The sequence below is a fragment of the Paramesorhizobium salinisoli genome, from assembly GCF_003335045.1.
In the GTDB taxonomy this organism is placed as follows: Bacteria; Pseudomonadota; Alphaproteobacteria; order Rhizobiales; family Rhizobiaceae; genus Paramesorhizobium; species Paramesorhizobium salinisoli.
The window spans coordinates 57672-115342 of record NZ_QOZG01000001.1; the positions used below are offsets into that span (position 1 = coordinate 57672).

General features: G+C 60.2%; 48 protein-coding genes and 1 tRNA gene (2 of these 49 cut by a window edge). 28 read left to right on the forward strand and 21 right to left on the reverse strand.

Going from position 1 to position 57671, the window contains the following annotated elements:
- Positions 1-1694, forward strand: partial view of a chloride channel protein gene (locus tag DUT91_RS00265; RefSeq protein ID WP_114438389.1) — the 3' portion only. Its footprint begins 97 nt before the window's first position; 1694 of the gene's 1791 nt are visible here — the last part of the coding sequence; the start codon falls outside the window, past its left edge; it ends in the stop codon at positions 1692-1694.
- 199 nt (positions 1695-1893) lie between these two features.
- Here the strand turns inward: DUT91_RS00265 and DUT91_RS00270 are convergent.
- Positions 1894-1968: transfer RNA gene (locus DUT91_RS00270), tRNA-Val, on the reverse strand.
- Positions 1969-2127: 159 nt separating this feature from the next.
- Between DUT91_RS00270 and DUT91_RS26090 the strand changes: the two genes are divergently transcribed.
- The 5 genes from DUT91_RS26090 to DUT91_RS00295 all read left to right on the forward strand — a co-directional run bounded on the left by DUT91_RS26090 (position 2128) and on the right by DUT91_RS00295 (position 6519).
- Positions 2128-2271, forward strand: coding sequence for a hypothetical protein (locus DUT91_RS26090; RefSeq protein ID WP_200834860.1), 144 nt, complete (start codon positions 2128-2130; stop codon positions 2269-2271).
- A 219-nt stretch (positions 2272-2490) separates the two neighbouring features.
- Positions 2491-3903: a circularly permuted type 2 ATP-grasp protein gene (locus DUT91_RS00280; RefSeq protein WP_114438391.1), complete on the forward strand. Its 1413-nt coding sequence runs from the start codon at positions 2491-2493 to the stop codon at positions 3901-3903.
- A gap of 48 nt (positions 3904-3951) precedes the next feature.
- Complete coding sequence (locus DUT91_RS00285) at positions 3952-4893, forward strand: alpha-E domain-containing protein (RefSeq protein ID WP_114438392.1); 942 nt, start codon at positions 3952-3954, stop codon at positions 4891-4893.
- Positions 4894-4951: 58 nt separating this feature from the next.
- Entirely contained in the window at positions 4952-5749 is a 798-nt protein-coding gene (locus tag DUT91_RS00290) for a transglutaminase family protein (RefSeq protein ID WP_114438393.1), read from the forward strand.
- A 41-nt stretch (positions 5750-5790) separates the two neighbouring features.
- Positions 5791-6519, forward strand: a complete 729-nt coding sequence (locus DUT91_RS00295) for a proteasome-type protease (RefSeq protein WP_114438394.1) — start codon at positions 5791-5793, stop codon at positions 6517-6519.
- An 82-nt stretch (positions 6520-6601) separates the two neighbouring features.
- Here the strand turns inward: DUT91_RS00295 and DUT91_RS00300 are convergent, their stop codons facing one another.
- Positions 6602-8614 carry a L,D-transpeptidase family protein gene (locus tag DUT91_RS00300; protein ID WP_114438395.1) on the reverse strand — a complete coding sequence of 671 codons (2013 nt, stop codon included), beginning with the start codon at positions 8612-8614 and terminating at the stop codon, positions 6602-6604.
- Between the two features lie 289 nt (positions 8615-8903).
- On the opposite strand from DUT91_RS00300, the gene DUT91_RS00310 reads away from it, so the two are divergent.
- Positions 8904-10523 carry a fumarate hydratase gene (locus tag DUT91_RS00310; RefSeq protein ID WP_114438950.1) on the forward strand — a complete coding sequence of 540 codons (1620 nt, stop codon included), beginning with the start codon at positions 8904-8906 and terminating at the stop codon, positions 10521-10523.
- A gap of 210 nt (positions 10524-10733) precedes the next feature.
- On the opposite strand, the gene DUT91_RS00315 is transcribed toward DUT91_RS00310, so the two are convergent.
- Entirely contained in the window at positions 10734-11645 is a 912-nt protein-coding gene (locus tag DUT91_RS00315) for an alpha/beta fold hydrolase (RefSeq protein ID WP_114438397.1), read from the reverse strand.
- Positions 11646-11692: 47 nt separating this feature from the next.
- On the opposite strand from DUT91_RS00315, the gene DUT91_RS00320 reads away from it, so the two are divergent.
- Complete coding sequence (locus DUT91_RS00320) at positions 11693-12157, forward strand: MarR family winged helix-turn-helix transcriptional regulator (RefSeq protein WP_114438398.1); 465 nt, start codon at positions 11693-11695, stop codon at positions 12155-12157.
- Between the two features lie 18 nt (positions 12158-12175).
- Here the strand turns inward: DUT91_RS00320 and DUT91_RS00325 are convergent, their stop codons facing one another.
- Both DUT91_RS00325 and DUT91_RS00330 read right to left on the reverse strand, forming a co-directional pair.
- Positions 12176-12787: a pyridoxamine 5'-phosphate oxidase family protein gene (locus DUT91_RS00325; protein WP_114438399.1), complete on the reverse strand. Its 612-nt coding sequence runs from the start codon at positions 12785-12787 to the stop codon at positions 12176-12178.
- Between the two features lie 16 nt (positions 12788-12803).
- Complete coding sequence (locus DUT91_RS00330) at positions 12804-13163, reverse strand: gamma-butyrobetaine hydroxylase family protein (protein ID WP_114438951.1); 360 nt, start codon at positions 13161-13163, stop codon at positions 12804-12806.
- Positions 13164-13338: 175 nt separating this feature from the next.
- Between DUT91_RS00330 and moaA the strand changes: the two genes are divergently transcribed.
- The 8 genes from moaA to DUT91_RS00370 all read left to right on the forward strand — a co-directional run bounded on the left by moaA (position 13339) and on the right by DUT91_RS00370 (position 20079).
- On the forward strand, positions 13339-14379 hold the full coding sequence (gene moaA, locus DUT91_RS00335; RefSeq protein WP_114438952.1) for a GTP 3',8-cyclase MoaA: 1041 nt from the start codon (positions 13339-13341) through the stop codon (positions 14377-14379).
- A 116-nt stretch (positions 14380-14495) separates the two neighbouring features.
- Positions 14496-15407: a DMT family transporter gene (locus DUT91_RS00340; RefSeq protein ID WP_114438400.1), complete on the forward strand. Its 912-nt coding sequence runs from the start codon at positions 14496-14498 to the stop codon at positions 15405-15407.
- Positions 15408-16064, forward strand: coding sequence for a molybdenum cofactor guanylyltransferase MobA (gene mobA, locus DUT91_RS00345; RefSeq protein ID WP_245419417.1), 657 nt, complete (start codon positions 15408-15410; stop codon positions 16062-16064). It begins immediately after the preceding gene.
- A 5-nt stretch (positions 16065-16069) separates the two neighbouring features.
- The gene (mobB, locus tag DUT91_RS00350; RefSeq protein WP_114438954.1) at positions 16070-16576 is read left to right on the forward strand and encodes a molybdopterin-guanine dinucleotide biosynthesis protein B; all 507 of its coding nucleotides are present in this window, start codon (positions 16070-16072) and stop codon (positions 16574-16576) included.
- 230 nt (positions 16577-16806) lie between these two features.
- Entirely contained in the window at positions 16807-17601 is a 795-nt protein-coding gene (locus tag DUT91_RS00355) for an ABC transporter substrate-binding protein (protein ID WP_114438401.1), read from the forward strand.
- A gap of 219 nt (positions 17602-17820) precedes the next feature.
- Positions 17821-18546 carry an ABC transporter permease gene (locus DUT91_RS00360; protein ID WP_114438402.1) on the forward strand — a complete coding sequence of 242 codons (726 nt, stop codon included), beginning with the start codon at positions 17821-17823 and terminating at the stop codon, positions 18544-18546.
- A gap of 2 nt (positions 18547-18548) precedes the next feature.
- A complete protein-coding gene (locus DUT91_RS00365; RefSeq protein ID WP_200834883.1) occupies positions 18549-19385 on the forward strand; it encodes an ABC transporter permease in 837 nt (278 codons plus the stop codon).
- 73 nt (positions 19386-19458) lie between these two features.
- Complete coding sequence (locus DUT91_RS00370; protein ID WP_114438404.1) at positions 19459-20079, forward strand: glutathione S-transferase family protein; 621 nt, start codon at positions 19459-19461, stop codon at positions 20077-20079.
- A gap of 9 nt (positions 20080-20088) precedes the next feature.
- Here the strand turns inward: DUT91_RS00370 and DUT91_RS00375 are convergent, their stop codons facing one another.
- Positions 20089-22548, reverse strand: coding sequence for a penicillin acylase family protein (locus DUT91_RS00375; RefSeq protein WP_114438405.1), 2460 nt, complete (start codon positions 22546-22548; stop codon positions 20089-20091).
- A 73-nt stretch (positions 22549-22621) separates the two neighbouring features.
- Here DUT91_RS00375 and DUT91_RS00380 point away from each other — a divergent pair, with 73 nt between their 5' ends.
- Together DUT91_RS00380 and DUT91_RS00385 are read left to right on the forward strand one after the other, a co-directional pair.
- Complete coding sequence (locus tag DUT91_RS00380; RefSeq protein ID WP_114438406.1) at positions 22622-23491, forward strand: NAD(P)-dependent oxidoreductase; 870 nt, start codon at positions 22622-22624, stop codon at positions 23489-23491.
- Entirely contained in the window at positions 23488-24189 is a 702-nt protein-coding gene (locus DUT91_RS00385) for a DNA alkylation repair protein (protein WP_114438407.1), read from the forward strand. Before DUT91_RS00380 ends, DUT91_RS00385 begins: the two co-directional genes overlap by 4 nt.
- A gap of 30 nt (positions 24190-24219) precedes the next feature.
- Here the strand turns inward: DUT91_RS00385 and DUT91_RS00390 are convergent, their stop codons facing one another.
- Entirely contained in the window at positions 24220-25764 is a 1545-nt protein-coding gene (locus DUT91_RS00390; RefSeq protein ID WP_114438408.1) for a sensor histidine kinase, read from the reverse strand.
- 160 nt (positions 25765-25924) lie between these two features.
- Here DUT91_RS00390 and DUT91_RS00395 point away from each other — a divergent pair, with 160 nt between their 5' ends.
- The 3 genes from DUT91_RS00395 (at position 25925) to DUT91_RS00405 (ending at position 27835) form a co-directional block, all read left to right on the forward strand.
- A complete protein-coding gene (locus DUT91_RS00395; RefSeq protein ID WP_114438409.1) occupies positions 25925-26611 on the forward strand; it encodes a thermonuclease family protein in 687 nt (228 codons plus the stop codon).
- Positions 26612-26637: 26 nt separating this feature from the next.
- On the forward strand, positions 26638-27261 hold the full coding sequence (locus tag DUT91_RS00400; protein WP_245419419.1) for a uracil-DNA glycosylase family protein: 624 nt from the start codon (positions 26638-26640) through the stop codon (positions 27259-27261).
- A gap of 94 nt (positions 27262-27355) precedes the next feature.
- The gene (locus DUT91_RS00405) at positions 27356-27835 is read left to right on the forward strand and encodes an Lrp/AsnC family transcriptional regulator (protein WP_114438411.1); all 480 of its coding nucleotides are present in this window, start codon (positions 27356-27358) and stop codon (positions 27833-27835) included.
- Positions 27836-27888: 53 nt separating this feature from the next.
- Here the strand turns inward: DUT91_RS00405 and cobT are convergent, their stop codons facing one another.
- The gene (gene cobT, locus DUT91_RS00410; protein WP_114438412.1) at positions 27889-28911 is read right to left on the reverse strand and encodes a nicotinate-nucleotide--dimethylbenzimidazole phosphoribosyltransferase; all 1023 of its coding nucleotides are present in this window, start codon (positions 28909-28911) and stop codon (positions 27889-27891) included.
- A 174-nt stretch (positions 28912-29085) separates the two neighbouring features.
- Between cobT and DUT91_RS00415 the strand changes: the two genes are divergently transcribed.
- Genes DUT91_RS00415 through DUT91_RS00425 form a run of 3 tightly spaced genes read left to right on the forward strand, consistent with a single transcriptional unit; the run spans position 29086 to position 30867 of the window.
- Entirely contained in the window at positions 29086-29868 is a 783-nt protein-coding gene (locus tag DUT91_RS00415; RefSeq protein WP_114438413.1) for an adenosylcobinamide-GDP ribazoletransferase, read from the forward strand.
- Positions 29869-29920: 52 nt separating this feature from the next.
- On the forward strand, positions 29921-30166 hold the full coding sequence (locus tag DUT91_RS00420; RefSeq protein WP_114438414.1) for a DUF1289 domain-containing protein: 246 nt from the start codon (positions 29921-29923) through the stop codon (positions 30164-30166).
- A complete protein-coding gene (locus tag DUT91_RS00425) occupies positions 30163-30867 on the forward strand; it encodes a TIGR02281 family clan AA aspartic protease (protein ID WP_114438415.1) in 705 nt (234 codons plus the stop codon). The genes DUT91_RS00420 and DUT91_RS00425 overlap by 4 nt, the downstream gene beginning before the upstream one ends.
- Here DUT91_RS00425 and dusA read toward each other — a convergent pair whose 3' ends face one another.
- Entirely contained in the window at positions 30868-31875 is a 1008-nt protein-coding gene (gene dusA / locus DUT91_RS00430; protein ID WP_114438416.1) for a tRNA dihydrouridine(20/20a) synthase DusA, read from the reverse strand.
- A 274-nt stretch (positions 31876-32149) separates the two neighbouring features.
- Between dusA and DUT91_RS00435 the strand changes: the two genes are divergently transcribed.
- Positions 32150-32464, forward strand: coding sequence for a DUF2934 domain-containing protein (locus tag DUT91_RS00435; RefSeq protein WP_114438417.1), 315 nt, complete (start codon positions 32150-32152; stop codon positions 32462-32464).
- Between the two features lie 103 nt (positions 32465-32567).
- On the opposite strand, the gene treY is transcribed toward DUT91_RS00435, so the two are convergent.
- From treY to DUT91_RS00495, 12 genes are all read right to left on the reverse strand, one after another.
- The gene (gene treY / locus DUT91_RS00440) at positions 32568-35096 is read right to left on the reverse strand and encodes a malto-oligosyltrehalose synthase (protein ID WP_114438418.1); all 2529 of its coding nucleotides are present in this window, start codon (positions 35094-35096) and stop codon (positions 32568-32570) included.
- On the reverse strand, positions 35093-36910 hold the full coding sequence (gene malQ / locus DUT91_RS00445) for a 4-alpha-glucanotransferase (protein WP_114438419.1): 1818 nt from the start codon (positions 36908-36910) through the stop codon (positions 35093-35095). The genes treY and malQ overlap by 4 nt, the downstream gene beginning before the upstream one ends.
- Positions 36907-38724, reverse strand: a complete 1818-nt coding sequence (gene treZ / locus DUT91_RS00450; protein WP_114438420.1) for a malto-oligosyltrehalose trehalohydrolase — start codon at positions 38722-38724, stop codon at positions 36907-36909. The genes malQ and treZ overlap by 4 nt, the downstream gene beginning before the upstream one ends.
- Positions 38721-40790, reverse strand: a complete 2070-nt coding sequence (glgX, locus tag DUT91_RS00455; RefSeq protein ID WP_114438421.1) for a glycogen debranching protein GlgX — start codon at positions 40788-40790, stop codon at positions 38721-38723. Before glgX ends, treZ begins: the two co-directional genes overlap by 4 nt.
- A 15-nt stretch (positions 40791-40805) precedes the next feature.
- The gene (gene glgB / locus DUT91_RS00460) at positions 40806-43022 is read right to left on the reverse strand and encodes a 1,4-alpha-glucan branching protein GlgB (protein WP_114438422.1); all 2217 of its coding nucleotides are present in this window, start codon (positions 43020-43022) and stop codon (positions 40806-40808) included.
- Positions 43019-46315, reverse strand: coding sequence for a maltose alpha-D-glucosyltransferase (treS, locus tag DUT91_RS00465; RefSeq protein ID WP_245419477.1), 3297 nt, complete (start codon positions 46313-46315; stop codon positions 43019-43021). Before treS ends, glgB begins: the two co-directional genes overlap by 4 nt.
- Before the next feature lie 50 nt (positions 46316-46365).
- Positions 46366-48357, reverse strand: a complete 1992-nt coding sequence (locus DUT91_RS00470) for an alpha-1,4-glucan--maltose-1-phosphate maltosyltransferase (protein ID WP_114438424.1) — start codon at positions 48355-48357, stop codon at positions 46366-46368.
- 344 nt (positions 48358-48701) lie between these two features.
- Positions 48702-49988, reverse strand: coding sequence for a TRAP transporter large permease (locus DUT91_RS00475; protein WP_245419421.1), 1287 nt, complete (start codon positions 49986-49988; stop codon positions 48702-48704).
- On the reverse strand, positions 49985-50497 hold the full coding sequence (locus tag DUT91_RS00480) for a TRAP transporter small permease (RefSeq protein WP_147272132.1): 513 nt from the start codon (positions 50495-50497) through the stop codon (positions 49985-49987). Before DUT91_RS00480 ends, DUT91_RS00475 begins: the two co-directional genes overlap by 4 nt.
- 80 nt (positions 50498-50577) lie before the next feature.
- Positions 50578-51558, reverse strand: coding sequence for a C4-dicarboxylate TRAP transporter substrate-binding protein (locus DUT91_RS00485; protein WP_114438426.1), 981 nt, complete (start codon positions 51556-51558; stop codon positions 50578-50580).
- 14 nt (positions 51559-51572) lie between these two features.
- The gene (locus tag DUT91_RS00490; protein ID WP_114438427.1) at positions 51573-52772 is read right to left on the reverse strand and encodes an AGE family epimerase/isomerase; all 1200 of its coding nucleotides are present in this window, start codon (positions 52770-52772) and stop codon (positions 51573-51575) included.
- Positions 52769-53491, reverse strand: coding sequence for a GntR family transcriptional regulator (locus tag DUT91_RS00495; RefSeq protein WP_114438428.1), 723 nt, complete (start codon positions 53489-53491; stop codon positions 52769-52771). The genes DUT91_RS00490 and DUT91_RS00495 overlap by 4 nt, the downstream gene beginning before the upstream one ends.
- 362 nt (positions 53492-53853) lie before the next feature.
- Between DUT91_RS00495 and DUT91_RS00500 the strand changes: the two genes are divergently transcribed.
- The 3 genes from DUT91_RS00500 to DUT91_RS00510 form a co-directional block, all read left to right on the forward strand.
- On the forward strand, positions 53854-56052 hold the full coding sequence (locus DUT91_RS00500; RefSeq protein ID WP_114438429.1) for a PAS domain-containing sensor histidine kinase: 2199 nt from the start codon (positions 53854-53856) through the stop codon (positions 56050-56052).
- Positions 56049-56441 carry a response regulator gene (locus DUT91_RS00505; protein WP_114438430.1) on the forward strand — a complete coding sequence of 131 codons (393 nt, stop codon included), beginning with the start codon at positions 56049-56051 and terminating at the stop codon, positions 56439-56441. Before DUT91_RS00500 ends, DUT91_RS00505 begins: the two co-directional genes overlap by 4 nt.
- Positions 56442-56871: 430 nt before the next feature.
- On the forward strand, positions 56872-57671 hold the 5' portion of the coding sequence (locus DUT91_RS00510; RefSeq protein ID WP_114438431.1) for a sugar-binding transcriptional regulator. Its footprint extends 163 nt past the window's final position; the window shows 800 of its 963 coding nt (coding positions 1-800); the start codon lies at positions 56872-56874; the stop codon falls past the right edge of the window.

Below are 57671 nucleotides of genomic sequence, written 5' to 3' on the forward strand. Positions count from 1 at the left end.
TGCTCCTGGGCTGTATCGTCGGCGTGCTGGCCGGCAGCGCAGTTGTCCTGATCGGCTGGATCGTCAACCAGCTACACACGTTTCTCTATGCGATCCCCAGCGGCGCACGCCTCTCCGGGATGTTCGCATTGGCCCGCCCGGAAATGGCGCTCATTCCGGTAATTGGCGGGGTCCTGATCGGGCTTAGCGCGTTTCTTCTCCGCCGCTGGCGAATGCGAGGCCCCATAGATCCGATCGAGGCCAACGCGCTCTATGGCGGACGCCTGTCGATGACCGACACTTTCATCGTCGCCCTGCAGACCATCGTCTCCAGCGGTTTTGGTGCATCAGTCGGGCTCGAAGCGGCTTATACCCAGGCCGGTGCGGGCGTCGCCTCCAGGCTGGCCAGATTCTTCGGCTTGCGCCGCAGCGATGTCCGACTGCTGGTCGGGTGCGGTGCAGGCGGTGCGATCGCGGCGGCGTTCGGCGCACCGCTCACCGGCGCGTTCTATGGCTTCGAGCTTATCGTCGGCGTTTATTCCATTGCAAACGTGGCCCCTATGATGGCGGCGGCGGTATCGGCCTCGCTGATGGCCGGATATCTGGGCGGAACGCCCTTCCCGATCGAACTGGGCGCACTGCCCCCGATGAAGGCGGGGCAGTACATACCCTTTTTGATCCTGGGGCTGATCGCCGGTGGTCTTTCGATCGCGATCATGCAACTGGTGACGGTAGTCGAACGGTTTTTCTCCAGACTGGCGATCAGCAGTGTTCTGCGGCCCGCCATCGGCGGATGCGTCATCGGCCTCCTCGCATTGATGACCCCGCAGGTCCTGTCCAGCGGCCATGGAGCCCTGCATCGCGAACTGGAGATGAACTACGGGCTCTATGTCATCGCGGAACTCTTTGTTTTGAAACTCCTGGCTTCAGCCGTCTCGCTCGGGTCGGGATTTCGCGGCGGCCTGTTCTTCGCGTCGCTGTTTCTCGGGGCGCTCGCCGGCAAGATATTCGCCGAGATCATGATGATCATCTCGCCTGAAACGGGTATCGATCCGGTCGTCGCAGCCGTAGTGGGCATGACCTCGCTCGCCGTGGGTGTCGTGGGAGGTCCGCTGACCATGACCTTCCTTGCCCTTGAATCCACCGGAAACCTGACGCTCACCGGGGTCGTTTTGGCGGCGTCGATCATGTCCGCGATGCTGGTTAGGGAGACATTCGGCTATTCGTTCTCAACCTGGCGCTTCCATCTGCGTGGAGAGACCATTCGCGGCGCCCAGGACATCGGTTGGATGAGAAATCTCACCGTCGGCCGCATGATGCGCGAGGATATCCGCACCGTGCCCTGCGACATAACCATTGCCCAGTTCCGCAAAGAGGTGCCGCTCGGCTCCGTACAGCGGATCATCGCGACGGAGGGGGACAGGAAATATGTCGGCATCGTGATCGTCGCCGAGGTCCATGCCCTGCGGTCAGATCCCGCAACCGATGAACGACCGATATCCGAAATGGTCAAAAACCGCGACACGATGCTGCTGCCGACGATGAATGTTAAGGTGGCGGCCGAGATGTTCACCAAGACAGGAAGCGAGGAGCTTGCGGTCATCGACGATTTCACGAACCGCCGGGTGCTCGGCCTCCTGACCGAAGGCTACCTCCTGCGCCGCTATGCGGAGGAACTCGACAAGGCGAGAAAGGACATATCAGGGGAACGCTGATATGACCCGCGTGGAGAGCTAAGAAGCAAAAAGCTGATCGGTTCCCTGTGTTCAAACTTCAGCGCTTCGCCGACAAAAGATGACCGAGCTCCACGAATTCTCCATGAAACGCTATTCCATGTTCCACTTTTGTTTGCCGAATCTTGCCGGATACCGATTTACAGAGAAATCGTATTTATCAATAAATCAAATGGTTAAATGGTGGGCGCGACAGGGATTGAACCTGTGACCCCTCCCGTGTGAAGGGAGTGCTCTCCCGCTGAGCTACGCGCCCATCCGACCGAATGGCTGGAAGGCAGGCCGGATATACGTGGGACGACATGGTCCGTCAAGCGGGCCTCTCCCGCTTTTAAGGCCCATGGAAAACACCACAGGAATTTTGCGGGAACTCTTTTTTCCGCAAGCCGTTGACCCCTCGAAAAGAGAGGTCTGCATGACGAAGACAGTGAAAAACGAAAAGGCAAAGCAGGGAAGATGGGGAACCCAGGTCCTCACCATCCTGGCGGTTTCCCTCGTTCTGGTGTTCATCGTCTGGGGGATTGCCGAGATTTACGGTCAACTGATTGCGCCATCCTAATCGCGAAGGGTCGTTTCATAACAACCCGCGCCGGCCGCAGCTGACCCCACGGCGTCGCCCTAAATTTAATCACCCACCTGCTGCAAAATGCATCTACTCGTGCGCAGACGCCTGCTTTTTGGGCGGACACTGCCTCTGATTCCCTAAAGTGCGGATCAAGCTTGCTTTTTTTTCCGAACGCGCTTGAAATGGCCCCAATAAATAAAAAGGGGGACATGGGTGAAGCCATTTGATGAAATGCTGCTCGAAGGCGACGGTGTCCGGCCGCCTTACAAAACTCTGAATAAATGGCTCGAAACGCAAAATCCTGAAAAGCTGGCGCAGAAGACGATCGACGCCGAAAACGTCTTCCGCAAGACGGGCATCACCTTCGCCGTCTATGGCGATCAAGAAGCCGCCGAACGCCTGATCCCGTTCGATATCATCCCGCGTATCATCTCCGGCCAGGAATGGCGGCGCCTGTCGCAGGGGATCGAACAGCGCGTCATGGCGCTGAATGCCTTTCTCGACGACATCTATCACCGTCAGGAGATCGTGCGCGCGGGCCGCATCCCGAAGGAAATGATCACAAACAACGAAGCCTTCGTCCCCGAGATGATCGGCTTCCGCCCTCCCGGCAATGTCTACACCCATATCATCGGTGTCGATATCGTGCGCACGGCCGAAAACCAGTTCTACGTGCTGGAGGACAATGCCCGCACGCCGTCAGGCGTCTCCTACATGCTGGAGAACCGGGAAACGATGATGCAGCTCTTCCCCGAGCTGTTCCAGCATGTGAAGGTGCGCCCCGTCGAGACCTATCCGCAATTGCTGCGCCAGTCCCTCGCCGCGGTCGCGCCGGCGGTCACCCAGGGTGCCCCGACTATAGCCGTGCTGACGCCCGGCATCTATAATTCAGCCTATTTCGAACATGCCTTCCTCGCCGACCAGATGGGTGTGGAACTGGTCGAGGGCAGCGACCTGCGCGTTGTCGACGGCCGGGTCGCCATGCGCACGACCGAAGGCTTCCGTCCGATCGACGTGCTCTACCGGCGTGTCGATGACGCCTATCTCGACCCCCTCACCTTTCGCCCTGATTCGACGCTCGGCGTCGCCGGCATCATGGATGTCTATCGCGCCGGCAATATCACCATCGCCAATGCGCCCGGCACCGGCATCGCCGACGACAAGGCGATCTATTCCTATATGCCCGAGATCGTGGAGTTCTACACCGGGCGCAAGGCCATACTCGAAAACGTGCCTACCTGGCGCTGTTCAGAAAAAAGCAGCCTCGCCTATGTCCTCGAACATCTCGAGGAACTTGTGGTGAAGGAGGTGCATGGCTCTGGCGGTTACGGCATGCTTGTGGGCCCTGCCGCGTCGAAAAAGGAGCGTGAAGCCTTCGCCGAAAAGCTCAAAGCGCGACCCAACAACTACATCGCCCAGCCGACGCTGGCGCTCTCCACCACGCCAATCCTGACCGAGAAGGGCCTCGCGCCACGCCATGTGGACCTGCGCCCCTTCGTGCTCGTCTCCGACCGCATCCGCATCACGCCCGGCGGGCTGACACGCGTGGCGCTGAAGGAGGGATCGCTGGTGGTCAATTCGAGCCAGGGCGGCGGTACGAAAGACACGTGGGTTCTGGACGACTGACGCGCGAACAGAAGAAAAAACAAACGGCCAAGGGGGAACGGCACAGACATGCTTCTAGGACGCACCGCAAACGGCCTCTACTGGATGTTCCGCTATATCGAACGAGCCGAGAATATGGCGCGCATTGTCGATGCGGGCCTGCGAATGGCGCTGACCAAAACCTCCGACGCCCCTGAGGAATGGTCGTCGGTCGTTGTCAGCGCCGGTGTCGAGGTCGGCTTCTCCGGCAAACACAAGACCTACACGGCCGCGACCGTTTCCGATTTCCTGCTGCGCGATGCGGATAATCCGTCGAGCGTCATGTCCTGCATCGAGGCCGCCCGCTCCAATGCGCGTATGGTGCGCACCGCCCTTACCCGCGAAGCCTGGGAAAGCGTCAACGAGGCCTGGATGGTGCTGAAGAAATCGCTGTGCAGTCCCGTGCCGGAAAGCGACCTGCCTTCCGTGCTCGACCAGGTAAAACGTGAAACGGCGCTGATCCGCGGCGCATTCCACGGCACCATGCTCCGCAACGAGATTTTCAACTTTGCCCGGACAGGCACGTTCATCGAGCGCGCTGACAATACGGCCCGCATCCTTGACGTCAAATATTACGTACTCTTGCCCGCCATCTCCTATGTCGGGACGATGCTGGACAATTATCAGTGGGAATCGATCCTGCGCTCGGTTTCCGCCCACCGCTCCTATCGTTGGGTCTATGACGGCGACTACAAGCCCGCGCACATCGCCGACTATCTCATCCTCAACGGGCGCATGCCGCGATCGCTGCATTTCTGCTATCGCAACATCGTCGACAATCTCGGCTTCCTTTCCGCCGATTACGGTGCCCGCCATGCTGCCCAGGAAACGGCGGAAAGAAGCCATGCGACACTGAGGGACAACGATATAAACGGAATTTTCGAGACGGGGCTGCACGAATTCCTCTCGGATTTCATCGTCAAGAACAACCGTCTCGGCGCGGAAATCGCCGACGCCTACAATTTCGACTGAGCATGAATCAGAAAAGTTGCAGGTTTTTTCTGGTCATGTGTGAAAAAAAGAGCCGCCCATGCTGCTGACGATCCGCCATACCTCGCATTATCGCTACGATGTTCCCGTCGCCTACGCCGTGCAGCGGCTGCGACTGCGCCCGCAGACTACGACCGGCCAGAAAATGCTCCAATGGCAGGTAACGGTGGACGGTGCGGACCCGGAAGTTTCCTATACGGACGGCTATGGAAACAAGGTCGATCTCGTCCGCCACGGCCGCAACGTGCGTGAAATCACCATCACGGCTACAGGCCAGGTCGAGACCGAAGACCGGGCAGGCGTGATGGGCGAAACCGGCGGCTTCGCTCCGCTTTGGCTGTTTTTGCGCAGGACCATGCTGACCCAGCCCGGCGAGGCTCTCAGGGAAATGGCGGTCGGCATCCCGACGGAAGGCGACAGGCTTGCCGTCCTGCACGCGCTGATGAACGCCGTCCACCAGCGTGTTGCCTATGTCCCCGGCACAACCGACGTGACAACCGACGCCGAAAACGCCCTGAAGAACGGCAAGGGCGTTTGCCAGGATCACGCCCATATCTTCATTTCCGTCGCCCGCCTTCTCGGCATCCCCGCACGCTACGTCTCGGGTTATCTGATGATGGAAGGTGTCGTGGACCAGACGGCGAGCCATGCCTGGGCCGAGGCTCATGTGGCCGATCTGGGTTGGATCGGGTTCGATGCCGCCAACAATATATGCCCGAACGAGCGCTATGTACGCATCGCCTGCGGCCTCGATTATCGCGACGCGGCGCCGATTTCCGGCATGCGCTTCGGCAGTGCGGTCGAGAGGCTTGCGGTCGAAATCAATGTAGAGCAGTAATATCGCCGCTTTGGGCTCGGATAGGATTCGGAATAGCTGATATGACGTATTGCGTCGGACTGAAGATGGATCGCGGCCTGGTTTTCATGTCCGATACAAGGACCAATGCCGGTCTCGACAACATCTCGACCTTCACCAAGATGCACACATGGTCGAAGACCGGTGATCGGGTCATCGTGCTCCTGTCGGCGGGAAATCTGGCCACCACGCAAGGCGTCGTAAGCCTGATCGAGGAACGGTCAAAAGCGCCCGACGAGCGCCACCCCTCGGTTTTCGGAACGCCCTCGATGTTCCAGACGGCAAGGCTGATCGGTGAGACCGTCAAGGAAGTCATACGGGAGGCGGCGCCCAGCGGCCAGAATGCCGATTCCTTTTCCGCGTCGTTTATCCTGGGCGGCCAGATCAAGGGTGGCGAACCGCGCCTGTTCTACATCTATCCCGAAGGCAATTTCATTGAATCCTCCGTGGATACGCCCTTCTTCCAGATCGGCGAGCACAAATACGGCAAGCCGATCCTGGTCCGCGCCTACGACCCGGCGATGACCTTCGAGGACGCTGTGAAGCTATTGTTCGTGTCTTTTGATTCGACTCTGAAATCCAATCTTTCCGTGGGCCTGCCGCTCGACATGCTCCTCTACGAGGCAGACTCGCTCAAGATGGGTCTCCACAAGCGCATCGACCGCACCGACCCCTATTATACGGCGATCTCCGACGGCTGGTCCGAGGCCCTGAAGCTCGCCTTCCAGAGCCTCCCGCCTTTCGAGCCGTAGAGGGGTTGAGTTTATGGAAACGTGGGCATGCGTTTGGATACCCAACGTTTCCGCCTCAACGGCCCGTCGAAGCGCGCCCTGATCAGCTATTCGCCAGACGCGACACCCGCGTCTTTTCCATTGCCTTCGCCAGTTGCGCATCGCGCTCGTAGACATCGTCATAATAGCGGATCTTGCCGGTCGAAGCGTCGGGCCAGGCGGTGAAATAGCTGATATAGACCGGAATCTGCTCCGGCACCTTCACGCCGCGCTCGTTCTTGCCGAAATATTTGTTGAGGCTTTCCACCGGCACGTCGAGCACTGCGGCGGCCATGTCGCGCGGACGCTCCAAGCGAATGCAGCCGTGGCTGAGCGCCCGCATGTCCCGCTTGAAATAGGATTTTGCCGGCGTGTCGTGCATGTAGATGTCATGGCTGTTGGGGAACAGTATTTTCAGTTCGCCCAGCGAATTGTCGAGGCTCGGGATCTGGCGAATGCCGACATCCGCCTGCCCCGCAGCGATCCGCGACCAGTTGACGGAACTGGACGGAACACGCTTGCCATTCTGATAGACCTCATAGCCATTGCGCCCGAGATAGCCCGGATCGCGCAGGATCTTCGGCATCATCTCGTTGAGGATGATCGAGCGCGGCACGCCCCATGACGGGTTGAACACCACGGTCTGGATCTTGTTGTAGAAGAAATAGGTCTGGTGCCGGGGCGACCCGACCACCACGTTCATGGCGACCTTTTCCTGGCCGTCCGCGAAATATTGCGCCCGATAGGCAGGCTGATTGACGAAGACGTAACGGTTGCCGAAATCATGCGGCAACCAGCGCAGGCGCTCCATCGCATAGAGGATGCGATCGCGCTTCACCGCCGTGGATTCGCTCTGCAGCGTTGAAATCGTGTTGCGCCCGATCACGCCGTCGGGCTGGCTGCCCGCCTGCTTCTGGTAATCCTTGATCGCCGCGACCAGCGCCGGATCGTAGACCGTAGCGCTCTCATGCTCGCCGAGGACTGCCTGATGCTTCTCCAGATAATCTGCGGGAGCCTTTTTGAGGATCAGCGCCACCACATTGGCGACTTCAGGGTTCTCGTCGCCGGGGCGGATCAGCGTGCCGGGCGCGATTTGGACCTGCACATCGTTCTCCCGCCCGTCGAGATCGGCGAGGCTCCTCTTCAGCTCCGCATACCATTTGCTCTGCGGGTGAAAGGAGGCGAGATAGGCCGCCGGATCGTCGGCAACGGCCAGCTTTTCCAGCACATCCCGCGCCTTCACACGGCCGCGCGGCAGGTCGTGCATCTCGCTCAGCCGGTCGGCGGTAATACGCCCCTCGCCCGCGTCTATGGCATAGCGCAGCGCCCGCGCCGTCAGGAGAATTTCGAAATCGGCAAGCTTCTTCAGGCGATCCTGCTCGTCCGCCTTGTCGAAATTGTCAGCCGGGATGACGACAGCATATTCCTCCGGGTCGAGGCCGTCCTCGCCCGCCTTGGCGAAGAGCGCGGCGACCTCCTTCGCGGGAGACGCGACATCGAGGCCTGTCGACCACAGGAATTTCTGATGCGCGGAATAGAAATCGACGATGGCGTCGGCGATTTGCTTTTCGGCGCGCACATCGGTCGCCTTCAGATGCTCGATCGCCTCGACGAAAACATTGGTGTCAGCATCAGCGGATGCCTTCGGCGGCAAGGGCGGCATGCCCGAGGTGATCCCATCGATCTGCGGCCGGTCCGTAATCTCCGTGGCTGCCGTCATCTGCATGTCGAACTTGGAGAAATCGACCCGGACCAGCGCATCCGGCTTGTAGTCATAGATCTGCGGCCCCTTCACGGTGATCCGCTTGATAGGAGTTGCCGGCTGGCCGGCGCTAGCTCTCGGCTGTGCAGGAGCTTCGACTGCGGCGCGCGGCGTCCGGACGGTGGCGGCGGGCGGCGTTGGCGGAGCCATTTCGGTCTGCGCCTGCTTCTTCTGGCGGAAAAGTTCCAGAAGCGTGCTGGCCGCCATTGCGTCGGTTGCGGTCAATGCGGTCGTAACGGCGAGTACGGCGCCGATTGCCGCTGCGGCCAGAGCTTTGTTCCTTGCCACAGCGATGTTTCTGGATGAAAAATTCATGATATCCGCCCAATAAATTTTCTATCGCGACTGATGCTGATCGCCGCGTGCGATTCCCTTGGAAAGCTCACATTTGCGGATTCTCGTATAGATTCTTTTAACGACGAAACTTTCTTTGCAGGCCGCCGCCATATCCCGTTCACATTCGCTTGAAGCGTGACTTTTCTGCATCTCGCTGAAGGCGCACCGCGCGATCTGCCGCAGTGGATTTCCACTGATATCGCGATAAAAGCGCCTCATCTCAGCCGCCCTTGGTCGGGTGCTCGAATGATACAAACGGGGTATGCAAATGGCAGACGCGGTCACCGCCGATCTTTTCCCTCTGGGCCCGGACGAAACGCCCTACCGCAAGCTTTCGGCCGATCATGTTTCGGTCGATAGCTTCAAGGGGCAGGAAATCCTCAGCGTCGACACGGAAGGCCTGCGGCTTCTCGCCGAAGCAGCCTTTGCCGATATCAACCATCTCCTGCGGCCCGGCCATCTGCAGCAATTGGCTAAAATCCTCGAAGACCCGGAAGCGACCGACAACGACCGCTTCGTCGCCTACGATCTCCTGAAGAATGCCAATATCGCCGCGGGCGGCGTCCTGCCGATGTGCCAGGATACCGGCACGGCGATTATCATGGGCAAGAAGGGCCGCCGCGTATGGACTGAAGGCGGCGATGCGGAGGCGCTGGGCGCCGGCGTGCTCGACGCCTATGAGAAGAAGAACCTGCGCTATTCGCAACTGGCGCCGCTTTCGATGTTCGAGGAGAAGAACACGAAAAACAATCTGCCGGCGCAGATCGATATCTATGAAGAAGGCGAGGACGCCTACAAATTCCTGTTCGTCGCCAAAGGCGGCGGTTCGGCCAACAAGACCTTCCTTTACCAGGGCACGCCTTCGCTCCTCAGCCATGACCGGATGCTGGATTTCCTGAAAGAAAAGATCCTGACGCTCGGCACATCGGCCTGCCCGCCCTATCATCTGGCTGTGGTGATCGGCGGCACGTCGGCCGAGATGAACCTGAAGACGGTCAAGCTCGCCTCGACACGCTATCTCGATGGTTTGCCCACCAAAGGCTCAGAGAGCGGCCACGCCTTCCGCGATCTCGAAATGGAAGCCGAAATCCACAGGATGACCCAGTCGCTTGGCATCGGCGCGCAATTCGGCGGCAAATATTTCTGCCACGACGTGCGCGTCATCCGCCTGCCGCGCCACGGCGCGTCGCTGCCGATCGGTCTCGGCGTCTCCTGCTCCGCTGACCGTCAGGCCAAGGGCAAGATCACCAGGGACGGCATTTTTCTGGAACAGCTCGAAACCAATCCGGCGAAATACATGCCCGATGTCGACGAGGAGAAGCTGTCCTCCCATGTGGTGCGGATCGACCTTAACCAGCCGATGAATCAGATTCTGAGCGAGCTCTCGAAACATCCTGTAAAGACTCGCCTTTCGCTCTCAGGTCCCATCATCGTTGCCCGCGATCTGGCGCATGCAAAGATCCGCGAGCGGCTCGAGCGCGGCGAGCCGATGCCGGATTATTTCAAGAACCACCCGATCTATTATGCCGGCCCGGCCAAGACGCCAGCCGGCTATGCCTCCGGTTCATTTGGACCGACCACGGCAGGCCGCATGGATTCCTATGTCGACCAGTTCCAGTCCTTCGGCGGCTCGATGGTGATGCTGGCCAAGGGCAACAGATCGCGCCAGGTGCGCGAGGCCTGTGGGCGGCATGGAGGCTTCTATCTCGGCTCCATCGGCGGCCCAGCCGCCCGTCTGGCACAGGACTGCATCAAAAAGGTCGAGGTAGTGGAATATCCGGAACTCGGCATGGAAGCGATCTGGCGCATCGAGGTCGAGGATTTCCCCGCCTTCGTCGTCATCGACGACAAGGGCAACGACTTCTTCAAGGAGCTGAACCTGGGGTGAGGAAGGTTGCCGAGGGATTGGCTGACACGGCCCTCGGCCTTCATTCCGCAACGTTTGCGATTGATACCGCGCTTGATGAGGGCGTAATCTCCCTCCTTGTGGGGGAGATGGCCGGCAGGCCAGAGGGGGGGTGCGATGCCCCGCCATCGTTCCAATCCAATGACCCCGAGGTTCGGGGGACCTTCTCCCACAGGAGAGAACGAAAGCCGCTCAGGCCGCTTTCTCCATTGCGCTTCTGCCGGCCACGAACTGCGCCACCCGCGCCGCCACTTGCCCGCTGGCGATGATCCGTCGGTGGCCCAGCCCGTCAGCCCAATGCAGCGTGACATGCGGCCCCGCCTTGGCCTTTGACTCGGCGGATTTCGCCGACACTTCCTTGTCGTCACGGGCGTGAATCACCAGTGTGGGAATTTTCAAGCTGCGCAGGACATGGTCCGTGTCGAAGGCGGAGAGCGGGCTGCAGGCGAGTTGCAGCACTTCCCTGTCCATGGCGTCACGCACATCGCGCCTGAGCCCCACCATCCTGCCGAAACCGTCGAAAACCTCGGTCATCGAGTGCGGCGCGGCGATGGTGACAAGCTTTTCCGGTGTGCGGGCAGGATAGCACGGGGCTGTGCCCGCCGCCGCATTGACGATAACGGCGCCACCGAAGGAATGACCGATCATGGCATGGAACGGGCCGAATTGCCGCCAGGCGGCATCTACCGACGCGATCGCCTGCACCATGTGGAGCGCCCTGCCCGGCGACGCTCCATGTCCCGGTAGGTCGATGGAAACGACCCGCTCACCTGCGTCGAGCAGGGCGTCAATGATCGCAAGCATATCAGCCGTGCGCGAGCCCCAGCCATGCACCACCAGCGAAATCCGTCCCGATGGCGCAGGCTTGACCGGCTCAAAAAGATGGGAAACGAACATGCCCCGGTCGATCGCCAGGTCCAGACGCCGCGCCTTGGCCACCTTCGCCTCGGCGCGCGCCAGCTTTTCCGCATGGGATTTGCTTTTCGGCTTGCGGGCGGGCGTGCGGCAAAAAAGCTTGAACGCGGCGCGGCCTGCGCGCCTGGGCGCAATCCTCCCATAGATATCGAAGCCGAGACGCGTGACCTGGAAGATGAAGGGTGTCATAGTCGAAAACCCGTTAAATGTTCAACCATGAACAATATTGTACAAGAATGAACAAAAAGCAAGATACTCCGAAGTCGTTTCCCTGGGACAATCCGCGCTTCAAGAACTGGGTCGCGATGATGCGCGCCGAAAAGGCTGTGGCGCGCGAGCTCACCCGCGCGCTGGCGCCGCTCGATCTCAAGATCGCGCAGCTCGACGCCATGATCAATCTCTACCGCCATCCCGGCCAGTCGCAGCATGACCTTGCCCGCAGGCTCCTGGTCGGCCGCTCCAACATGACCATGCTCCTGCCCCAGCTTGAGGCGCAAGGACTGTTGCGGCGCGAGAGCGACCGCAAGGACAAGCGCGTGTTGCGCCTCTACCTGACCGATGAAGGCGAGAGACGGCTGATGCAGGCGCTGGAGGTCTATACCACGCTGATCGACCGCGTCATGAACCAGTCGACGCCGGAGGAATGCGACAGGATGGGCGACATGATGCGCCGCATCAGCGAGATGCTGAAGGAAGAATAAGGTCTTCTCTGATCCCGCCTACCACATGGTGGCCTTGGCCCGGCCGGGCCACGCCGCATCATAAGCCTCGCCGTCGATACCCGCGCCGCTGGTGCGGGCCAGGATTTGGCCGGGACTCGGCAGGGCCTTCGGATCGACATGCTTTTCTGCATTCCACAGTTCCGAGCGGTGGATCGCCCGCGCGCATTGGAAATAGACTGCTTCGACATCGATCACCGTCACCGACCGCGCTGCTTTCCCCTGCACAGCAAAGGAAGCGCAGAGTTCCGGATCGACGGAGATCGAGGCGCGGCCATTGACACGCAGCGTGGTTCCCGAGCCGGGCACGAGAAAGAGCAGGCCGATCCTGCCATCGCGGATGATGTTCTTCAGCGAATCGGCGCGATTGTTGCCGTGCCGGTCCGGCATCATCAAGGTGCGCTCGTCATGGATGCGGATGAAGCCCGCTAGATCGCCGCGCGGCGAGCAATCGAGCCCTTCCGGGCCGGCAGTTGCCAGCGCAACAAATGGCGAAGCCTCGATGAAGGCCGCATATTCCGGGATGATGTGGTCGATTTCCTTGACGAGCGATGCTTCGCCCGGCTTGCCGTAGAGCGCTTCGAGTTCCTCGACAGTCCTGATAATGGTCATATCGCCTCCTGATCGCTCAGCCCTCGCGGCTGAGCCCCTTCCCCGCCAGCTCGTCCAGATAAGCCTGCCAGCGGCTTTCCTTCTCTCGTCCGAGTTCTCTCAGGTAGGTCCAGCTGAAAAGCCCGGTATCATGCATGTCGTCGAAGGTGATGCGCACGGCGTAATTGCCGATCGGCTCGACCTTCAATATGGTCACATTGATCTTGCCGGGGACCGTCACCCGCTGTTCCGGCGAATGCCCCTGCACTTCCGCCGAGGGCGACAGGACGCGCAGCATCTCGGCGGGAAGTGCATAGACCTCCCCATCGTCGAAGCTGATCGTCAGGGTCTTGCGGTTTGGCGAGACGCGCAATTCCTTGGGCCAGACACCAGCCATGACGTTCTCCTGTTCCTGCCGCTGCTTGCGGATCGTGATAGGCGGCCAGATCGTGATAGGCGGATTGGACGCACGCGGCAAGCCGGTTCCCGCCCCTCCCTGTCGTCCTTGTGACTGGACACATCCCCGCCGACATCTTATCTCTGTTTTTCAGGAGGAGTTGTTCTTGGACGAGATGCTATTGAACCATCCGGCAGATCAGGGCGCCATTCGCACCGAACCGCCGATGATTGACCCCTTCGGCCGGGCGATCACCTATCTGCGCGTGTCGGTGACCGACCGCTGCGATTTCCGCTGCACCTATTGCATGGCGGAAAACATGGTTTTCCTGCCGAAGAAGGATCTGCTGTCCCTTGAAGAGCTAGACCGCCTCTGCACCGCCTTCATCGAAAAGGGCGTGCGCAAATTGCGGCTTACGGGCGGTGAGCCGTTGGTTCGCAAGAATATCATGCATTTGATCCGCGAGCTCTCCCGCCATCTCCGCTCGGGCGCGCTCGAAGAATTGACGCTGACCACCAACGGCTCGCAGCTCGCGCGCCATGCGGCTGAACTCGCCGAATGTGGCGTCAGGCGCATCAATGTCTCGCTCGATACGCTCGATGCGGAAAAATTCCGTACCATTACCCGCTGGGGCGAGATCGGCCGCGTTCTCGAAGGCATAGATGCGGCACAGGCCGCCGGCATCAAGGTCAAGCTCAACGCCGTCGCGCTGAAGGGTTTCAACGAGCACGAAATCCCTGAGATGATCCGCTGGGCGCATGGCCGCGGCATGGATATGACGCTGATCGAGACCATGCCGATGGGCGAGATCGACCTTGACCGTACCGACCAGTACCTGCCGCTTTCCATGCTGCGCGCCTCGCTTGCGCGCGAATTCACCATGACCGACATCCCCTACAAGACCGGCGGCCCTGCCCGCTATGTCGAGTTGCAGGAGACCGGCGGAAGGCTCGGTTTCATAACGCCGATAACCCATAATTTCTGCGAAAGCTGCAACCGCGTGCGCATTACCTGCACGGGCACGCTCTTCATGTGCCTCGGCCAGGAAGACGCAGCCGACCTGCGCGCGCCGCTGCGCGCATCGGAAGGCAACGCCCTGCTTTCCCAGGCGATCGACGAGGCCATTGGCCGCAAGCCCAAGGGCCACGATTTCATCATCGACCGCCGCCACAACCGCCCTGCCGTATCACGCCATATGAGCGTCACCGGCGGCTGATCCGCCGCTGCCTGTTTCAGCGGCAGAAAAGATCATTCCATATTCTGAAATGCCAATATTTCAGTCGCGCGGCCTCACGCGGCGGGATAAATGAATGATCAATCGGAATCATCATCTTGGCGCTTTCCCCCAATGTCCGCAGCTGTATTTTCATGATGCTCGCCATGGCGAGTTTCACCGCCAACGATTCCATCACGAAATTTCTCTCCGAAAGCATGAACACCGGCCAGATCATGCTCTTGCGCGGCGCGCTCGCCACGGCGGTGATCCTGATCATCGCCATGCAGCGCAAGGCTGTGATTCCACTGCGCAAGACGCTGCACCCCATGATTCTCCTGCGCGCTGTCGGTGAAATGGGCGCAACCATCACCTACCTCGTCGCGCTGGTGCATCTGTCCCTGGCGTTCACTTCGGCCGTCTTCCAGTCCGTTCCACTTGCTGTCACAATGTGCGCGGCGATCTTCCTCAAGGAACAGGTCGGTTGGCGTCGCTGGCTGGCGATCACCACGGGTTTTGTCGGCGTGCTGATCATCGTGCGTCCCGGCGCCGACGGGATCAATCCTTATGCCGCGATGCTTCTGGTCGGCGTCGCCTTCACGGCCTGTCGCGATCTGGCGACAAGACGGGTGCCGGATACCATACCGACGCTGATGATATCGGCCCTCACCTCGTCGGCTATCACCCTGACCGGCGCAGCGCTCATCGTGCCCATGGGCGGCTGGTCGCTGGTCGGCTGGGGCGAAGCTGGCCTTCTCATGGTCGCTGCCATCCTGCTCCTCATCGGCTATCATTTCATCATCCTGGCGATGCGCGAGGGTGAGATATCCTTCGTTTCTCCCTTCCGCTACACAAGCCTTCTCTGGGCAATATTGCTTGGGTTCCTGATTTTCGGCGATATTCCCGATCTGCCGATGATCATCGGCTCGGCGATCGTCGTCCTGAGCGGCATCTATATGCTGTACCGTGAAAGCGTGGTCAGCCGCCGCAGCCGGGGGGAGCTTACGCAAAGCCATGGCAAAGACGGTTAGATGATGACGGAAAACGCGTTTCGCAAACCGCTGGGCGTGATCCTCGCCGGAGGGCGCGCACAGCGCATGGGCGGCGGCGACAAGGGCCTGATGCTGCTCGGCGGCCAACCGCTTGTTGCCCGTGTCATCGAGAGGCTGCGCCCGCAACTCCAGCATCTGATCATCAATGCCAATGGCGATCCCGCCCGCTTCTATCAATTTGGCCTGCCCGTCGTGGAGGACGCCATTGCAGGCCATCAGGGCCCGCTTGCCGGCGTTCAGGCGGCGATGCGCTATGCCAGTCACATGGACGACGCCTCACGGCCCAGCCATATCGTGACCGTCGCTGCCGATACGCCCTTCTTCCCCACCGACCTCGTAGCGCGCCTGACACGCCAACTCAAAGAACCCGACAACATCGTCCTGGCCGTGTCCGGCGGCAACATCCACCCGGTTTTCGGGCTTTGGCCCATCGCGCTCGAAAATGATCTGGCTGCCTTTCTGGTCAGCGGCGAAAAGCCGAAAGTCAGCGTGTGGGCCAAACGCCACGGCATTACGGAAGTAGAGTTCGATCCGCTTGAGACGGGGACGGGCCTGGCGGTCGATCCCTTCTTCAACATCAATACCCAAGAGGATCTTGCGCAAGCCGAGCAATTACTGACAAAAATGCGCTCATGAACACCATGAAAAAATGCGTTTTCGGCATCACCGGCTGGAAAAACTCCGGCAAGACGACCCTGACGGCCCGCCTCGTCGAGGAATTGACGCGCCGCGGCTGGCGCGTCTCCACTGTCAAGCACGCGCATCACGATTTCGACATCGACCACGAAGGCACCGACTCCTTCCGTCACCGCAAGGCCGGCGCCGGCGAAGTCGCCATCATTTCCAATCGTCGCTGGGCGCTAATGCATGAGTTGCAGGGGGAAAGCGAGCCTTCGCTCAATGAAATCATCGAGCGGCTCGCCCCTTGCGATCTCATCATCGTCGAAGGTTACAAGCGCGAACCCCACCTCAAGATCGAGACGCGCAGAACCGATGGCCGCAAGGGCGATCGGCTTTCGGCAACCGACCCGAACATCGTCGCCGTCGCCAGCGACCATCCTGTTGCCGATGAAACCGTACCGGTTTTCAATCTGGATGATGTCGCGCGAATCGCCGACTTCGTCGAAACGCAAAGCGGCCTGCGCTGAGCATTTTTTCCTCAAATTGCCGGACGCGCGGATATCACGCAATAATATTGCGACGACTGGCCGTTGAATTCACATGACCGACCCCATTCAATTGCTCGCTATTACCTGTTGCTTTTGCAATAGAAATGGTGGGAATATCCGTGCCCAGGCGCGGGCACCGCGACCTTCGCCCGAAGGCTGAGCCAGAAAAGAAGACGGGGAACAGCCGGGCTTTAACAGAGAGGTATAAAATGCGTATCATGAAGCGTTTCGCTCTTGCAGCGTCCGCAGCCGCCATTGTTTTGACGATGGGAGCCGCTGCCGGGGCACAGGAGCCTTTGAAGCTCACCATCGCTTCCGAGGGCGCCTATCCGCCCTTCAACACATTGACGCCAGACGGCAAGCTCGAAGGCTTCGACATCGATATCGCCAAGGCGCTCTGCGATGAGATGAAAGCGGAATGCACCTTCGTCGCCCAGGATTGGGACGGCGCCATTCCCGCCCTGCAGGCCGGCAAGTTCGACGCCTTCATCGCGTCGATGTCGATCACCGACGAGCGCAAGAAGCAGGTCGCCTTCTCGGACAAATATTATAACACCCCTCCCGCTATCGCGGCCCCGAAGGATACCGACATCAAGGGCGTGACCAAGGAAGACCTGGCCGGCAAGACCATCGGCGTACAGGGCTCGACCACCCACGCCAATTATTCGGAGAAGACCTACACCGACAGCACGATCAAGTCTTATCCGACTGCCGATGAATATCGCCTCGACCTCGTCAACGGCCGTCTCGATGCCGTCAATGACGATAGCGTCACGCTGACGGAATGGCTGAAGACCCCTGATGGGGCCTGCTGCAAGATCGTCGGCCTGATAACCCCGGTCGAAGCAATCCACGGCCCTGGCGCGGGCGTCGCCATCAGGAAAGAACGCCCTGAGCTCGTCGCGAAGTTCAACGAGGCGATCAAAGCCATCCGCGCCAACGGCACATACAAGAAAATCAACGACAAATATTTTGATTTCGACGCCTATGGCAGCGAGAACTGATCCGACGGCTGCCGATATTTGAATAAAGAGAGACGGCGGAATTTGCTTCCGCCGTCTCTCCGGAAAAGGACCGGCGCATCGGCTCGACAGAATCGAGCACTGAAAGCACGGTGCGCAGATTCAATGATTTACAGCGTTCCCTGCGCGGTCTAAAGGACCCGCGACGCTGTAGGGGTTCCCGTACCAGGTTTTTCAGCGGCCCCGAAAAGGAATAGGCGAATGGAGCATTATGCAGCGCTTCTGAGCTTCGGCGAAGGAGGCTGGGGAAGGAGCATAGCCAGTGGCGTGCTCGTCACCATATCGCTCGCACTGGCGACTTTGCCGTTCGGTCTGCTGATCGGCTTCTTTATCGCAGTGGGGCAGCAATCGAAGGAACCCTCGCTCCGGCTTGCCGCCAGCATCTATACGACCGTCTTTCGCGGACTGCCGGAACTGCTGACGCTCTTCCTCGTCTATTTCGGCGCTCAGATCGGCCTTCAGAAGGTCGTCGCGATGCTCGGCATTGACGCTACGATCGAGATCAACTCCTTCGCCGCCGGAATGCTGGCGCTGGGCGTGGTCTTCTCGTCTTATGCGAGCGAGGTTTTCTTGTCCGCTTTCCGCGCCATTCCGGCGGGACAGTATGAGGCGGGCTATGCCATTGGCCTGTCTAACTGGCTGACCATGCGCAAGATCATCCTGCCGCAACTGGTCCGCATCGCGCTGCCGGGTCTCGCCAATCTCTGGATGGTTCTCCTCAAGGACACCTCCCTTATTTCTGTCATCGGTCTTGCCGACATCTTGCGCCAGACCGGCGTTGCGGCGCGCGTGACCAAGGAGGCCTTCCTGTTCTTCGGCACGGCCTGCCTGCTTTATCTCATCCTCGCCATCATCTCGTCCTTCTTCATCACCCGCATCGAGAACTGGGCATATCAAAGCCAGGACACGGAGAAGGAGCGCGCATGACCATGACCGGAAACACCACGGCGCCCGCTGCCGAGACAGTCCTGCGACCTCCCGCACTTCCCCACCCATGGACCGGCACGCGTGTCGTGGGCTACGCCCTCGTCGGTCTCTGGCTGGCGCTCTTCATCGGCCTCGCAATTTATCTCTACAATTCCTGGCGCATCGACCTTTTCGAGACCTACGCCCCGAAATACTGGTCCGGCTTGCAGACCACGCTTATCCTGGTTGCGATCTCCAGCCTGCTCGGAGCGCTTGTTTCCATCCCCATCGCGATCGCAGGCCTGTCGAAGAACCGCTTCTGGCACGCCATCTCCACAGGCTATGTCTATTTCTTTCGCGGCACTCCCCTTCTCGCCCAGACCTTCCTCATCTATTACGGGCTCGGTTCGCTCCGCCCGCAAATGCAGGAACTGGGGCTCTGGTTCTTCTTCCGCGACGCGTGGAACTGCGCGATTCTCGCCTTCACGCTGAACACCGCCGCCTATCAGGCCGAAATCCTGCGCGGCGCCATCAAGAGCGTTTCCATTGGCCAATGGGAAGGTGCTGCGGCGCTCGGGTTGCCCACGCGGGTCACGTTCTGGAAAGTGATCCTTCCGCAGGCGCTGATCGTCGCACTTCGCCCCTACGGCAACGAACTCATCCTGCTGCTCAAGGGTTCAGCCATCGTCGCGATCATCACGATCTATGATCTGATGGGCGAGACGCGGCGCGCCTATGCCCGAACATTCGATTTCCAGACCTATCTCTGGGCAGCGGTGATCTACTTCGTGATGGTGGAGCTGATTCGCAATCTATGGAACTGGATAGAACGCCGCCTGACACGCCATCTCGTCCGTTAGAGCGCCGCACGCGCGTCCGAGCAAAGGATGCTCTACCACCAAGAGTGAACAAATCTTATTCGGGAAGCCAAACATGCTGAAAATCTGGGGCAGAACCAACTCGACCAACGTCAAGAAGGCGCTTTGGACAGCCGACGAACTCGGCCTCGGCTATGAACATATCACAGCCGGAGGCGCCTATGGCTTGGTCGATACACCAGAGTTCCGCGCGCTCAACCCCAATGGCCTCGTTCCGGTGCTTGAAGATGATGGCTTCGTTCTCTGGGAATCGAATGTGATCGTCCGCTATCTCGCCGCGAAATACGGAAGCGGCACGCTGTGGATCGATGATGCCGCGAAACGCGCGGACGCGGAAAAATGGATGGACTGGGCAAGCACAACCCTCGCCGCACCTTTCCGCGACATTATCTGGCACTTGGTCCGGCTGCCCGAGGACAAGCGCGACCCGGCCATCCTCGAGCAGGGCATCGCCGCCGTTGCCAAGGCCCTCGAGATTCCTGAAAAACACCTATCCAGCCAGCAATGGTTGTCCGGCGACCAATTCGGCATCGGCGACATTACGCCCGGTATCTTCATCTATGCCTGGCACGAACTTCCGATCGACCGGCCGCAATTGCCGAACATTGCGGCATGGTACGAGCGGCTCAAGCAGCGTCCTGCCTATCGCAAAAGCGTGATGACGCCGCTGACGTAAACAGCGCCGTCATCTCTTCGGCAACAGCTTCCACGTACCGAGCATTCCATCCTGATAGCCGGCCTCGGATGCAGGAATGGTGAACGCCTCGATATTGCCCCAGCGTTCCGCCATGTCCCTGTAATGCGTTGACAGCACGTTGCCGGACTGGCCGGTTGTCTGGATATAGGTCGAGCGGTCGAGATCGCCCAGGTCGAATATTCCGCGATAGCTGGTGCCATGCGTCGCGCGGTAGGGATTGGCCTCGTCGTTCCAGTTGGGCGTGCCGCGGTCGAGCGTATAGGCGCCGCCCGACGCGGGCTCATTGACGTCGAATATCCGGTCGAGCGGCTTGACCCGCGCAAAAGGCCGATGCGCGCCATAGGCATAATGCAGTGCGCCCCAGTTCCACGCGCTGCGGTCGGAGCCGAGGCGCGTTTCCAGATCCGACTCCGCGTCCTTCAAAGCCAGCGCCAATACGTCGCCGCAGCTCTCCCGTTCCGGCGTGCGCCCGTCGTCGCACCAGTCGCGCGCCGCATCGGGCGAAAGCCAGCGCAGCATGGCAGTCGCCCTCGCCCGCCAGAACCCCGGAAATGCGTCGCCCAAATCGTCCGAGATGATGCGTTTCGTCGCAAACCGCAGCCATGCCTCGAAGATGAGCGGTTCGCTACGCGACTTGTCCTCGCGATAATCCCATCGCTTGAGAGCCAGGATATCGTCGGCATTCACGTCGCTGCGTCCTTCGACGAGGCCGAGCATGACGGGGCCGAGCGCTGCATAGGCCGGCGAATAATCGTCGCCCTGCGCCTGCCGGTTGGTTTCCAGCGTCTGCTTGACATTGCTGTCGAGCATCAATGTGGCGATGCGGTCGCGCCGCCACGCCTCATCCCAGTCGAAGGTGAGGAAAGGCGCATAGCTGCTATCGACGATCTTGCTGTTGGCGGTGCCAATGGCGCCGCGCGTCGGGTTGTATTGGCGAGGCAGATCCTCGTATGGAATATAGCCCTTCCAGTCGTATATCGCGTCCCAGCCGGGCGAAGGCGCCCGACCCATGATCTGGTTGGCCGGATCGCGCACCGGCACGCGCCCAGGCGCGATCAGGCCGATATTGCCATCGACATCCGCCACCACCATCGACTGCATCGGCGTCACGAAATCATGCATTCCGTCCAGATACGCCTCGACGGACTGGAAGTCCCACAATCGGAACCCCGCCGATATGGTCGTGTCATCCTGGGCAAGCGCCGTCCATTGCAGCGCCGGAACCGTACCTTGGGGCAGATAGCGCTGCAGCCCGCGGTAATTAGCGGGAAGGACGGGACCGTGACGTGTGGCGCGGCGCTCGAACGTCACATCCTGCTCGTCCTTCACCCGGATCGTCTCCGTCCGCTTGTCGAAGGGGCGATAGCCCTCAGGCGTCAGATATTCATCCGGATTATCCGGGTTGATCCGCTCCACGAAGATATCCTGCACATCCGCCGCGGTATTGGTGAAACCCCAGGCCACGCGGTCGTTGCGCCCGAGAAACACCAGCGGCGTTCCCGGCAGGGTGACACCTATGAGATTGCGCGTCTCGCCCCCAGGAGCCTTCACCTGAAGATGCGCCAGATACCAGAGCGAAGGCGCGGTGAACTCCAGATGCGGGTCATTCGCCAGCATGGGCTTGCCCGTCTCGGTCTTCGTACCGGCGAGTACCCAGTTATTGGACGCGCCCTGCCCCATTATGCCGTCGAGCGCGGCAAATTGCTGCTCGTTGGGAAGCGCCGCATTGACCGGCCCGCTGGCCAATCCAAGCAGCGTCTTCAGATCCGGCAAGTGCGGCGGCGTATCCTCGCTGAGCGGCGGCAACAGATCGTTCATTTCCGCGTTGCTCATCCCAAGCCGCGCGAATTTTAGCCGTTCCATCTCCTCGCCGATATTGGCGGCGAGCGTCACGGACATCATCTTGACCGCAGCGACCACATCGGTGGCCTGCCATGGTTCCGGCTTGCGGTCGAGCAGGACGAATTCGGGAGAAAATTTCGATGCGAAAGGCCGATCGTTGCGGTCGATGAAGGCATTGACGCCGCGCGCATAGGCTTCGATAACGCCCCGGTCCCGGGCATTCAGCACCTTGAAGGAATCAGCCGCTGCGCCATAGGCATCGATTGTGCGCAGGAACATGTCGGTAGCGACGGTCGCCTCGCCGAATATCTCGGAAAGCCGGCCCTGTGCCGCCATGCGAGCGACCTCCATCTGCCATAGCCGCTCTTGCGCATGGACGAAGCCAAGCGCCATGGCGACATCTTCCATCGAGGCGCCTGAAATATGCGGCACGGCATTCCGGTCGCGCGTAACCGTGACGGGCGCACCAAGCCCCGCCAGTTGCGCCTCGCCGCTTTCCGGAGCGACAGACCGGGCAATCCAGACATAGATGATCACGGCGGCGAGCAATGCGAGGGGAATAAGGGAAAATACGACCCATAAAAGACCTTTGATGATCCGCCGCATTGTCTTAGTTTCCTCCCCGACGCATTTCGCAAACGTGACAGCGCTCCCACACTATTGAAGAGGAATAGAGATAATGGCAACAGTGGCATTCATCGGCCTGGGCATCATGGGATATCCGATGGCCGGCCACCTCAAGACGCGCGGCGGGCACGATGTGACGGTCTATAACCGCACGCCGGCCAAGGCAGAAAAATGGGCCGAAGAATTCGGCGGCAAGCACGCTCCGACACCCGCAGAAGCCGCCACGGACAAGGATTTCATCTTCTCATGCGTCGGCAATGATGACGATTTGCGCTCGGTAACGATCGGCGAGAACGGGGCCTTCTCCACCATGAAGAAGGGCGCCATTTTCATCGACAACACCACGGCGTCTGCCGAAGTTGCCCGTGAACTGGCGGCGGAGGCTGAAAAGCGCGGCTTCCATTTCCTCGACGCACCCGTATCCGGCGGACAGGCAGGAGCCGAAAACGGCGTGCTGACCGTCATGGTCGGCGGCGATGAAAAGGTTTTCGAGCGGGCAAACCCGGTGATCGAGGCCTATGCGCGCGCCGTCGGCCTGATGGGACCAGTAGGAGCGGGCCAGTTGACCAAGATGGTCAACCAGATCTGCATCGCCGGCCTGGTCCAGGGACTGTCCGAGGGCATTCACTTCGGCAAGAAGGCCGGTCTCGATATCGAAAAGGTGATCGGCGTCATTTCCAAGGGCGCCGCAGGCTCCTGGCAGATGGAAAACCGCTACAAGACGATGAATGCCGGAAAATACGATTTCGGCTTTGCCGTCGACTGGATGCGCAAGGATCTCGGCATCTGCCTGGAGGAAGCCGACCGCAACGGCGCGTCCCTCCCTGTCACTGCGCTCGTCGATCAGTTCTACAAGGACGTGCAGAAACTCGGCGGCAACCGCTGGGACACGTCTTCGCTCCTGGCGCGCCTCGAAAAATGATCGCGCCTTCATCGAGCGCCGCTGATCTGATCGCCCATCTCCAGACGCTCCGCTCGCAGGAGAACATCGCTGGCATGGGGCGCTTCGGCATCGTCACGGACACGGCGCTCGGTATTCCCACCCCGCAAATGCGGAGGATCGCGCGGCTGGCGAAACGCCATCACGCGCGGGCGACAGAGCTGTGGCAGAGCGGCATCCGCGAGGCGCGGATACTGGCGCTCTATACCACCGAACCGAAGCTGCTGACTGTGGGGGAAGCCCGGTCTTGGGCGGCAGGTTTCAACTCCTGGGAAATCGTCGATGCGGCCGCCGACCTATTCGTCAAGGCACGGCTGGAGCAGGAACTCGTTCCCGCATTCGCTGTCGACGAGCGCGAATTCGTCCGCCGCACCGCCTTCGCCATGATCGCCAGCGCCGCCGTGCATCTCAAGCAGGAGCCGGACGAGACGATCCTCGCTTGGCTGCCGCTCATCGAATTCCATGCGAAAGATCCGCGCAATTTTGTCAAGAAGGCTGTCAACTGGGCGCTGCGCAATATCGGCAAACGCAATCTCGCCTGCCACGAACAGGCGCTCGCGCTGGCCCGACGTCTGGCGGAGGAAAGCGACAGGACTGCACGCTGGATCGGCAAGGATGCGGTGAGGGAACTGGAAACAGCTGAAGTACTGGAGCGGATTGCCGCCAGAACGAAGATGTAGGAGACGTATCGCCGGTAGACCTGCGCCCGGTCAGGCCGCACGCGATTGCTTGTTCGTCCGGGATTTCTGCTCGCGGGATTTCGTCTTGACGGCAGGCATCGCTTCCATGACCCGCGAGGCCGGGAAGATCGCTAGCCCTTCGGTGCCCTCGCGCAGTTTCGAATAGAGCCGGAATTCGCCGCCATGCATGGCCATCAGCGCCTGTACGATGGGCAGGCCAAGGCCGGTGCCCTGCTCCGCGCTCTTGATGGCGATACTGCCCTGTCCGAAGGCCGACAGCACGATCGGTATTTCCTCCTGCGGAATGCCCGGCCCATTGTCGCGGACCGATATATATTGGCCACCGCCTGCGGTCCAACCGACCTTGACCTGGATCTCCCCGCCCGAAGGGGTGAATTTCACCGCATTCGAAAGCAGATTGAGGACGATTTGCCTGACGGAGCGGACATCGACCCATAAGAGCGGCAAATTCTGCTCGAAATGCTCCACCAGCTTGATGTTCTTCTTCTGCAGCTTGATCTGCATCAGGTGAATGCTCTCGCTGACCGCATCCACCAGCCGCACGGCATCCTCATTGAGCGTATAGCGCCCCGCTTCGACACGGCTCAGATCGAGGATTTCGTTGATCAGGTTGAGAAGGTGCTGGCCTGATGTGTGGATGTCGCGCGCATAGTCCCGGTAGGTATCATTCCCCATCCCGCCCAGGATTTCCTTCGACATGACTTCGGAAAAACCGAGGATCGCGTTGAGCGGCGTGCGCAATTCATGGCTCATCGAAGCCAGAAACCGCGATTTCGCGAGATTGGCTTCCTCGGCTCGACGGCGCGCCTCGTCCGACATGGCATTGGCCGTTTCCAGTTCGGCGATCAGTGAATCCTTCTCGCTCTGGAAAGCAAGCGTCATGCGTGCCGATCGGTTGAAGTGGGCCGCGATGTAAGTGAAGAATATCAGTGCGGTGATCAGCATCACCACCGTCGTGCCGTGAAAGGCGGGGGCGAGTTCCGTCCTGGAGGAAAGACTGTAGGCAGCGATCGGCAAAGCGAATGCGGCAATCGTCGCGCCGCGCAATGCCGAGCAAATGATCGCGGTTGCCGCCATCGCCACCATAAGGACCAGCGCCTGTGCAAAGGGAAAGAACTCGACGCCACACGCCCCGCAGCGGATCATGGCGAAATAGGCCCAGCCAATACCGGTGATCGCATGGCCGGCGAGAAAGATATTTTTCCAATGCCTGAGATTGATCTGGTCGGGTGGCGTCTGGTTGAACCTGTGCGTCGCCAGCGCCAGAAACCCGGAACAGCCGACCGTCAGAAGCCCCCAGATAAACATTTGCCTGTCGAAACCGAGCAGGAAGCCTGCAACAGCCACGACCAGCACAAGAATTCCAACGGAAACAGCACTTGCAGCCAATGCGCGCGAATATATCAGTAATATCTCATATTCATAATTCGCCTGTCCGGACTTTTCGAGCAGGCGGTCGCGGGTCTTCCGCACCGCTTTCGCGAGCTCGGCATTGCGCGAGACGCGGCGACGATCAACGATATTCTTGTCGACAAGCGTGGAGGATGACGCCATTTCAGCAGTTCCGCGCTAGGTTCCACAGCCTGGGATTGCAGCCAGAATATTACTCATGCGCGAAAGAATATTGAGCAATGATTAAAAGAACCTCAAGTTTTACGTTAGAATTAGATGGTAAACGCGCAGCGATCTTCCTGCTGCCGGTGGTTAACCCGAAATGAGAGACGTGCGGAACGCATTCAGGCGCACTTACCGGGGCGGCAGATGGCGGGGACCCCGGCCGCAGCGATCACGCTTTCGCCGGCTGCTGGACTGGCTGCTGACGATTGCCTTCTTCGCTCTGGTCGCACTCGTCGTGGCACGGCTGGATATTCCTCCTCGAGAGCGTGAGCCGATCGAGGGATCGGCCTACGCCATCGATGGAGATACGCTGATCATCGGCGGCCGGCATATACGCCTGCAGGGGATCGACGCGCCGGAAATGAAGCAGATATGCCGCCGCCATCAGGGCGAATACGCCTGCGGCACAGAAGCCCGCAATCTGCTCAAAACATTGATCGGCGGACGCACGGTGCGCTGCTCTGGCGCGGCCAATGATAAATACAGGAGGCTGCTCGGCGACTGCCGGGTGGGTGAGATCGACCTGAACCGCAGCATGGTGGAGAAGGGCTGGGCTGTCGCCTATGGCCGCTATACCGACGAGGAAGCTGCGGCGCGCAGAGAAAACCGCGGCATCTGGGCCGGAAGCTTCGAGCGCCCGCAGGATTGGCGAAGAGCCCATCAAGGCACGGACGAAACGCCGCACAGCATCCCCTCGCCCCTCGAAACCTACACGGAAGAACTCTATCTCTGGCTAAAGAACCTGATAACGACTTTATACGACAAGGTGGGAAAAGGAGCTTGAACAGACAAGGAATGCACGGAGAAGATATGGCTGCGCTTTGGGACGAGATCGCGCAATGCCGTCTCTGCCGCCATTCACCCCTTTACGGTAAACCCCTTCCGCATGAACCGCGTCCGGTCTGCGTGATGTCACGAACGGCGCGTATTGCCATCTGCGGGCAAGCGCCCGGCGTCCGCGTGCACAACACAGGCCTGCCCTTCAATGACCCGTCAGGCGACCGGCTCAGGCAATGGCTGGGCGTGACCCGGGATGAGTTCTACGATCCAGCCCTTTTCGCCATCGTGCCGATGGGCTTCTGCTTTCCGGGTTACGATGCCCATGGCAGCGATCTGCCGCCGCGCAGGGAATGCCGGGAGACATGGCATGATCGCGTCTTCGCCGAAATGCCGCAGATCGAACTCGTGATCGCCATCGGGCAATATGCGCAGGCCTATCACATGGGCAGCCGGCGCAAGGCCTCGATGACGCAGACTGTCCTCGACTGGCGTTCATCGCTGGAAACTCCTGCAGAGGCAGGCCGCATCGTTCTCCCCCTGCCGCATCCCTCCTGGCGAAACAGCGGCTGGCTGAAGCGCAATCCGTGGTTCGACCGCGAACTCGTGCCCGAACTCAGGCGCCATGTTCGAGAATTGACCAATAACAAAAAATAATTCCCTTTGTACCCTGTATATGTAGAACTACATTCTTGGATACTCTATGATTATTGCGGCATAAGGGTATTCTATTTTCATAAGAGGCCATGCCATGGACAGACTGGATCGGAAAATTCTGCGGCTGCTGCAGGAAGACGCGACGCTTGCAGTCGCCGACGTCGCCAAGAAGGTCGGGCTTTCGACGACCCCGTGCTGGCGGCGCATCCAGAAACTGGAGGAAGACGGCGTCATCAAGCGCCGGGTGGCGATCCTCGATCCCATGCGGATCAATGCGCGGGTGACGGTTTTCGTCTCCGTTCGCACCAGTTCGCACAGCCATGAATGGCTGAAGCGCTTTTCGGAAGTGGTGACGGAATTCCCCGAAGTGGTGGAATTCTATCGCATGAGCGGCGATATCGACTATCTCCTGCGCGTCGTCGTCCCCGACATCGCCGCCTACGATTCATTCTACAAGCGCCTGATCGCCAAGATCGACATCCGCGACGTCTCGTCGTCTTTCGCGATGGAGCAGATCAAATACACCACCGAGCTGCCGCTGGATTACATGTCGCTTGATAAGGAGCCCGCGTAGGGGCGCATTCGGATTGACCGGCAGGCGCGTCTCCACTCAAAGCCCCACCCAACTCAGTTCGCCTTCCCGCTGACGCCTGCCTGCTCGAAGGTCGCCATCCCCGTATGGCAGAGCACCGCCGCCTTGACGATTCCGGCGGCGAGCGCGGCGCCTGTTCCCTCGCCGAGCCGCATGCCGAGATCGAGCAACGGCTTCTTGCCAAGCTTCTCCAGCACCTTGCGATGACCGGGCTCCGCAGACACATGGCCGAAAAGGCAATGGTCGATCGCCGCGGGATTGGCCGCATGCAGGATGGCCGCCGCCGATGTCGCGACATAGCCGTCGATGATCACGGGCACTTTTTCCATGCGCGCGGCGAGAATGGCGCCTGCCATCGCAGCAATTTCGCGGCCGCCGAGACGGCGCATGAGTTCCAGCGGATCCTTCAGATGGCTCCTATGCAGTTCCACCGCCGCCCGCACCGCCGCTGCCTTGCGCTTCAGCCCGTCGCCGTCCGCACCCGTCCCGGGGCCGATCCATTCCTCGGCCGTTCCGCCATAAAGGCCGCAGCTGATCGCCGCCGCGATGGTCGTGTTTCCGATGCCCATCTCGCCGATGCAGAGCAGATCCGTGCCGCCTGCAATTGCCTCCATGCCGAAGGCCATGGTCGCCGCGCAGGTCTTCTCGTCCATCGCCGCTTCTTCGGTAATGTCACCGGTCGGATGCTCCAGCGCGAGGTCGAACACCTTCAGGCCCAGATCATTCGCGATGCACATCTGGTTGATCGCGGCGCCACCGGCCGCGAAATTCTCGACCATCTGCGCCGTCACGCTGGAAGGATAGGGCGAAACGCCCTTGGCGGTGACGCCGTGATTGCCCGCAAAGACAGCCACGAGCGGCCGCGTCACCTGCGGTGTTGCCCTGCCCGTCCATGCGGCGAGCCAGACGGCGATCTCCTCGAGCCGCCCGAGCGAACCAGCCGGCTTGGTCAGCACCGCGTCGCGCTGGCGCACGGCCTGCGCGGCGCGTTCGTCCGGTCCGGGAAGGTTGCGGATCAGTTCGCGGAAATCGTCGAAAGGCAGGCCGGTCGTTGTCACGTCTTTGTATCCTGTCATGCAAGGTTGATGGCAAAGTTGTTGGCAAGGTTTGATGGCAATTGTCTCGCGCAAGTCCTATAAGCGCCTGCTGCGAAAATTCAAATGACGAAGGCGACACATGCCGTCGCAGCCCCTCGCCCAGTCCAAGATAAAATGGGAATGGAGAACAGCATCATGAGTACAGACGGATTTCTGGCGGAGATAGTGCGTTCGCTCGGCTTCCTGACGCGGCTGCCTATATCTCAGGCCTGGTTTGCAGGTCAGAACGGCTCGCTTGCGACGAACAGCCGGGTTTTTCCCCTGGCCGGCGCGGTGATCGCCCTGCCTGCCGCCCTCGCCCTCCTCGTCGCCAGTCTGTTCAACCTGCCCCCCGCTGTCGCCAGCCTCATCGCCATTGCCGTTCTCGCCATCGTGACCGGCGCCCTGCATGAGGATGGACTGGCCGATGTGGCCGATGGCTTTTTCGGCGGCGCCACGGAAAAGCAGCGTCTCGAAATCATGAAGGATTCGCGTATCGGCACGTTTGGAACGCTTGCGCTCGTCATCTCGGTCGCCCTGCGCACCCTGCTTCTGGCGGCCATCGTCGAGCATGCAGGCGCGGGCTTCGCTGCCCTCGCCCTCATCGGCACGGAAGCGGCCAGCCGGGCCGTCCTGGTGCAGTTCTGGCATATGTTGCCTTCGGTAAGGCCAGGCGGCGTGGCCGATGGCGCCGGCATCCCTGACGATTCCGCCACTTATACCGCGCTTCTCGCGGGTTTCCTTATCCTGATCGTCACCTATATCCCGGTAGGCGGCATCGGCAGCCTGTTGATTGCAGTCCTTCTTTGCGGCGCGGCCACATTCGGCTTTGCCAATCTCTGCACGTTCAAGATTGGCGGTCAGACCGGCGACACGCTGGGCGCTGCGCAGCAGATCGCCGCAGTGACGCTTTTGACAGGGCTTGTCATGCTGATGTGATACGACCACATTGAAGAAGAAAGCCCTGTCGAGAAAAAGGTCGCGCAACCCTATGAGCATGATCGAATCGCCCTGCATCCTCGTCTGCTCAATAGACGTAAAGACCGGCTTTTGCTTCGGTTGCGGCCGCACGATCGATGAAATCGGCGCATGGACGGTGATGACCCCGGAGTGCCGTCGCGAAATTACCAAAAATCTTGCCGCCCGTCTCGAAACAGTGGAACGCAAGCCGAGACGCGAGACCCGGCGCACGCGCATGGCGCGCAGCAGCAGGCTGGAACAGGGAAACGAGACATGAACCGTCTTTTCTGGATCATCATCGCGCTCATCGGCGGCGTCACTCTGCTCCTGATGGCCAACAATGACAGCGGCACGACCCTTGGCATGGCCAACGACGCCTTCGCCAATGCCGCCTATCTCGGCATATGGGGCATCGTAATCGCTGCGGCGCTGCTTGGTTCAGGCATGAGGCTCAGCGATTTTGCCCGCAGCATCGCCATCTGGGTGGTTATCATCCTCGCGCTCGTTGCCGGCTACCAGTATCGCTATGAGTTGCAGGATGTGGCGAACCGCGTGACGGCCGGCCTCATCCCTGGCAGCGCGATTTCAAACAGGAGCAGCGACGGCAGTCTGACAGTCACGCTCGCCAAGGCCGCCAACGGACATTTCCAGGTGAATGGCAAAGTCAATGGCGCAGGCGTTTCGTTCCTGGTGGACACCGGCGCCTCGATGGTCATCCTTTCCAGCGGCGATGCAAAGCGCGCAGGGATAAATACCGCCAGTCTGTCCTATTCCGTCCCGATCATGACCGCAAACGGCACCACGAGCGCTGCCATGGTCAGGCTCGCCACGCTGCAGATTGGCGACATCGAGCGTCACGACATCCGCGCACTGGTTGCGCAGGACAACCGCATGGACGGGAGCCTGCTCGGCATGAATTTTCTGGAAACCTTGCACGGTTTCTCCGTTCGCGGCGACGAACTGGTTCTTTCAGACTGATTATTCAGCCGCTTCGGCGGCGTTTTCGCCGATTTCCGCAAAAGCCTTGCGGATGACGCCGCTATCCGCGTCGGACCGCGCCGCATCGGTCGACAGGACCTGCCGCCAGCGCCGGGCGCCCGGCACGCCCTGGAAAAGCCCGATCATATGGCGAGTGACATGCGAAAGCCTGCCGCCATCGGCGATATGCCGGTCGGCATAGTCGCACATGATGTCGATAAGGATAGCGATCTCGACCGGCGCATGCGTGTCGCCAAAGAGCCGCCGGTCCACATCGATCAACAGCCCCGGATTATGATAGGCCGCGCGGCCGAGCATGACGCCATCGACATGATCGAGATGGCCCACAACCTCATCAAGTATCTGAATACCGCCGTTGATGCCGATGAAATGACTCTGCAATCCCGCTTTCAGGCGGTAGACCCTGGCATAATCGAGCGGCGGAATATCGCGGTTTTCCTTCGGCGACAGCCCCTGCAGCCAGGCCTTGCGCGCATGCACCCACAGCGCATCCGCCCCCGCATCGATCACACCGCCCGCCAGCGTATCGAGCGCCACTTCCGGGTCCTGGTCATCGACGCCGATCCGGCATTTGACGGTAACGGGAATATCAACAGCGCCTTTCATCGCCTCTACGCAGGCGGCGACCAGATCAGGCGTCTTCATCAGGCAGGCCCCGAACGTACCCGATTGCACGCGGTCCGACGGGCAACCGACATTCAGGTTGATCTCCCGATAGCCGAAATCAGCACCAACCCGCGCCGCTTCAGCCAGTTTCACCGGATCGGAACCACCCAATTGCAGCGCCACGGGATGTTCCCCGGCGGAAAAGCCAAGCAGTCGCTCGCGATTGCCTTGGATGGCGGCATCGGCCACCACCATCTCGGTGTAAAGAAGCGCGCGCCGCGTCATCTGGCGATGAAAAAAACGGCAATGCCTGTCCGTCCAATCCATCATGGGGGCGATGGAAAGCTTGAACTCCTCGTATTTATTGCGCTGTTCAGGCATTTTCGCTTCAATCTTGTTCAGGCATTTACGGCGGATTTTCCGGTTTCGTATCGTTTCGTAGCAGACGGCACAACAGGGTTGTGCCGACCGGCCTGGAAAACGATGGGCACGGTCACCTCACGTCTGCGTAAAGATGGGTCTTTTGCCTCTCTAGCGCAATCGCCATAACGCGCGATGGCGCGACTGGGGCGACAGAGCACCAGCCGGGGTGCATGGAACTTTCTGACACCGAAAATATTATTAGCGAAATGGGAGAACTTGGGAGGAGGCTGGAATGGAATCCGGAAGAGAAGAGCAGATCAAGGCGCGAGCCTATGAGATTTGGGAACAGGAAGGTCGTCCAACGGGCCGCGAGCATCTCCATTGGGAGCAGGCGCGCCGCGAACTCAACGATCTGACTGAGGAAGAGGCATTGCCGCCGCCCGACGGGCCCGGAGAAAATGTCGAAATATCGGCTGCGGATGCCAACGACAATTTTTCCGCGGCTGTGCCGGAATTGGCCTCCGACATCGGCGGTGCGGGCGCGGGCGGCGCCGAGACAATGATGCCTGTAAAACGTCCCCGCAAACCGGGAACACGCAGGAAATAGCAGACAACACAGACGGAATGATGCGGCGGTTCGGCTTTACGGTTGGACCGCCGCATGTTGGCGATGGCGCCATGCGGACGAGGCGAGTACCTCGCGGTCCCACTCACGCCGATATCAGCACCGCGACCGGAAAACGTCTCCAGAGATCGGAGAGATCAACCTTTTCTTTCCCGACGGTTCCGCCCGTCAAGGTTTTGAATTCCCCGGGCAGATGCAGTCTGGTCCGGGCAAAGGCGTCGTTGATCCAGGAAAGTTTCTCGGGCTCACAATATCGCAAAATGAGGCGGGGGACGGCAACGATGATCCGACGATCGTCCAGCATGCGCTCATAAGCGACCACATGCGCCGTCGCGTCACCTCTTACCGTTACCGGCTCATATCCGCCGCGGTCGAAGAGATCGGCATGGCTGCGTCTCAAGCCCAACAATCGTTCAAGCAACCATAGTTTCGGCAGCCCTTCCCGCCAGCGCCCCATCGCCTCCTCCGGCGTCGCCCGCCGGACATCCTCCAGAAGCTTTCGGCGCAGGGCGAAATCGACTGGACGGCGATTGTCGGGATCGACCATGCTGAAATCGAAAAGCTCGCAGCCCTGATAGATATCGGGTATCCCCGGCAAGGTAAGCTTCAGCGCAAGCTGCGCCAGCGAGTTGACGATGCCGGCGGGCTCGATGGCTGCGACCATTGCGTGGACGTCGCGCAGCAATTCCCTATTCTCAGGGGCGAATACGCCGCGGACATAGCTTTCCACCGCCGCTTCGTAGGGTTCGTTCCGATGGGTCCAACTCGTGTGAAGCTTGGCCTCGCGCAAGGCCTTGATCATGAAGGCAGCGAGCCGCCCGGCGAGTGCCCGCAACCCGTCCTCATCCTCCAGCGACAGATCCGGCGGCCAGGCGCCGACCAGCGCCTGGTAAAAGAGCCATTCCTCATCCGCGCCCGGCAACCCGTTCCGCAAACTGCCAGCCATATCGTGCCAGCGGGAAACGGCTGCCGTCCATTCCTGCGGCATCTCGCTCAAGACCGCGAGCCGCGCCCGCGCATCCTCGCCGCGCTTGGTGTCGTGCGTGGCCGTGGTCGACATCGCGCGCGGCCAGTCCTTGGCCCGTTTTTGCATCGAGTTATGGAAAGCTTTGGGTTCAAGCCCGAACGCATCCGGCTCCGCACCGACCTCGTTCAGCGCGATCAGCCTGTTGTAGCGGTAGAAGACCGTATCCTCGACCGCCTTGGCCGTCAGTGGTCCGGTGGTCTGCTGAAAGCGGGAAACAAAGGCCGTGCGGCGTTCGGACTTCCCAACCTGGTCCAGCAGGAGCGAGACGAGGAAGGAGACAACGCCGACATCCTCGACCATGCGGCCCTGCCCGACCCGATCCGCTGCCTTGATCAACAAGACCCGGTCCTCTGCGGTAGCATCTTCCTGGTCGATATAGGTGCGATAAACCGGCAGGGCCGCCGCGAGTTCCACGATCGCGCGGCGCAGCGCATCCCGCCCATAGTCGCGGGTGGCGATATCTTCAATCGCGATCCCGTGGGCGAGGCTTACCAGCGCGTCAAGCTCGCTGGCGAGATTGACCGTCAGGATGCGGCGCTTGGCTTCAAGCACCTCGCGGCTGAATTTCAAGGCGTCTCCGGTGAAGCGGCCCCACGCCTCGGTCATAGCCTCACCATGGCGGGGATCGACCTGCAGCGCCGTTATAAACCGCGCCACCTCATAGCCGGTGGTACCGGCGCACTGCCAATCGGACCGCAAATCCTCCTCGGTTCCGAGGATTTTTTCGACCACCACATAATCGAGTCCCGATGCCTCACGAAGTTCGCTCAGATAGGCCTTGGGATCAACCAGACCGTCGATATGATCGATGCGCAGCCCGTCCACGATACCATCACGGACGAGTTGCAGCGGCAATTGGTGAACATCGGCGAACACTTTGGGATCTTCCACTCTGACGCCAATCAGATCGGAGATTTCGAAGAAGCGACGATAGGTGAGCGCTTCGCGCGCCAATCGCCAATAGGCAAGCCGCCAGACCTGCGCCTCATGAATGCGGTGAAGGAGTTCCTTGTCGGCATTCACCTTCGCCAGTTCTGACGGTGAAATCCCTTCCTTGCCGGGAAAGAGAGAAACCGAGGAGGGTGCAAGCGGCAGCGCAAGATCGTAATAGCAAAAGACCAACTCGCCGGTCTGCTCGGTGAATTTGAGCTCAAGCTTGCCTTGCGCAAGCGCCTCGCCATAGGGTTCGCCCAGCACCGGGAGAAGCAGTTTGGGCGCATCCCAGTCGATATCGAAATGTCTGGCATAGCGGCTCTCGCGACCATGCTTCAGGACGTCACGCCACCAGGGATTCGTGGTGGAAACCGCCATGTGATTGGGAACGATATCTAGAATGAGGCCCAAACCCTGTTCTTTAAGGGACTTTGCCAGAAGGGCGAATCCTTCTTCGCCGCCGAGTGCGGGGTCCAGTTCCTGGTGGTCGGCCACATCGTAGCCATGGGTGGAACCCGGCGCCGCGGTGAATATGGGCGAGGCATAGAGATGGCTGATGCCGAGATCCGCGAGATAAGGCACGATCTCCGCGGCGCGGGGAAACGTCATCCCTTCGCGGAACTGCAACCGATATGTGGCGCGCGGGATGCTCATGGCGTATGGGGCCTTTCCCTGGAGATGGCGGTGATGACGGCACTCAGCGTGGTGGACTGCTCCAGTTCTTCGATCGGGACGGGAAGCTTGCGTTGCCAGTTGGGATGTTGCTCGACAGTGCCGGGGATGTTCGGCTGATCGGTTAGGCCAAGCAGATCTTCCATCTGCGCCGCGAACAAACAGGAAGGCGTGCTTGCTATTAGCTGGTGAATGCCGGCTGCAACAGTTTCGTCGAAAAGATCGCGGGCGCTGGTCAGGCCGAGGCGATGAAGCGCAGCGATCGCCTCTCGCTTCTCCTTCTTCCTCCGGCGGCGCTCCTTGCGCGCGACATCGGCATCGAACAAGCCGATCTCCTTGCGCAGGTCGATGTCGCTGCCGGTCCACCATCCCGCCAGCGTATTCGTGTCATGGCTGCCGACGCAGGCGAGCACAGACCGCGGCCAGTCGCGGGGCGGCACGAAGCCTCTTTTGTCGCGCTCGAAATAGAAGATGCGATAGCCGAACAGGTTGGCGTCCTGCATCGCATCGCGAAAACCCTCGGGCACCACACCCAGATCCTCGCCAATGATCAGCGCCGCCGTCTCCCGCGAGACCTCCGCCAGCACCCGCACCATATCAGCCATGGGATAGAGCACATAGGCCCCGTCGCCTGCGGGAAAGCCTGCCGGGATCCAGAACAGTCGGTAGAGACTCATCGCGTGGTCGATGCGCAGCGCGCCGGCATGGCGAAGTATCGCCTCATAAAAACTGCGCACAGGCCGAAAATCCCGCTTCGCTATCTCGGACGGAGATATCGGTGCGAGTCCCCAGCTCTGGCCGTCGGGATTGAACATGTCGGGCGGGGCCCCGATCTCGGCCCCGACGACGGTAAGCGTGCGGTCGCTCCAGGTGGCCGCGCCATCGGGTGCCGTGCCGACAGCCAGATCGAGATAGAGGCCGATGCGCATGCCCGCATCGCGGAGCCGCTGCGCTGCCGCGCCAAGCTGCCGGTCCGCAATCCACTGAAGCCGGATATGGAACTCGACTTCATCCGCTTGCTCGCGTGCAAATGTCGCCACAGCCTCGCTTTTCGGATCCTGTAACTCCTCCGGCCAGCCATGCCAGCCGGAGCCGAAATCACGATCGGCCATGTGAAAGCTGATCGCCTCGAACAAAGCGTAATGCCGCAGTGCTTCGCCCCGTTGCGTCTTGAATGCTTCCAGCCGGTCATCGACCTTGGCTAGCTCCCGCTCATGGATACGGCGCAGCGCGGAGAGTTTGTGTCCGGCCACGGCCTTATAGTCGACCAGTTCGCTATCGCGCAGAGTCGACAGAGCGGTTAGGTCCATATCACGGTCCGGATCGAAGCCCTCCACCTGATCGACGGCGATATAGAGCGGGTTGAGGAAATTGCGGTCGCTGGGGGAAAAGGGGCTCGCCCGCTCCGGATCGGCTGAAAACAGCGCGTGCAGCGGGTTGATCCCCAGGAAATCAGCACCCCACCGCGCCGCCATTTCGCCCAACCGGGCCAGATCCTCGAAATCGCCGATGCCCCAGTTCCGTTGCGAGCGCAGGCCATAGAGCTGGCAGGTGATGCCCCATGCCCTGCCTTTCCCAAGGAAATCCGGCATATAGCAAGCCGCCTCCGGCGGCGTGCTGGGTAATGGAGGCCATGGATCGGGCAATTCCGGCGCTTTGCCGGCCTTATCCGCTCCGAGGATATTCAGGATTTCCCTCACCGCCTCCTCGGAGACCTCAGCCACCGATCCGTCGAGCGCTTGGTAGGAGCGAAGGATGCCATGGGCGGCGGCCAGCCGGTCGATGTCAGCCGTCATTCCACCGCCTCCGCCAGCAGCACCGTCACGCTTTTGGCGGGAAGTCTCCCCTGCTGAAGGGCTGCGAGCATATCGCCGCGGCTCTCATAGATGACATCGAACCCGGCAAGGTCTTTGGCGAGGGAAACGTCGGTGGTTCCGAAATTCGCGACCATGCGGAGCGCACGGCCTGCCATGGGCCACCGCACGCAAAACGCCTTTTCGCCGAGGTGCTCCGCCCGCCCCTGCATTGATTGCATGGCACGCACATGCGGCACGAGATGCGTGCGGCGCAGTTCCAGCAAGCGGCGGTAGAGATCGAGACGTCGGCGGCCGGGACCAGCTTCCATGCGATCCCAGTCAAGCATCGACGCCTGAAAGGTCGAAAGCGCGTTGGGATCGGGAATGCGCTCTGCCTCATTGCCGCTGGAATGACCGAAATCGGCAAATTCGCGCCGCCGCCCCTCCCGCACCGCCTTTGCCAGATCGCCATGGAAATCGGTGAAGAACAGAAAGGGGTTCGTCTCGCCATATTCCTCGCCCATGAAGACCAGCGGCACCTGGGGATTGAGGAGAAGCACGGCTGTCAGCAGTTCGACCGTTTCCGGTTCAGCCAATTCCGTCAGCCGCTCGCCGAAGGCGCGGTTGCCAATCTGGTCATGGTTCTGCAGAAAGTTGACGAAGGCCGTTGGCGGCTGGCCGGTACTCGGCACGCCGCGCGGCTCACCGTCTCGCGGTGCATAAGGCTCGCCCTGATAGCAGAAACCTTCCGCCAGCGCGCGGGCGAGGTGGCCGGCGGGATGATCCGCGAAACCGGCATAATAACCCTCATCTTCCCCTGTTGCGATGCAATGAGCGGCGTGATGGAAATCATCGTTCCATTCGGCCGTGAAGAGGATAGGCCGGTTCTCCCCGTCACGCGGGTGAAGCGCCACGATGTTGCGCTCGTCTTCCGTGGTGAGATGAATGTGGCGGTCGGCGAAGCGTTCGCGAATCTCCCGTGCCATCTCCTCGAGAACAGGCGTTTCGCTTTCATCGCGGATCTGGTCGATCGCGTCGAACCGCAGACCGTCGAAGCGGAACTCCTCCAGCCAGTAAAGTGGGTTGTCGAGGAAGAAGGCGCGCACCGCCGGCTCCTCGAAGCGGATGGCCGGGCCCCAAGGGGTCTGGCGACCGGAATCGAAGAAATCGGGCGCATAGGCATGGAGGTAATTGCCGTCCGGGCCGAAATGATTATAGACCACATCCAGCATCATCATCAGCCCCCGTTCATGTGCGGCATCGACGAGCCGCTTCAGCCCCGTGACGCCGCCATAGGCGGAATGCGGGCAATAGGGCAGCACGCCGTCATAACCCCAGCCACGTTTGCCTGAGAACTGCGCCACCGGCATCAACTCGATCGCGGTAAACCCCAGATCAGCAAGATGGTCGAGCTTGCGGCGGATGCCGTCAAATCCACCGTCGCGCGAGAACGTGCCTGGATGAAGCTCGTAGATGACTGCTTCCTCCCAGGGACGACCCATCCAGTCCTTCACCTTCCAGTCGAAGTCGGAGGCGGTCAGCAGGCTCGGACCATGTACATCAGAGGCTTGCGCGCGGGATGCGGGGTCGGGCACGGCCATACCGTCGGGCAGTACGAACTGATAGGCTGCCCCTGCGCGAATGTCGTCCGCCTCGAGCTCGAACCAACCATCGCCGCGCGGCTGCATCGCACGTTCGTCGCCGCCAAGCCGCAACCGCAGATGCTCGACAGCTGGAGCCCAGAGGTGGAAGATGGCCGAGCCGTCATCTCGCAGATGTGCGCCCCAGCGGGTCTGCAATCTTTCCCGGATCATTTTATCTGACCTTCGAGCACGACCAGCGAGCGGTCCGCTACCTGCAACGTTCCTTGCAAGACATCCTCGTGCGACCATTGTCCGGTATCGGTACGCATCACCATGGTCCAACCCGCGACATCCAGATCGGGCGGAAGATGAAACTCCACCGGTCCCGGATGGCCATTGATGAGGATGAGCATGCACGAGCCACGCTCGTCGCAATGCAACAGCCCGAGGGCCTTCAACCATGGATCCTGCCAATCCTCGTCGCTCATCTCCTCGCCGGTCGGGCGCAACCAGGTGACGTCGCGGAACTTGCCATTGATGCGGCGGCCATGCAGATAGCGCTTCAGCTTCAGCCGCTGACGCGAGCGGCGATAATCGATGAGTCCGCGCACAAACTGGAGAAAGGCATTCTCCTCGGGGTCGCCATCCTCCCACGGGAACCAGTTGATCTCGTTGTCCTGGCAATAGGCATTGTTGTTGCCATGCTGCGTGCGGCCGATCTCGTCGCCCATCAGGATCATCGGAGTTCCCTGCGAAAGCAGGATAGTGGCCAGCGCATTACGCCGCATCCTGGCCCTGAGCGCGCGGATTTCGGGATCATCGGTCGGCCCTTCCGCCCCGCAGTTCCAGCTGCGGTTGTCATCATGGCCGTCGCGGTTGTCCTCCATGTTCGCCTCGTTATGGCGCTCATTATAGGAATAGAGGTCGGCAAGGGTGAAACCGTCATGGGCGGTGACAAAGTTGACGCTCGCCCAGGGACGGCGACCGCGCCGGTCGAACAGGCCGGCCGAGCCAAGAAGCCCGCTTGTCAGATCGCGCGCCGCATGCTCGTCGCCGCGCCAGAAGGATCGCACCCAGTCCCGGTTGGCGCCGTTCCACTCCGCCCAGCCCGGCGGGAAATTGCCCAACTGATAGCCGTCCGGCCCGAGATCCCAGGGCTCGGCGATGAGCTTGACCCGGGACAGCACGGGATCCTGGCGCACCGTGTCGAAAAAGACGGAGGACGGCTCGAAATTGTCGCGCTCACGGCCTAATGCGGTCGCGAGGTCGAAGCGGAAACCGTCGACATGGCACACCTCGACCCAATAGCGCAGCGAATCCATGACCACCTGCAGGACGCGCGGATGCTTGAGGTTCAGCGTGTTGCCGCAACCTGTTGTATCGTAATAATAACGTGGGTCATCGCCGAGAATATAATAGCTGGCATTGTCGAGGCCGCGGAATGACAGCGTCGGCCCCATCTGGTTGCCTTCGGCCGTATGGTTATAGACCACATCGAGGATCACCTCGATCCCCGCCTCGTGCAGCTTGCGCACCATGCGCTTGAATTCATGGACGCCGCCGCCCGGCGAAATATAGCGTGGCGCAGGCGCGAAAAAGCCGATGGTGTTATAGCCCCAGTAATTCGTGAGGCGCTTTTCCACAAGATAGCGATCGTCGAAGAAGGCTTGTACCGGCAGGAGCTCGATGGCCGTAATGCCGAGATTGACGAGATAGTCGATGACGCGGGAATCGGCCAGGCCGCCGAAGGTGCCCCGCATCTGTTCCGGTATGCCGGGATGCAGCGCGGTCATCCCTTTCACATGCGCCTCGTAGATGATGGTCTCCGCCCAGGGCGTGCGCGGCAGCACATCGTCACCCCAGGTGGCGGCCGTGTCGGTCACCACGCATTTCGGCATGACGAAGGCGGAATCCCGCCGGTCCATCGTCAGATCCTGGCGGGATGAACCCACGCGATAGCCGAAGCAGGCGTCGTGCCAGCGCAGATCGCCCAGCAGCATCTTGGCATATGGATCGATCAGGAGCTTGTGAGGATTGAACCGATGGCCGTTTGCCGGATCGTAGGGACCATAGGCGCGCAGGCCATAAACCTGGCCCGGCCGCATATCAGGAAAATAACCGTGCCAGACTTCGTGGGTGTATTCCGGCAAGGCGATGCGCTTGATCTCACGTTTGCCCTTGGCGTCAAACAGGCATATCTCGATTTTTTCCGCATGGGCCGAAAAGACAGCTACATTCACTCCGGCCCCGTCCCAGGTTACCCCGAGCGGATACGGCAGGCCTACATCTACGCGCATGGCAAGTCCCTTCGTTTATGTCTCGCAGGTCAGAATGAGGGCGCCCAAAGGCGGCAGTCTCAAAGTCGCGGAGGCAGGACGGCCATGCCACGGTTCCTCGATCGCATCGACGGTTCCGTTGGTCACGCCGGAACCGCCATATTTGCCGTCGTCACTGTTGAGGATTTCCCGCCACCGCCCGCCGCGCGGCAGGCCGATGCGGAAATCCTCGCGCACGACAGGAGTGAAATTGCAGACGACCACGGCCGGTCGAGCCTCGCCGGAGCCCTTGCGCAGATAGATAAAGGTGCTGAGTTCTGGATTGGACGCATCGATCCATTCGAAGCCGCCAGATTCGCAGTCGAGTTCGTGAAGCGCCCTCTCCCCACGGTAAACCGTGTTGAGATCACGGATCAGATCGCGGACGCCTGAATGCATGGGATCGTCCAGATGATGCCAGTCCAGCCCCCAATCGTGGTTCCACTCGCGCTCCTGCGCAAACTCCCCGCCCATGAACAACAGCTTTTTGCCGGGATGCGTCCACATGAAGGTGAAATAGGCGCGCAGATTTGCGAATTTCTGCCAGCGGTCGCCCGGCATGCGGGCGATCAGCGAGCCTTTGCCATGCACCACCTCGTCATGGCTCAATGGCAGGATGAAGTTTTCCGTGAAGGCATAGAGCAGCCCGAAGGTCATCCGGTCGTGATGATACCGGCGGTGGATTGGATCCTGGCCGATATATTCGAGCGTGTCGTGCATCCACCCCATGTTCCACTTGAAGCCGAACCCGAGACCTCCGGCGTAGACCGGACGGGAGACACCGGGAAAAGCGGTCGATTCCTCCGCAATCGAGGTCGCGCCGGGATAGTCGCCGAACAGCGTTATATTCGTGTCACGCAGGAAGGCGATCGCTTCCAGGTTCTCGTTGCCGCCATTGGCGTTGGGTATCCATTCACCCGGCTCGCGGCTGTAATCGAGATAAAGCATCGAGGCGACCGCATCGACGCGCAAGGCGTCGATATGGTATTGGTCCAGCCAGAACAGCGCATTGGCGGCCAGGAAATTGGCGACCTCCCGGCGGCCGAAATTATAGATCAGCGTGTTCCAGTCGCGGTGAAAGCCGAGCCTCGGATCGGCATGCTCATAGAGCGCGGTTCCGTCAAAACGAGCCAGTCCATGCGCATCACTGGGAAAATGCGCTGGAACCCAATCTATGATGACGCCAACCCCCTCCCCATGGCAGCGGTCGACAAAACGGGCAAAATCCTCTGGAGTGCCAAAGCGGCTGGTCGGAGCATAAAGACCAATCGGCTGATAGCCCCATGAGCCGGAAAACGGATGCTCGCTGACAGGCATGCACTCGATATGGGTAAAGCCCAGATCCTTCACATAGGGAATGAGTTGGTCGGCCAATTCGTCATAGGTGAGGTAGCCCCCATCCTCGCGCCGACGCCAGGAGCCGAGATGCACCTCGTAGATCGAGATCGGCGCTGCCCGGTCATTGATAGAGGAGCGCGTTTCCATCCAGCCTTCATCGCCCCAGTCATACCGGGGAAGACCGTGCACGACGGAAGCGGTCGCGGGCGGCACCTCGCTCCTGAAGCCGACCGGATCGGCCTTGGCGGGCAGCATCTCCCCATGTGCCCCGATGATCTCGTATTTATAGAACTCTCCCGATCCAACGTCAGGCACGAAGATCTCCCAGACGCCGACCGCCGGATGGAGGCGCATCTGGTGCCGCCGACCGTCCCAGCCATTGAAGGCGCCGACGACGCTGACCCGACTTGCATTGGGCGCCCATACCGCAAAACGGGTCCCTGAAACGCCGTCCCAGGTCATGGGATGCGCGCCGAGCTTTTCATAAAGCCGCCGATGACGCCCCTCGCCGAGAAGATGAAGATCGAGGTCGCCGAAAGCGGAGGGAAAGCGATAGGCGTCTTCCTCCTCCCAGCTATCGTCCGCCCGCGTGAAGCGCAGACGATACCGCGGCACGCTCTTCTGCTTCGAGATCAGTCCTTCGAAAAAGCCGCGGGAGTGCCGCCGGAGCAGCATGCCTAACGTCTTGCCGGTATCAGGGTCGATCGCCTCGGCTGTTTCGGCCTCGGGGCGAAGGACGCGCAATACCACACCCGCAGAAGCTGGATGAGGTCCCAACACGGAGAATGGATCGTGATGGCGTCCCGCGACCAGCGCGGCGATCGCCTGCGGGTTATCGAGCCGCCAGGCGGGCGCATCGCCTATAGCGAAATTCATTCAACCGCTCCTTCCAAAAGATCCAGAACGCCTTTCACCGGAATGACGACCCAGTCAGGACGATTGGAAAGTTCATAATTGATTTCGTAAAACGCCTTCTGCAGCAGGAAGAGTTGGAGCAATTGCTGCCACGCTTCCCGATCCTCAGGCCGATCCTCAGCCTCGGGCGCTCTGGCAAAATAACCTTTGAGGAACTCGTCACTCATTCGGTTGCGCCAATTGCGGGCCAGGACGGTGCTGTCGCGTGGCTGATCGGCCAAACGGCCGGCACTCTGCAGCACCGCCGTCCATGCGGCGTAATCAAAAGAGCGCAGCATACCCGCCACATCGCGCAGCGGAGATGTTTTCGCCCGGCGTTCCGCCAGGCTGCGCCGCGGTTCTCCCTCGAAATCGATGATGAAGAGATCCTGTTCGGAAACCAGCACCTGGCCGAGATGATAATCGCCGTGGATGCGTGATTTTCTGCCTGTCGGGACTATATCGGACAGCTTCGCCAATCGCGTATCGATTTCCTCGCGGCGCCCTGTCAATTGCTCCACGGCTTCGCGTGAGGCAGCCGAAAGGCGTCCCTGCGCACGAGCGAGGCCTTCAAACGCCAGCGACGCCTCATTCCGGGCATCTTCCACCCAGGCGGCGATATCGGCGCGAGTGACGGGTTCGCAACGGAAGGCTTCATTTTCGGTAGGTGTCGCGAAAGCCGCATGCATTTCAGCGGTTCTCTCGCCAAGGCGGAAAAGAAGATCGAGCGGATAGACAAAATCGGGCAACGCAGTGTCGTCCGGCTGAGCGGGTCTCAACTGCTGGCGCCGCAATATTCCATCCTCAATCTGGCGCTCGACGGCACGGACGAAGGCGCTCCAGGCATCGCCCTGATTTTCGACGAAAGCGGAAATGCTGGCGAGCACCGTCCTCTCACCGCTCTCATCCTCGAATTCGGCCATGCCGAGAAAAGCCGGCGTATTTCGAAAACCGGCTTCCTCCGTCAGGAAGCGCGCCACCTCCACCTCTGGCTGTGCGCCGGGGCGCAGACGCCGGAAAATTTTCAGCAAGGCCTGCCGCCCGAAGGCGACCGAAACGTTGCTTTGCTCCCCGGTCAGCGGAGAGGGAGGATCGGTAAATGTCATGGCCGCCAGCTTTTCATTACCGTAGAAACGCAGAACCCCTCCGGGGACGGATAGTTCCTGGTTTTCCTGTATCCGGCGCATCAGTTCGGCGGCGAAGCGGTCGTCATAGGAACCGTCGATCAATGCACCAAGCATCGGCCCCCGGCGTACGCGAGCCAGTGTGGCGGAAAGCTTCGGCGCGCCGAACTGGACGTTCTCCTCTCCCCACAAAACCGAGAGCGGCAGGAGATAACGCTGCTCCCCCGAAGACGCCATTTCGACATCGACGATGGAGATAAGGCCTGCCTCGTCGCCAAGCGCGGTCAATTCGCTGATCCTGGCCGAACGCATGGCTTCGCCCTTGGCGCCGAACCAGCGCTGGCGCTGCATGAATTGCGGCAGCACATCCTGTTCGAGCTGGCGCCGCTCCCTCCCCTCCAGGGCACGCTGCAGGCGCCCCCCGACAAGCGTGAGGGTGACGAATTCCGGCAGTGGTTCTGGGATATTGGTATGCCAAGCCGGCGCCTGGGTCTCGCTCGCGAGAATGAACCAGAAAGTGCCATAGCTCGAAAGGGTAAGCATATAGGGAAGATCGCCGATCGGCGGAAACGGCGACTGGCTGGTCAACTCGATCGGCACGCAGGTCCGGAAGCGCGACAGGTCAAGCTCCACCGCCTGGGCTGAGCGCGACAGGTTCACCACGCACAGGATGGTCTCGTTGCCGTCGCGGCGCGTGTAGGCAAGGATATGCCTGTTGCTGGGATAGAGCATGGTGAAATCGCCACGCCCGAAGGCATTGTGCTGCTTGCGCACGGTGATCATGCGCCTGATCCAGTTGAGGAGCGACGAAGGGTCGGCCTCTTGCGCCTCCACGTTGATTGTCTGGTAGCCGTAGACGGGGTCCATGATCGGCGGCAGATAAAGCGCTTGCGGATTGGAGCGCGAGAAGCCGCCATTGCGATCCGGCGACCACTGCATCGGCGTGCGCACGCCGTCCCGGTCGCCCAGATAGATATTGTCGCCCATGCCCAACTCGTCGCCATAATAGACGACCGGCGTGCCGGGCATCGACAGAAGCAACGCGTTCATCAGCTCGATCTTGCGCCGGTCGTTCTGCATCAGCGGCGCGAGCCGGCGGCGGATACCGAGATTGATACGGGCCCGCGTGTCCTCGGCATAGGTGCGCCAGAGATAGTCCCGCTCGCGGTCGGTCACCATTTCGAGCGTCAGCTCGTCATGATTGCGCAGGAAGATCGCCCATTGGCATGGCTCCGGAATCTCGGGCGTCTGGCGCATGATGTCGGAGATTGGATGCCGGTCCTCCTGTGCCAGCGCCATGTAGATGCGAGGCATGAGCGGGAAGTGGAAGGCCATGTGACATTCATCGCCATCGCCGAAATAAAGACTGGTGTCCTCCGGCCATTGGTTGGCTTCGGCGAGCAGCATGCGGTCGGGATATTTCTCGTCCATCGCCCGGCGGATCTTTTTCAGGATTTCATGCGTCTCGGGCAGGTTTTCATTGTTCGTCCCGTCCCGCTCGACGAGATAGGGAATGGCATCGAGCCGGAGGCCGTCCACGCCCATGTCCAGCCAGAAATGCATGACCTTGATGACCTCCTCGAGAACCCGCGGGTTGTCGAAATTGAGGTCGGGCTGGTGCGAGTAAAACCGATGCCAGAAGAATTGGCCGGCGACCGGGTCCCAGGTCCAGTTTGATTTCTCCGTGTCGATGAAGATGATCCGCGTCTCGTTATAGCGCTCGTCATCATCGCTCCAGACATAGAAATCGCGAGCGGCAGAGCCTTTTTTGGCCCTTCGGGCGCGTTGGAACCAGGGGTGCTGGTCGGAGGTATGGTTGATGACGAGTTCGGTGATCACCCGGATGCCGCGCCGGTGCGCCTCTGCGACGAAACGGCGGAAATCACGCATCGTGCCATAGGATGGATTGATCGAGCGGTAGTCCGCGATGTCGTAACCATCGTCCCTGAGGGGGGATGGATAAAACGGCAGAAGCCAGATCGCCGTCACGCCCAGCCGCTCGATATAGTCGAGCCTCTGCAGCAGGCCATTGAAATCACCGATCCCGTCGCCGCTGGAATCGTGGAAGGCTTTGATGTGCAACTGATAGATGATGGCGTCCTTGTACCAGTCGGGCGGGCGCGGACCGGCGGGCGGCGCGGCCAACAGCATTTCCGAGACATCGGGATCGGTGACGGTCGAAGCCAGTTTTTCCAGAGTGGTCATCGGCGTCCCTCCGGCGTCACGAGACGCCAGGCCATATAGGGGCGCTGCTGCGGGTCGAGATACATATGCTGGATCTTGCCGGTCCAGGCGAAGGGCTGGCCCGTCACCAGATCTTCGGCCTCTACCGTGGCGTCATCGGGCAACCCGAATTCCCATAAGGGCACTTCGAAATGCGCCGCTTGTGGATGATGCGGATCGAGATTGACGGCAAAGAGCAGGAAATTGGAGAAATCATCGGTGAATTTGCCGTAATATAGAATGGCGTCGTTCCAGGCATTGTAGAAATTGAGATTGGTAAACTGCCGGAGCGCCGGGTTCTCCTGCCGTAGCCGGTTCACGAAGGCGATATCCGGTTTGATGTTGCCGGGCCGATCCCAATCCCATGCGCGGATTTCATATTTCTCGGAGTTGAAATATTCCTCCTTGCCCGGCATGGCCGCTGCTTCGCAAAGCTCGAATCCGCTATAGACGCCGTAGTTGGTCCCGAGGGTGGCCGCGAGAAAAAGCCTCGCCTGGAAGCCCGGCCTGCCGCTCGTCTGGAGGTAATAGGGATTGATATCAGGCGTGTTCACGAAGAAGTTCGGCCGCATGATGTGGCGGCACTCCTCGCGTGTAAGCTCCGTCAGATAGTCGGTCAGTTCCTGCTTGGTATTGCGCCAGGTGAAATAGGAATAGGACTGGTTGAAGCCAACCTTGGCGAGGCGCTTCATCATCTTGGGCCGGGTAAAGGCTTCTGCGAGGAAGATGACCCCGGGATCGACCGCCCGCACCTCCTCGATCAGCCATTCCCAGAACGGCAGCGGCTTCGTATGTGGATTGTCGACGCGAAAGATGCGCACGCCGTGCTCCAGCCAGAAAAGCACGACATCTCGCAGCGCATACCAGAGGCCCGGAATGGCATCGCGGTAGAAATGGAGGTTGACGATATCCTCATATTTCTTCGGTGGGTTCTCGGCGAATTTGATGGTGCCGTCCGGCCGCCAGTCAAACCATTCGGGATGCTCCTTGATCCAGGGATGGTCGGGAGAGCACTGGATGGCGAAATCAAGCGCGGTCTCCAGCCCATGCTGGCGCGCCGCCTCCACCAGGCGGGTAAAATCCTCCAGCGTGCCGAGTTGCGGGTGGATGGCGTCGTGTCCTCCCTCCTCGGAGCCAATGGCATAGGGGCTGCCGGGATCATCAGGTCCGGGCGTCAGGCTGTTGTTTCGGCCCTTGCGGTTGGTATGGCCGATCGGGTGGATCGGCGGAAAATACAGCACGTCGAAACCGAGAGCCTGGACATAGGGGAGCCTTGCAATGACATCATCGAAGGTGCCATGCCTATCCGCGCTACCGGATTGAGAGCGCGGCATCAGCTCATACCAGGCGCTGAAGGCTGCCCGCTCGCGATCGACAAAAACCGGAAAGGCGGTTTCGGCCTCGGTCAGGTTCGTCCGGACGGCGTGACGCGCCATCAGGGCCGCCATGTCGTCACTCATCAGCACCGCCATCAAATCACCTTCCGAAGAGGCTGAACGCACTTCCTCAAGAAGGCCATCACGCGTGGACCGGCGGCCCTTACCACTCACCGCATCAGCCAGCGCCTGCTCGACCAGATTCCTCCCCTCTTCCAATTCAAGCGTGATCTTCTGTCCCGCTTTGTGCTTCTTGGCGATCTCGGTTCGCCAGGAGGCGAAGAGATCGCGCCAGGCGATGATGCTGAACTCATGATGGCCGGGCTCGGGGAAGACGATGGTCGCGCGCCAGCGGTCGTTCACCAGTTGGCGCATAGGCGTCTCGCTCCATTGCATCTCGCCCCGGCGGCGATACAAAAGGGCGGCGGCTATGACGTCATGACCGTCGCAGAAGATATCAGCCTCGACCCGAAAGGGCACATTGACAACGGCTTTCGCGGCAAAACGCCCGCCGTCGATTGCAGGTTCGACAGCCTCTATGGCGATGCGACTGGCGGCTAGTTTCTGAAGGAGTGGATAGCTTGGACGGTCCATTTTGGCTCTTCAACCCTAGAAGTTCCCCGATGCGCCCCAACGTCCGGCATCGGCCCAAGTTCCCGTCCTCCCGCCACAAATTTGCACCCGAGCGCCATCAGCTGCGTGATCGAGCAAGCGCCCGCCTCAAGCCCGCCTGAGCGACGCGTTTATGAGAGCCGTAAGGTGGTGCAAACTGAAAAATGGCAACCATTCGCGGCAGCATAGGTCTGCGGCGGAACCGGCTGGTGGCACGGGAAAGCGTTCGCTGACGGTCGGTCCGTGAGCGTTGGGTATAGAACACGGGTCGAGGGATCGACCCGATCCGCAGCGGGCAAAGATTGCCGGACTGGTGGGAACGCCTTTTACATCAGCCAGTTCGGTAGGAAGAGGACGATCTGTGGGAACAGGATCATCAGGCAGACCAGCAACAGGACAGCGGCGGCGAGCGGGATCATCTCGATCGTGTAATCCTTGTATGAGCAGCGAAGGATGCCGCAAACGGTGAACATCGAAACTCCAACCGGTGGCGTCATCCCGCCAAAGGTCACGAGCGTCATCATGACGAGCCCGAAATGCACTGGGTCAATGCCTGCAGCGGTGATGACCGGAACGAGGATCGGGGTCAAAAGCATCACGAGCACGGTCGCCTCGACCAGCATGCCCAGGACAAGAAGGAAGCCGCAGATCGCGAACAGCAGAACCGTCGGATTGGTGATGGCGGTAAGAGAGAACTCGGCAATCGATTGCGGCACACGCTCAAAGGTGATGACATAGCCGAAAACACCTGACAGCAGGATGATCAGCATGATCATTCCGATATCCCTCACGCTGCGCACCAGCGCGTCGATCAATGCCGGAATTGTCAATTCTTTATAGACAACGAAGCCAATGAACAGGGCATAGGCCACCGCGAATGCCCCCGCTTCGGACGGAGTGAAAATGCCAAAGCGAATTCCGATCAGCAACCACACCGGAAACAATACCGCCCAGAAGCTGCGCCTGAAATCCACCCAGACTTCGCTAAGCGTCGGTGGGCGCTTGTTTTCAGGTTGATAGTTGCGGCGCGCGGAAATGCCCCAGGTGGCCGCCATCAAAATAACAGTCAATAAAACGCCCGGCACGATGCCTGCGATAAAAAGCCGGCCGATCGAGACTTCTCCGAGATAGCCGTACAGGATGAGGCCCAGGCTTGGCGGCAAGGTTGCCGTGATAAGCCCGCCGATGGACAGCAAGGCGGCGGTGAAGCCGCGGCTGTAGCCTTTCTGAACCATGGGTTCGCCCAGAATTCGCGCCTGCATGGCCGCATCCGCCACTGCCGATCCGGAGACGCCGCCCATGAGCGCGCTGAGGATTAGTGTGGATTGAGCAAGACCGCCGCGCATCCATCCGGCCGCTGTTGTCGCCAGCCCTATTAGCCTGGGGGTAATACCCGAACTGTTCATCAGATTGCCGACAAGAATGAATAGCGGCACCGACAAGAGCGGAAACGACTGGCTGGCAGCCACGATACGTTGCACCGCCGTGCTGTCCGGCAGGAAAACCGACGGCAGCAGGAAATAAGCCGAGCCTGCTATGCCGATGGCGAAGGCGACGGGCAAGCCCAGAGCGATCAGCGCGAGCGCGCCTACCAGGATCATCGTTGAAATCACAGGGGATACTCCTCGGCATCGGTGTCAGGTTCGAAAACCCCGCTCCAGCCTTTCGCGGCCAAGCGCCGAAGCGTCGATATGACCATCAGAACGGCGCCGACAGGCAGTGCCAATGTGACAACGCCGTAGCTGAGGCCGGATGCGCCCAATTCGCGGGACCAATTTCCGGCAGCCAGATGGAAACCATGCCAGGCAATCCAGATCAGGAACACCAGGACCAGGATCGTCAAAAATGCCGATAGCATTTTTCGGACACGCGGCGGGGCGATGTCTATCAGCGCCGATACCCGGATGTGCTCGCCGAGACGCATGCACAGATCGGCGCCGAACATGCATGTCCAAAGAAGGAACAACTGTGCAAACTGGGGTGCTGACGTCACCGGAGCCCCAAGAGTGCGGCCCATGGCGGCAACCAGCACGGCCGATACCGTTGCCACGAGCAAGATGAGCGCAAGCGCGAGCTCCACTCTGTCATAGATGCGCCACAGCATCGCTGTCCCTTTCTTCACGGAAGAAAATCCTGAACTGAAGGATTCAGGCGCGGGTCGTCCCCGCGCCGGCTATTGCCGATATCCAGCGTCCAATGGTTTTATTGCGCCTTGGGAAGGTAGGGCTTGAGCGCCTCCCGAGCCTCGATCAGCCCGACTTCCTCATACACCTTTGCGGTCGCCTCACGGAACGGTGCAAGGTCCACGTCGTTGAAGGCAACCCCCGCCTTCTCCATCATGGAGCGCACCTCGGCCAGTTTTTCCGCTGTCATCCGCGTGGCTTCATTACCGGCTGCCTTCAACTCCTCGTCTATGATGGTCTTAATGTCTTCCGGCAGTGACTTCCACCATTGCTCGGACGTCGCCAATCCGGTGAATAGCTGGATATGATTGGTCAGCGCGACATTGGTGGTGACTTCCTGCAGCTTGATGCCGGCCGCACCGGTCAGCTGTGCCTCGGCGCCGTCGACCGCACCAAGCTGGAGGGCGGAATACACTTCAGACCACGCCATTGGAGCTGGCGTCGCGCCCATGGCGGAGATGGTGGCGATCCAGCTGGGAGCGTTGATTGTGCGAACGCGAACTCCGTTGAGATCGGCGGGCTTCTCGATCAGCTTCTTCGTGAACATCTGGCGGGTGCCCTGGAACCAATTGTAGTTCAAAAGGCGCAAGCCTGCATCGGCGGCAAGCTTCTCGACCCATTCCTTATAGACCGACGATCCCGTGATGGCTGCGTATTGTGTGTAGTCGTCAACCAGATAAGGCGCGGCGAGAATGCCCAGTTCCTGTTTGAACGGAGCAAGACGTCCGGCGTCGACCAGCACCGCAATTGGGGCGCCGCCGCGGATCTGTTCGAGCACGTCATTGTCTTCGCCGAGCTGGGAGCTTGGATAGATCGTCACAACGACACGGCCCTTCGAGCGCTCCTCGATGCGCTTTTCGGCCCCCTGCATAGCGATGACCAGAGGATCGGTAACCGGCTGCGAAGTCGATAGATTGAACTGGAATTCCTGGGCGACGGCAACGCCGCCCAACAGCGAAAATGCGCCTGCAAGCGCAGCAATACGTGTAGCATGGATCATCAGTCGGTTCCTCCCTATGGTGATGATGATAGCGAAATGCGTAGTTCAGGCTGTATGGACCAGAGCCCTGCCCGCGCCCCTTCGGTCACGAACAGCGCGACGTGGTAGATCAACCGGCTGAGCGCGTCGGGCCAGATCACGCCGCCGCGGCCATCCAGTTGATTGACCCATCGGACCTGATCGGCAGCAAAGAACCGGCTGAAGATCAGCCTCTCCAATTCTTCGGCTCTTGCGGCGGCATGAACATCGCCCCTCAGATGAAGCGCACAGGCAAGTTTGCCCGCCTCCGTCAACGGCCAGAGAAGATGGGTATTTTCAATGACGCTGCCATCTGCCTTCAATGCATCGAAAAGCGCGCCGTCGAGCGGATCTCCCGTCCGGCGTATGCCGTGCCCATCGGCAAACGCGGTCATCCGGTCGGCCAGGGACCGGACGTCTTCATGGCCGCTCAGATCGGCATAACGATGCAGCAGCCACGCCCATTCATACTGATGTCCCGGCTCACGCCGCTGCCCTTCGGCCCCTTCAAGCGACGAGAGATCGTGACTCACGAATTCTCGAACGGAGCCGGTCGATCGGTCGATAAAATAGTCTTGCAACAATGAGATGTAGCGTGTCGCGCGCTCGAGCCATACGCTTTCGCCGGTCAATTCATAGGCTTGCAGGACCGCCTCGAGCATATGCATTTGAGGGTTTTGAGCACGGCGCTCGCCAGCCCGCGCACCGCTTCGAGCCATCTGGTCATCTTCGTATAGAGCGCCCGTCACCGGTTCCGTCAGCTCTTCTATGAAACGCCACAGCCCTTCAATGCGCCCCTCGGGCACAGCCTTGGGATCGGCCTTTTGCAACGTCACCAGAGCCAGAAGCGCAAAGGACTGGTCATAGGCGCGCCGCGTCCGACTTGCTGCGTCCTCCCGGAGGCTGCCGTCTGGATCAATGGCATAGCGATAGCCGCCCTCGGGATGGCGAAGATGCGCATCCATGAAAGCATGAATTCTTCGAGCGGGGCCGAGAAGGGCTGAATTGCCTGTTTCCAGGCACAAATGTGCCAGGGAAAATACCGTCCGCGCATGCACCAGTGTCGTCTTCGGCTCGCCGAAGACCGGCCTCCCCTCGCCATCGAGGCGCTCCACCAATCCACCCGCCTGTTGATCGGTGGCGAAGGCAATCCAGCGGGGCACGAAATCCATGGCGAACGCGGTAGCGGAGGTCACGTTGCAATCCCTCCGCGTGGCTCGAAGAAATCAGGAAGAGCTGCGGCCATGACAGGCAGATCATCGAGAATCTGGCGCAAATGCCCCCGCATGGCCGCTTCGGCGGCATCGGGATCGCGTTCGCGGATTGCCGAAACCACGTCGGCATGTTGCGTGATAAGCCGGTCACGCGGAAAATGCCGCGCATTGAGGTAGCGCATGCGATCCATCTGCGTCTTCAACGGCTGAAGGATCTCCCAGCCGGGTCCCTGCCCGGCCGCTTCGGCAAGGCGGCGATGGAATTGCTCGTCGAGCGCCAGAAAGCCCTGGGGCTCCGGTCCTTCCGCCACCAGCCTTTGCTCATCGAGAAGACGTTCCAGATCATGGATCAGTTCATCGCTCGGCTGCGCCGCGACGAGCCGGACAATGTCTGCTTCCACCGCTTCTCGAACAAATCGCGCCGAGGTGACGGCATCGATGCGGATACGGCTGACATAGGTTCCCCGCTGCGGCCTGATTTCCAGCAGCGATTCCTCGGCAAGCTTGATGAACGCCTCGCGTACAGGCTGCCTGCTGACACCGAAGACGTTTGCCAGATCTACCTCGGAAAGCCGCGCGCCGGGCAGCAATTCGCCCCGCAATATCCATTCGCGGATCGCATGCCATAGTTGGGGACCCACAGCCTTTTCCAGATAGACATGGGGAGGCACGGGAAACGTGGTCGCAGTACGCACATGCATGATTTTTAAATCCTCCCCTCAGCTTCAGAATATGGACTACTACCATACTAGTCAACCCGACCCAAAGAAGGGGCGAGCATGTTTGCTCGCCCCCTGAGGATGCGGCAGCCGAGCTATTGTTGAACTGATGTGAATGCTTGCGCTATGATTCGAAGGGCTTCGCAGGCTAAAAAATGTTCGATATTTTCGCGCCAGATGGAACAAAACACTTGTTCGAACGTATTATAGGGCTTTGTTTTGTCAGCGAACAGTGTGCGAAATCAAGGCAGTTGGGCGCAAAGCTGGCGAAAATTCGACGCTTTGTATTCCAGTCGTACAGATCGCCCTGGCCGGCAACAACCAGGGCTGATTAGGAATTATAAATGTCGAATGTCGAAGAATTTCCGATATCGGGGCGAAAACTCAGTGAGACCAGTGAATATGAAGCGCTTGTAGCGGCGGCGCCCAGCGTCCTCGATGCCATTCCGGGCGCTGTATACCTCTGCGATCACGAAGGCTGGCTCGTTCGCTATAACAAGGAAGCTGCGAACTTTTGGGGTAGAACGCCGCTGCTTGGAGAAAAACCCGAGCGATTCTGCGGGTCCCATGCTCTTTTTCTGCCGGACGGCACGCCCTTGCCGCATGATATCTGCCCAATGGCCACGGCTGTTTTGTCCGGCGAAGAGACCCGGAACGCCGAGGTCATCATGGAAAGACCCGATAGTTCGCGCATCGTCGCCCTGGTGAATATCCGCGCCCTCAGAGACCGTGACGGGCGTATCCAGGGTGCAATAAACTGCTTCCAGGACATTTCTGCGCACAAGGCGATGGAAGACGAGGTGCGTCGCAAGAGCGCCGACCTTGAAGATTTTTTTGAAAACAGTGCGATCGCCCTTCATATCGTCGGAGGTGACGGCATTATCCAGCGCGCGAACAAGGCTGAACTCGCTCTTCTCGGTTATACGGCCGAAGAATATGTCGGACGCCATATTGCCGAATTTCATACAGATGCACCGATCATTGGCGACATCCTTCACAAATTGTCGGGTGGGGAAAAGCTCGACCGCTATCCTGCCCGGCTTCGCGCCAGCGACGGCTCGATCAAACATGTGCTGATCACCTCCAACAGCCGCTTTGAAGACGGAGAGTTCATCAACACACGCTGCTTCACGACGGATGTAACCGAACTTTTCGAATCCGAAAGCGCGCGTCGCGACAGCGAGGAACGTCTGGCGGCGACCTATGAAGCGGCGACCATTGGAATTGCTGAAACAGACTCGGCTGGCCGCCTGCTGCGTGTAAACGATGCTCTGTGCCAAATGCTGGGCCGCTCTCGCCAGGAACTCCTCAGCATGACCTTCCTGGACTACACCCACGAGGACGACCGGGAGGAGGACGAAGCTCTCTATACACAGCAGACCCTCGGAGAACATGACAGCTATGTGCTGCGCAAGCGCGCGAGGAAGCCCGATGGAACGACAATTTATCTCGATATACGCAGTTCTTCCGTAAGGGACAACGCGGGCGGCTTCCGTTATGGGGTACGCGTAATACAGGATGTCACCATCGCGAAGCAGATGGAGGATCAGATACGCTCCAGCGAACAGCATATGCGAGATTTGCTGGAAGCGCTGCCGGCAGCGGTTTATACCACGGATGCGGCAGGCCGGATCACCTTCTACAATAAAGCAGCCGTAGAAATGTCTGGACGGACGCCACAGCCTGGCGACATGTGGTGCGTGACATGGCGTCTGTTCAATCCCGACGGCACCTCTCTGCCGCACGACCAATGCCCGATGGCGGTCGCGCTTAAGGAAAACCGCCCGGTTCGGGGCGCCGAGGCCATCGCGGAACGGCCGGACGGCACCCGCATTCCCTTCGTTCCCTATCCCACTCCGCTTCACGATGCCGGCGGCAATCTCATCGGCGCGATAAATATGCTCGTCGATATCACCGAGCAGAAGCAGGCCGAGAGCAGACAAAAGATTCTCATCGACGAGCTCAATCACCGGGTCAAGAACACTCTCGCAACCGTGCAATCGCTGGCGGGACAGACTGCCAGGCACGCTGCCGGTCTGGAGGACTTCCTGCGTAGCTTTGAATCGAGACTCATGGCGCTGGCGCGGGCCCATGATCTCTTGACCAAGCGGCATTGGGATGACGCCCCTCTGGATTCGCTTGCCAGGGCGGTGCTGACACCGCTCGCCGCCAGTGAAGCGGTGAAGCGGATCATGATTGACGGACCATCGGTCGGCCTGAATCCGCGGGCAGCGCTGAGCTTGACAATGGCTCTCAACGAGCTCGCAACCAACGCGATAAAATATGGATCGCTTTCATCGGAAAAAGGGTCGCTCGGCGTTGCCTGGCACCTGCAGGAGGAGGGCAACGATCAAGCTATGCTGATCCTTGAATGGCATGAACGTGGCGGTCCACTGGTTCGCCCCCCTACCCGGCGCGGGGTCGGTACCCGGCTGATGGAACGTTGCATTGAGCGCGATCTCGGGGGCGAGTTTGACCTCGCCTTTGAACCCGAAGGCGTATCCTGCCGCATATCAATCCCGGTTGGGCAGGTGAAGGCATGAGCGATCTTTCCGGCCTTAAGGTTCTCATCGTGGAGGACGAGGGTTTGGTCGCCCTCATGATAGAGGATATGCTGCAGGATCTCGGCTGCCAGATCGTAGCTTCGGTGTCCCAGTTGTCGGATGCGAAGGCAATCGCCGACACGATAGAGGTCGATATGGCGGTGCTGGACATCAACCTGGCTGGCCAGCCTAGTTTTCCTGTCGCGGAAATTCTCCGGGAACGGCAAATCCCTTTCGTATTCAGCACGGGATATGGTGCGAGTGGCCTGCCCACCGAATTTGCCGGTAATCAGGTTCTGGGCAAGCCTTTTTCCGCGGAGGAGCTTGAACAGAAAGTCACGCTCACCTTGGCCTCAGGACGAGTTGGACATCGCGCGGGCACGATTTAATAAACGGCAAATGCTCCACCGTCTGAGAATAATGGAGCATTCACACAGCGCTTTGCAGGCATCGACATGCCCAGGCATCGTCGGATCGAAGGCAAGGCACTGTCCCCACGGCTGAACGGCACTATCTGGGTCTTTGGCATTCCGAGCATTGCCGCGGCTTGGCTTTCCTTTTCTTTCCATCGCCAAAACCGGGCGCTTCGACAATGATGATCGAGGGTTGCGTTGCGGGTCGGATTGTGCCGGACGCCTTGCTCAGACCGCCAATATTCGGCGCCTGTATCTTCGCCTTTTGCAACATCCCATATACATAGCTGTCACTTGAATGACCGCTGAGTAGCGATTCCCGGTGGCTACCTAAGGCTGCTGCGGCGGTTTGACTTTTGTCACACCCCGTGAATAATGTCTAAAATTGTCTCGACGAGGAACCAGAATGCCAGTTCGGTCTACGGATCAGATCCTGCACAAAGCCGCATGGCTTTATTATACTCATGGCTTAAGACAGGATGAAGTGGCCAAACAGCTTGGTATTTCTCGCGCATCCGTCGCCATGTATCTGCGCCGCGCCCGCGAGACCGGTATCGTCAGCATATCTACCTCGACACAGTTGTTCGCCGACGATGTGCTGGCGCGCGAACTGGAGGATACGACCGGCCTGGCTTCCGTATGGATCGTGCCCGAAGACCGGCATGCGATGGATTCAGCGGCGGAAATGCCGGTCGTTGCGGCTGCGGTATTCCTCGAACTCATCAAGAAGGGCGACCGTATCGGCGTTGCCTGGGGGCGCACGGTCTATCATCTTGCTGACGTTCTGCCTTATGCGGATCTGCAGGGCGTCACGGTGATGCAGCTCTGTGGCAATCTCGGCGCACCCTACAATTACCGCCCGGACCAATGCACCACCGAGATCGCGCGCCGTCTGAATGCGGAGGGGATCAACATCTATGCTCCCCTGGTGCTAGGTTCCGAGCGGCTGGCTGACGAACTGCGGGGCGAACCCGTCATCCGCGAACAGCTTGCGGCCATTTCAGATTGTCAGCTCGTCCTCTACTCGGTCGGCGGCTGCGAAAGCGACAGCCATCTGGTGCGCTGCGGCGCGCTGACCGCTGACGAAATGCATGCGCTGGGCAAAGCGGGCGCCGGCGGCGTCATTGCCGGCCAGATCATCGACAGGAATGGCCGCTGGATGGACTGCGCCCACAACCGCCGCTGCATTTCGGCGGATCTCGACAC

Excerpts from the sequence above, each read along its gene's own strand:
- mobA (WP_245419417.1), top strand. The coding sequence starts at position 15,408 with ATGATGACGGAAAACGCGTTTCGCAAACCGCTGGGCGTGATCCTCGCC.
- DUT91_RS00375 (WP_114438405.1), bottom strand. The coding sequence starts at position 22,548 with ATGCGGCGGATCATCAAAGGTCTTTTATGGGTCGTATTTTCCCTTATT.
- DUT91_RS00400 (WP_245419419.1), top strand. The coding sequence starts at position 26,638 with ATGGCTGCGCTTTGGGACGAGATCGCGCAATGCCGTCTCTGCCGCCAT.
- DUT91_RS00330 (WP_114438951.1), bottom strand. The coding sequence starts at position 13,163 with ATGGCTGGTGTCTGGCCCAAGGAATTGCGCGTCTCGCCAAACCGCAAG.
- DUT91_RS26090 (WP_200834860.1), top strand. The coding sequence starts at position 2,128 with ATGACGAAGACAGTGAAAAACGAAAAGGCAAAGCAGGGAAGATGGGGA.
- treS (WP_245419477.1), bottom strand. The coding sequence starts at position 46,315 with ATGCTGTTGGCCGCGCCGCCCGCCGGTCCGCGCCCGCCCGACTGGTAC.
- DUT91_RS00435 (WP_114438417.1), top strand. The coding sequence starts at position 32,150 with ATGGAATCCGGAAGAGAAGAGCAGATCAAGGCGCGAGCCTATGAGATT.
- DUT91_RS00320 (WP_114438398.1), top strand. The coding sequence starts at position 11,693 with ATGAACAAAAAGCAAGATACTCCGAAGTCGTTTCCCTGGGACAATCCG.
- DUT91_RS00325 (WP_114438399.1), bottom strand. The coding sequence starts at position 12,787 with ATGACCATTATCAGGACTGTCGAGGAACTCGAAGCGCTCTACGGCAAG.
- dusA (WP_114438416.1), bottom strand. The coding sequence starts at position 31,875 with ATGCCTGAACAGCGCAATAAATACGAGGAGTTCAAGCTTTCCATCGCC.
- DUT91_RS00505 (WP_114438430.1), top strand. The coding sequence starts at position 56,049 with ATGAGCGATCTTTCCGGCCTTAAGGTTCTCATCGTGGAGGACGAGGGT.
- DUT91_RS00355 (WP_114438401.1), top strand. The coding sequence starts at position 16,807 with ATGCGTATCATGAAGCGTTTCGCTCTTGCAGCGTCCGCAGCCGCCATT.
- moaA (WP_114438952.1), top strand. The coding sequence starts at position 13,339 with ATGCTATTGAACCATCCGGCAGATCAGGGCGCCATTCGCACCGAACCG.
- treZ (WP_114438420.1), bottom strand. The coding sequence starts at position 38,724 with ATGATCCGGGAAAGATTGCAGACCCGCTGGGGCGCACATCTGCGAGAT.
- DUT91_RS00315 (WP_114438397.1), bottom strand. The coding sequence starts at position 11,645 with ATGACACCCTTCATCTTCCAGGTCACGCGTCTCGGCTTCGATATCTAT.
- DUT91_RS00500 (WP_114438429.1), top strand. The coding sequence starts at position 53,854 with ATGTCGAATGTCGAAGAATTTCCGATATCGGGGCGAAAACTCAGTGAG.
- DUT91_RS00395 (WP_114438409.1), top strand. The coding sequence starts at position 25,925 with ATGAGAGACGTGCGGAACGCATTCAGGCGCACTTACCGGGGCGGCAGA.
- DUT91_RS00290 (WP_114438393.1), top strand. The coding sequence starts at position 4,952 with ATGCTGCTGACGATCCGCCATACCTCGCATTATCGCTACGATGTTCCC.
- DUT91_RS00485 (WP_114438426.1), bottom strand. The coding sequence starts at position 51,558 with ATGATCCATGCTACACGTATTGCTGCGCTTGCAGGCGCATTTTCGCTG.
- DUT91_RS00285 (WP_114438392.1), top strand. The coding sequence starts at position 3,952 with ATGCTTCTAGGACGCACCGCAAACGGCCTCTACTGGATGTTCCGCTAT.
- DUT91_RS00370 (WP_114438404.1), top strand. The coding sequence starts at position 19,459 with ATGCTGAAAATCTGGGGCAGAACCAACTCGACCAACGTCAAGAAGGCG.
- malQ (WP_114438419.1), bottom strand. The coding sequence starts at position 36,910 with ATGACGGCTGACATCGACCGGCTGGCCGCCGCCCATGGCATCCTTCGC.
- glgX (WP_114438421.1), bottom strand. The coding sequence starts at position 40,790 with ATGCGCGTAGATGTAGGCCTGCCGTATCCGCTCGGGGTAACCTGGGAC.
- DUT91_RS00405 (WP_114438411.1), top strand. The coding sequence starts at position 27,356 with ATGGACAGACTGGATCGGAAAATTCTGCGGCTGCTGCAGGAAGACGCG.
- DUT91_RS00390 (WP_114438408.1), bottom strand. The coding sequence starts at position 25,764 with ATGGCGTCATCCTCCACGCTTGTCGACAAGAATATCGTTGATCGTCGC.
- mobB (WP_114438954.1), top strand. The coding sequence starts at position 16,070 with ATGAAAAAATGCGTTTTCGGCATCACCGGCTGGAAAAACTCCGGCAAG.
- DUT91_RS00415 (WP_114438413.1), top strand. The coding sequence starts at position 29,086 with ATGAGTACAGACGGATTTCTGGCGGAGATAGTGCGTTCGCTCGGCTTC.
- DUT91_RS00365 (WP_200834883.1), top strand. The coding sequence starts at position 18,549 with ATGACCGGAAACACCACGGCGCCCGCTGCCGAGACAGTCCTGCGACCT.
- DUT91_RS00385 (WP_114438407.1), top strand. The coding sequence starts at position 23,488 with ATGATCGCGCCTTCATCGAGCGCCGCTGATCTGATCGCCCATCTCCAG.
- DUT91_RS00470 (WP_114438424.1), bottom strand. The coding sequence starts at position 48,357 with ATGGACCGTCCAAGCTATCCACTCCTTCAGAAACTAGCCGCCAGTCGC.
- glgB (WP_114438422.1), bottom strand. The coding sequence starts at position 43,022 with ATGAATTTCGCTATAGGCGATGCGCCCGCCTGGCGGCTCGATAACCCG.
- DUT91_RS00380 (WP_114438406.1), top strand. The coding sequence starts at position 22,622 with ATGGCAACAGTGGCATTCATCGGCCTGGGCATCATGGGATATCCGATG.
- DUT91_RS00360 (WP_114438402.1), top strand. The coding sequence starts at position 17,821 with ATGGAGCATTATGCAGCGCTTCTGAGCTTCGGCGAAGGAGGCTGGGGA.
- DUT91_RS00300 (WP_114438395.1), bottom strand. The coding sequence starts at position 8,614 with ATGAATTTTTCATCCAGAAACATCGCTGTGGCAAGGAACAAAGCTCTG.
- DUT91_RS00495 (WP_114438428.1), bottom strand. The coding sequence starts at position 53,491 with ATGCATGTGCGTACTGCGACCACGTTTCCCGTGCCTCCCCATGTCTAT.
- DUT91_RS00295 (WP_114438394.1), top strand. The coding sequence starts at position 5,791 with ATGACGTATTGCGTCGGACTGAAGATGGATCGCGGCCTGGTTTTCATG.
- DUT91_RS00425 (WP_114438415.1), top strand. The coding sequence starts at position 30,163 with ATGAACCGTCTTTTCTGGATCATCATCGCGCTCATCGGCGGCGTCACT.
- DUT91_RS00420 (WP_114438414.1), top strand. The coding sequence starts at position 29,921 with ATGAGCATGATCGAATCGCCCTGCATCCTCGTCTGCTCAATAGACGTA.
- treY (WP_114438418.1), bottom strand. The coding sequence starts at position 35,096 with ATGAGCATCCCGCGCGCCACATATCGGTTGCAGTTCCGCGAAGGGATG.
- DUT91_RS00310 (WP_114438950.1), top strand. The coding sequence starts at position 8,904 with ATGGCAGACGCGGTCACCGCCGATCTTTTCCCTCTGGGCCCGGACGAA.